We start from the raw sequence: 57671 nt of genomic DNA, 5'->3' as shown, positions 1-57671 counted from the left end.
TTTCATTGGTATTGGTACTGCTGTTTATACGTGTTTTTCGCAAAAGCTATTAAGCCGTGAGTCATCGATTAAGTTTTTGTGCCTAAGTTTATTACTCTTCACTTTGCTCTTTTATCGCAACGCTTTCCCATACTATTACGCTTTTATGCTTGCTCCAGTGAGTGCTTTGTTTGCTGTGGCTTGGGGTGGTATCCAGAATTTCACTAACGCAAGAGTTGCACAATTTTTTAATTTTATTGTTCCCTGCTTGTTTGCGGTATCCATTGTGGTGAATGGTTTTGTTTTACCGATAAAAAGCAACTTGGCCTACCAGCGTCAGTTTCTTGATGAAGTACATAAAATCTTTCCTCAGCCTGTTGCTTATATTGATCGATGCTCCATGGTTCCGACTTTTTCAAAACAAGGTTTTTTCATGAGTACGTGGGGCTACGAAGATTATATTGCGAGAAACATCCCCGTTATTCGCAATGCTATAGAGCAAGACAATCCGGCTTTTGTACTGGTTAATTCGCACTATTTAGATGTGTTTGGCCCTGACAAAACCGATAAAGGGCTATTAAGGCAAGATATTCAAGCGTTAAGGCAGAACTACATTCATCATTGGTCGCATCTGTATGTTGCAGGAAAGACGTTTGAACTGACGCCCAACTCTCTTAGTCGGGAAGTTAAGGTCAACATCGAGGGCGTATATACGCTTGAAGCTAGCAATAGTCTTCTGATTAATGGCAAGGTTTGGTTGGCAGGTCAAGCACGGTACTTGGCGCGGGGGGTCTATGAATTAGTGTCGAAAGAGCCAGGTAAAGTCGTTCTGCGTTGGGGAGATAACCTGTACCGACCTCGCAATCTTGAAGAGAAGCAGAGGTTATTTACCGGCTTCTAATACGCACAGTAATGTTGATTCAGAACATGAGGAGCAAGCATGAAGTTAATTGTTCAAATTCCGTGCTTTAACGAAGCGGACAATATTGCTGATGTTATTCGCTCAATACCAAAGCGCGTTGATGGTATCGCTAAGATAGAGATTCTAATCATCGATGATGGTTCTACGGATGGTACTTCAGAAGTCGCACGCAAGTGTGGTGTTGAGCACATTATTACTAACCAGGGCAATAAGGGGCTTGCTTACTCATTTCGAAGAGGGATTGAGGAGTGCCTTCGTCTTCATGCTGATATCATTGTGAACACCGATGGCGATAATCAATATAATGGGGCCGATATTCCGCACTTGGTTAAGCCTATTATCGAGCACAAAGCAGAAATTGTTGTTGGTGACCGAGGAGGGTATAGCAATACACATTTCTCTGTATTTAAACGATGTTTACAAGTGTCGGGGAGCTTTATTATTGCCAAAGCGACGGGATTGGATGTTAAAGATGCTGTGAGTGGTTTTCGCGCAATATCGAGAAGTGCGGCACAACAACTTAATATCGTATCGGATTTTAGCTACACAATAGAAGTGTTGATTCAAGCAAGTGCAAAAAGGATTGGTGTGGTTTCGGTGCCAATCCGAACTAATGAAAAAACGCGAGAGTCCCGTCTGTTTAAGAGCATTCCGCAGTTTCTAAAAATGTCGCTCTCTACCTTGGTCAGGGTTTATACCATGTATCGACCTCTGCAAGTGTTTTTGTTTATTGGCTCGGTGGCGATGATTTGTGGTGTGATTCCCATTATGCGATTCCTGTATTTCTTTTTAAATGGAGCGGGAGATGGCCATATTCAGTCATTGGTCTTGGGGTCAACGCTACTTATCTTGGGTTTCATCACTTTATTGATGGGGTTGGTGGCCGATCTAATAGGGTTCAATCGAAAGCTGACCGAAAAAGTATTGCACCGAATTGAGGTACTGGAAGAAAAGCTGGAGCATCAGGAAAAGTTGCCCACTTATCAGCTTGAAACCAAGCGAAAACGATCTGGAGAGTAATAGCGAGTTACCTCGATACTTTAAAGAAGTGAGTTATTTGATACGGCTTGCTTAGGCCTAAATACACTCGAGATAGCGAAGAACAACATATCTCCTAGAACAGTGACGATTCTGGAAACAAGGACGGCAACTAAGAGTGTATCTTCAATACTCGGAGAATCTAGGAGTGTGATTAAAACAGCCTCTCGGACACCCAACCCTGCAGGAGAACCTGGGGTGGCAAACCCTATTAACCATGAGATGATGAAGTAACAAGATGTTTGTAAAAATGTCTCTAAAGTTGGAGTTAGATTGTCGTTTAGCGTAAAAAATATGAGTGAGAAAATGCCGCCCGATACCAAAAAAAAGCAGAGATAAAGCCCACAAGCTTTTAGGTAATTGCGACTGGCTATCAAGCTTAATATTGATCCGGTGATCACGATAAGTCCAGCGAATAAAGTCATCTCGTACCCCATTAAATTAGGGAAGTACTCATTCAGCAGAAAGACGCCAAACGAACCAGCCGCAATACCCATCAACCCTATTTCCCATAAGGTCGATTTCAGTAATACATTATTTTTAATTCCGTGTTGTACGCCAATTACTTGTCGGCTAGCGAATTGGAAAATGTTTCCAGGTAGATACTTAGCAATTTGAGATCTGCCAAACATCCAAATAGCAGTTGATGCAGACAAAGTATATTCACTGTTCGCGACTAAAAGTCGCCACGCCATAGAAAGAATATAATTGCCAAAGGCGTAGAGGCCGATGCAAAAAATAAATACCAGATAGGAGTAAGAGGGAATATCCTGAATATTCAGTTGCTGCGAGTATGTAGAGAGCTTGATTAATACAAAGGCAATGGAAAAAATAGTAATGATTCGCCCAACCCAGCGTAATATGAATTTACTCTTATTATGTTTCATGATTCACACGCTGGCATAAAACCATGGTCCAAGGAATGGGAGAGCGTACTTCGAGAATCTCAAAGTGTTGATTGAGCAAAGTCAGAAAGGCATTCTTGGACCAGTGTTGGATATGTCCGGGAGTATTGCCCCAACTGTTTAAATATTTACCTCTTGCCATGTTTAACGCACACCACAACGGCTCTCTTGGCACACTAAAAATGTAATAGTCAGTATCGAGCTCTTGCAATGTTGCTAGTGCTTGCTCGGGATGCTCTAGGTGTTCCAAGACCTCACAACAAACAACAAGGTCAGCAGAATCAGTCTCTCTAGCAACGTCATACACACTTTTTTGTTCAAACAAAATGTCTTCCAAGTTGTGTGCTTGGGCATTGTCTCTTGCTAGTTGAATCACTTGTTGGGAGAAGTCACTCCCTTTCACACGGATCCCTTGTTGATGCCATTTAAGTGCCCAGACTCCTTCTCCGCAGCCGATTTCGTGTATCGACTTTGGTGTGACCATATCAACCAGTTGCGATAAATGATGATCGAAATTGCTCATCATTTTTCTGGCGATGGGGTTCTGAGTATTGTATTTGTCGTAATAGTTTCCGACAGGGATCCCCTGCTCTTCGATACCTTTAGATATTTTCATAGCGTACTCAAATAAATTATCTCAAATGGCCAGGAAGTTCTTCTATTGATGAACTATGTTCTTCAGCCAACCATCTGACTTACAAAGCGTTACGCTTCCCTCTAGTAGAGTGTAGGATAATTTATTGTTTTGTTTGCCTCGTTAGAAAAATTCTACAACCCCTTTAAATACTGCGCGTTGGCTGTTGGTTGAATCATGGCATTCAGCGTTTGGACGGTTTGTTCGCTGTATTCTTCAAGTAGAGCTAAGAACGCGTCAATCAACTCAGGTTTGCTTGCTGAGACTTTCGTTTCGGTCTGGATATCACGCAGATCGATCAACACATCGGTAAATAATTGAGGCAGATCGTGCAGCACTTGCAGGTTTAAGACGTTGTGTTCGCTGTAGATCGAATTGTGGCTGCCTTTCTGTTTTTGCACCACGTAAGGATTGTCTTTTAAGTTGATGATAGACGTGCGTTTATCACAGCGTTTCAAACAACCTTTGTTGACCTTCACTTTACGGCATCCTTCGGTTTGTTGGAACAAACATTGGCGGCTCGTAAGTAGGGCATTTGGATGATAAATGCTGTAGAAGCTGCGCATGTTTTTCGGACGCTTAATGTGGCGCATCTGCTTCATATTCAGCTCGTTAGAAACAAACGCGCCACTTGCCGCGAACTCGTCTTGAAGGCATTTAAACGCGTATGAGTTCACCGTGTTCATTTGTGGGCCTGCTACCCAGCCTAAGCCGAGCTCTTTTGCGATCATGCCGACGCCTGAGTTGTTGGTGATCGACAATTTAGGTTGGATGGTTTCCAAAAATACGCGTGCGGCTTGGTAGTCTTCGCCAATCAAAATGGCAGGGAACCAAGGTTTGAGCATTGGGTTGGCTTGGAACAATTCAATCATCGCGCTCAGTTCGCCAGACAATCCCATTGGCAATTGATAGTAAACATCAATGTCGTGGTATTCGCACAGCATGGCTTCTTGTGCTGACGAGAGCAGAACCGATAATTTTGGCGCACCTTGGCGAGGTTCTGGTTGAGGTAACGCTGGCAGAGTTGGCACATCAATCGACCCTTTCAAGCTGCTGCCGGATACTTGTGTCGAAGTGACATCGAACGACTTGGTTTGCTCTGCCACTTTCTCAATGATCGCGGTTTTGTCGTCGTAGAGTTTCTTTTTCACCGCTTGCACATCATCAGCAGACTGGCATTGATAAACCTTCGAAAAATGCTTTACAGCGTGGTCGCGCGGGTTGTCGATGTACATCGCCTTGCCGAAATCACCTTGCAAAAATGCGTTGGAGAAATCACGGTTGAACACCGTGTATAACTCGGTGGTGTCTTCAGAGAGTTCCAAACCTTCGCACAAGCGATCGATTTGCTGACGCCAATTGTCGACCACGGTATAGACGTAGTGCGATTTCTTGATTCGTCCTTCCACTTTTAATGAATACACGCCAGCATCGGCAAGCGCTTTCAAGTCCCCAAAGGCGGAGTTGTCTTTCATATTGAGTGGGTAGCTGTTGCCCGTTTTGGTCGTTTCGTACTGTTCGCGACAAGGTTGACTGCAGCGTCCACGGTTTCCTGATGCGCCATTGCGAGCGGAACTGATGTAGCAAATTCCGGAGAATCCGATGCAGTATGAGCCGTGGACAAACACTTCCATCATTACGTTGTGCTCGCGACCAAATTGCGCCAGATGTTTTATTTCATCGATGTTAAGTTCGCGAGATAAGTTTACTCGGCTTGCGGTGAGCTGGTTGAGAAAGAGGATCTGGCCTTCGTTATGCGTGTTCAGTTGCGTTGAAGCGTGCACATCCAAATCGGGGAAGTGATGTTTGAGAATGTAGGCCAGACCGAGATCTTGCACGATCACGCCATCGATTTTGGTGGTGTTCAGTTGGCTGAGTAAGCGAACAATCGCTGGAATTTCACTTTCTAAAATCAGCACATTCAACGTTAGGAAAATCTTACAGCTGTGCTGATGGGCCAACGTTAATACGCCATTTAAGTTATCTAAGGTGAGGTTGGTCGCTCGGTTACGAGCATTGAAGCGGTCGAGCCCACAGTAAATTGCATCGGCGCCAGCGGCAATGGCGGCTTTGATGGAATCTAAATCACCACCGGGTGCTAATAACTCAAATTGATCGCGTGTCACTACTTTTCTCTTTCTTACTAAAATAGGCGGCAAATGTTACGTATTTCACGCTTTTGATGCTCAGCTAGTTAACGCTTTATTAATCTGAATCAATTAATCCGTGTTACACGGTCGACTCTTGAGTAGGTAGAGTGCAATTCGCGATAGCGGAATCTGACTTCTATAGTTTTCCTACACTTGGTTTTTCTATATTTACAGTTTTCGACTCAGAGAGAGGAAGGGACGACAAATGAAAAAAGTAATCATCGGGTTGGTCGTGGCGTTGACGTCATTGAGTGCGTTGGCTGGGGAGGGTGTGGTAACCGTTGCGAGCACGCATTCAGCAAAAGATACGGCGGATAAATTTGTCGCTATCGCGCAAGAAAAAGGGTTGAACGTCTTTGCGCGCATTAACCATCAAGAGAACGCCACGAAATTCGATATGACGTTGCGACCAACCGAAGTTATCGTGTTTGGGAACCCTAAAGTGGGCACGCCACTGATGATCTGTGCGCAGGAAGTGGCGCTCGATTTACCCCAAAAAGTGTTGGTGTATGAAGATGCTGAAGGCAAAACGTGGTTAGCTTACAACGATCCGATGTATTTAAAACAGCGCCATCATATTGAAGGCTGCGACGAGGTATTGAACAAAATCAGCGGCGTGCTGGGCAATTTAACCAACGCGGCGGCGAAGTAGGGTTGGTTATTGGCTTCGCTTTTTTAACTCCGAAAACGAAAAAGCCAACCTCACAAGGAGGTTGGCAAATCTTACCTATATTGGGGGAGGTAAGATCAGGAGGTGGCGAGTACGCTGTGCACTTCTGACTTAATTGAGTCAGACTGCGTGCCGAAAATCGCTTGTAAACTGTCGCCAATCACTAACACATCTCGCGCGCCGAGCGCTTTTAGCTTAGCAACATCAACGTTGGCAATGTCTTTCACCGAGACACGCAGACGAGTAATACACGCATCGACTGACTTAATATTGGCTTTGCCGCCCAATGCAGCCACTACATCTACCGCGATTTCATCAGGTTGTCCGGCAATCTTCACTTCTGCAATGTCGGTTTCGCGACCCGGCGTTTTTAGATCCAACTTCACAATTAGGAATCGGAACAAGCCGTAGTACAGCGTCGCCCAGATTGGACCGATGATGATGAACATCCACGCGTTGGTCGACATTGGGTAGTAAAGGAAGAACTGGATCGCGCCGTGCGCAAAGTCAGTACTGTGTTTGATTTCCAAAAATGCGGTGATCGCAAACGCAATACCAGTTAGGAAAATATGGATCACGTACAGCACTGGCGCGACGAATAGGAAGGTAAATTCGATTGGCTCTGTGATACCAGTTAACCAAGAGGTCAACGCCGCAGACATCATCAAACCGCCGACGATTTTCTTACGCTCTGGAGACGCGCAGTGGTAAATCGCCAATGCCGCTGCTGGTAGCGCCCACATGGAGTACATAAAGCCACCAGACAGATAACCTGCGGTTTTATCGCCCGCGAAGAAGCGAGTGAGCTCACCGGTAAACTCTTTGCCGGTTTCTGGGTCTACATAGCTGCCGACTTCAAAGAAGAACGGCGCATTCCAGATGTGGTGCAAACCAACCGGGAGTAGTGAACGTTCGCCCGCGCCGTAAACCGCCCACGCGAGTACAGGGTTTTGGTACGCTGCCCAATGAGAGAATGCATCAAGAAGTTGTCCGACAGGTGGCCATGCAAACGCGAGAATCGCACCAACGACGATCGCCGATAGACCGGTGACAATGGGCACAAATCGCTTACCCGCAAAGAAGCCCAAATATTCCGGCAGTTTGATGTTGTAGAAGCGGTTGTACATGATTGCCGCCACCGCACCGATAAAGATGCCGCCAAACACCCCGGTTTGCAGCGTCTCAACGCCCATGATCGTGGCGTCAGTTTCTAGGCCGCGCAGGCCAGTCACGATACCGAGCGATGCGTTCATAATAACTAGGCCAACTAAGCCTGCGAGCGCAGCCGCACCGTCATTGCCTTTTGATAACCCGAGCGCCACACCGACCGCAAACATCAACTGCATGTTGCCGAACACGCCTTCACCGGCGGCGAGCATCACTTTGTTGACCGCGTCTGGAATAAACGCAAAACCCGCGTTACCAATACCCAGCATCAAGCCAGCCACTGGTAACACCGCCACAGGCAGCATCAACGACCGCCCTATTTTTTGTAGTTGTCCAAATATACTTGCAAACATGGTTTCCTCCTGACGAATGCCAGTGTTGTAGGACCTGATTCCTTCAGGTCATGTTGTTTCACGTAAGGTCAGGATGATCATAGCGAGCAAGGCGGCGCCTAAGGTTACAAAAGGCAATCAGTTTGTAAGTGGCCGCTTACAAATCTCTTACACCGAGAAGTGAAAATTGCAATCGGCTCGATTGTGCATGGGCGTTTAAGAGTGCATCATATTGGCCAGCGCCAAACTCAGGGGCAGGCACAGGGACGGACACAGGGAAAGTAGGATGGAAAACAAGCAGATACTGGTCGTCGATGACAACCTCGACCTTCGCGAAGCGTTGTCAGATTACCTTGGCCGCGCAGGGTTTGAAGTGCTTTGCGCGGAAAACGGCGGCGTGATGTGGCAACTGCTCAACGATCACCATCCTGATTTGATCATCCTCGATATTATGATGCCCGGTGAAGACGGCTTTACCCTGTGCCAGAAACTGCGCAAAAACTCCGATATCCCGATCATCATGCTGACCGCCGTCACCGAAGAAGCCGACCGAGTCGCAGGGCTAGAAATGGGCGCTGACGACTACATCACCAAATCGTTCAGCCCGCGTGAACTGCTCGCACGAATCAAAACCATTCTGAGACGCAGCCAATCGACCGCCAATAGCAAACTGACGCGTAAAGTGCGTTTTGACGATTGGTTGTTAGATACCGTAACCCGGCAACTGACCCACGTTGCTAGCCGCGAGGTCAAGCAACTTAGTGGCGCGGATTTGTCGCTGCTCGGTTTGTTCGTCAACCACGCGCAATCGATATTGTCGCGCGATGACATTGCGCGAGAGATCTGGGGACGCGATGCCGACCCGTTTGAACGCGGCATTGACGTGCAGATCAGCCGCTTGCGTCATCACCTTGAAGATAAAGACCGTTCGCTGATCCTAACAGTGCGCAATAAAGGCTACATGCTGACCACGGACGTGCATTATGAGAATTAAACGCTGGACGGGATCACTGGTCGTTCGTACCAGTGTGTTTTTGTTGCTGGTGATCATTCTGGCGCAGGTATTATCCGGGATTATCTGGTATCAACACGCCAGCGAACGCGATAAAGAGGGCCTGACCACCACAGTCAAGAGCTTAGCACTGAGCGCTTCTTCCACCATCGCCTTCTTTCAAACCCTCCCTTCGGAATATCGCCACTTGGTGCTCAATCAACTGCGCAACATGGGCGGCACGCGCTTTTTCGTCTCACTCAACAATCACCAGATTGACGTAGACCCACTGCCAGAGAGCGAGCGCAAAACGTTGGTCATCAACCAAGTTCGCGAGGTATTAGAAAGCGAGCTGAGCGGCATTCCTAATATCGAGGTGGAATTCACCCAGCGCGACAAACTCAAAGTGTTCAACAACGAGCTACCTATCGATGAACTGCCACTATTGTGGGCGCATTATTCGCTTTCGTTTGGTGACCTCAATCCGCCTATTCTGGTGATGCAGGTCGAAGTCGCACAGAACGAATGGTTTTATCTCGCGGCGGTGCTACCCGCGCCTTACATCAACCTAGAGACTAACTATTTTGAGCTGCGCCAATGGCTGACGCTATTGCTGTCCGCGCTAATGTTGTTGCTGTGTACCTGGTTTATCGTTCGCAAAGAAATTCAACCCATTCGAGAGCTGGCAAAAGCCGCAACCCTGATGTCGAGCCGATTAGACGTGCCCGAAGTCTCTGAGCGAGGCAGTAACGAACTGAAAGCGGCAGTACGTGCGTTTAACAAAATGAACCGACGCATCGACAGCCACATTAAAGACCGCGAAATGCTGTTCAGCGCCATCTCCCACGATCTGAAAACACCAATTGCCTGCCTAAAACTGCGAGCGGAAATGCTGGATGATGACGCCGACCGAGAACGCTTTATCCGCCTGAGTAACGACCTAGACTTGATGGTCAAAGGCGCATTGCAATGCATTAAAGAGACCGATATCCACGAGGAAATCGAGCCGATCAATTTCACCCAACTGATTCAGCACATTTCCGCCAATATCGCCGATGCGCCGGACGCGATTCGCATCCACGGTGAAATCCGCACCCACTTTGCTGGTAAACCGTTAGCGATTAAGCGCTGCATTCAGAATCTGGTCGACAACGCGCTCAAATACGGCCATCAAGCGGATATTACGCTGAGTGAAAGCCCAGAGTCGATCCAGATTGAAATTGAAGATCACGGTGACGGTGTTGACGATTTATTACTTGAAAAGCTCTGCCAGCCATACTTCCGCGCTAGCAACGATAAAGAAGGCAGTGGGCTGGGGTTAACCATTTCACAGAGTATTGCAAAGGCTCATGGCGGCAACTTGTTGCTGAGCCATTCTCAGTTTGGCGGCCTCTGCGCCACGCTGACTTTCCCGAGAGACTGACTATGAACAAACTGGCATTCTTGTTCCCACTGTTGCTCGCCCCTTGCGTCGCTCACGCTGAGTCGCCACAAGGGGTAGAGTTTTTACATCGGTGGACTTCTGACGGCGAGCAGCAAGCGCTGCAAACACTTAAAGCTCAGCTAAAACGGCACGATATTGAGCTGCTGCAAAGCCCGGTGTTAGGCGGTGGTGGTGACAGCGCGATGACGGTACTGCAAGCTCGCGCGCTGGCGGGCAATCCACCGAGCTTCGCGCAAATCGAAGGGCCAAGTATTAAAGCGTGGGATGCCATCGGTATTTTGCACAACGTCAACGCGGTAGCGGATGAGCAGCGCTGGGACGAGGTGCTCTACCCGCTGTCTATCGAAATCAATAAAACACAAAACGGCTATATCGCCCTGCCACTTACGCTGCACCGTTTGAACTGGTTGTGGGTCAACCACAAGCTGCTTAAACAACTGAATCTGTCCGCGCCGAAAAATTGGCAAGAGATGTTCACCGCCATGGAGCTTGCTAAGCAAAATGGCATTGTACCGATCGCGGTCGGTGAGCAGCCGTGGCAAGTCGCCCAACTTTTCGAGAACTTAGTGATCTCCACTGGCGGCGTTGAGTTCTACACCAATGCGATGGTTAAACTAGAACGCGACAGCATCGACAGCGATACACTGCGTCAAGCGCTGACGCAATTTCGCCGCCTGAGTTTGTTGATCGACAACCAATTACCTGACAGTAAGTGGGATACGGCGACCCAAGCGTTAGCCGACGGTCAAGCGCTGTTTCAAATCGGCGGAGATTGGATTTTAGGTGAGCTGCTCGCCAATCAAGTCTCGGTTCCGCAAGAGATCGGCTGTTACCCAACGCCTGACAGCGATGGTGTATTCCTCTACAACATGGACAGTTTGGTGTTTATGTCGAGCAAGTCGTTTTCTGCCGAGGCGGCTCAGCAAACCGCAAGCGCGCTGGCAGACGTCGAGTTTCAAGCCAAGTTCAATAAGGTAAAAGGCTCGATTCCGGTACGCACCGATATCGACATCAGCGATTTTAATCCGTGTCAGGTCCAGTCATATCAAGACTTTCACTACGGCGTTAAACACAACCTCGCTGTGCCGAGTATGATTGATTCGATGGCGGTCAATCCGGTTGCTCAGCAAGCGATAAACTCGGAAATCTTCCGTTTTTACCGCAATCCCAAGATGGAACCCGACGAGCTGATAAAACGCATTATTGCTATTTCGCAAAGCAGTTGATGGCAATGAATTTGTGCCGAGTGGAATAAAAAAGCCCCAATGATTGGGGCTTGAGTGAAGCGAAGTATGCCGTTTAGAAATAGTGGAAGATCGGCGGTTCATGCATCAAGAAGTTTTGATGGGAGATGTTCCACGCATAGGCGCCTGCTAAGGTAAACACAACATAATCACCAATATCGGCGTGGGCGACGTGTTGATTGCGTGCCAGCACATCTTTGGGCGTACAAAGTTGGCCGACAAAGGTCGCTTGTGCATGCTGAATTGGATGAGAAATCTCATGGTGTTGCTCGCTTTTCAGGATGACAAATGGATGATCATGGCTCTGTGCTGCTGGCGTGCGGAAATGGTGGGTTCCTCCTCGCGCGATGACAAAGTTTTCGCCAAGATTTTGCTTAATATCCAGCACTTCCATCACGTAATAACCACATGCCGCCGTGATGAACCGTCCGCATTCAAAACGCAGTGTCCAATCTTGCACTTGCTCTTTGGCGATCAGGAATTCCAACTTGTCGCAAAACTCCATCCACGGAAAGTGTTGCTCAGGCTTTTGGTAGTTAATACCCATGCCGCCGCCCAAGTTGATCATCAGCTCACCGAGTTCAAACTCTTGTTGCCACGCTTTCACGACTTGGAAATAGCGCTGCATCAACGCTAAGTGACGTTCAACATCGAGCTGATGCGACATCAAGTGAAAATGGAAGCCTTTGAGTGACACTTGCGGGAAATCGCGCAGCAACATCAAAGCATTACTCAGTTCGGACTCGTCCAAACCAAAAGGAGTCGGCTTGCCGCCCATCGCCAACTTGCTGAGCGTGATGTCGCCGATATCAATGTTCATACGCAAAAAGATCGAAGTCGGGCGGTTGAGGCGCTCGGTTAGTGCTCCAATGCGTTGTAGCTCAGTGAGGCTTTCGACGTGAATCGCATCGACATCAAGTTCAATCGCTTGTTGCAATTCATTTGGCATTTTTCCTGGGCCGCCGAAGATCAATGGCTTATCGAGTTGTTGCTGGTGGAGGTGTGCCAACTCCCCGCCAGATGCCGCTTCAAAACCATCGACATACGGCGCGATCGTTTTGAGAATTGGGCCAGATGGATTGGCTTTGGCTGCGTAAAATAGCTCGACATTTTTCGGCAAAACGTGACGCAGTTGTTTGATGTGTTCTTCTAAGGCTTTTAGGTCATACAAGTACGCGCACAAGGGTTGATTTTGCTGCTGTGCGAGCGTGTGAACTTGTTGGCTAACGCGTGTCGGTAGGGAGAGTGAATTAGACATGTTGCGCTCCTTTTTCGTGTTGCTGCCAAGGCGCAGCGACTTGGGTATAGCCCGACTCCTTATCGGCTTTTTGCATCAAACGCGTGGTGAAATTATTTTTGCTTGGGAAGTGACCGCCATTCTGCAACGCTTCTAGTTCCGGCTGTTTTCCATTCACTGACTGCCAACGCACAATGGCACTTTGCACCGCATTCCACAGCGTTTGCTCTAGTGGCTCATCACCTTCTGCGATGAAGAAAATCGCTTCGCTGATGTTGTTGATAAAGGTGCAGTATCCGATGCGATTCCAGCCTTGTTCGCGACTGTAGTAAACCGATTGTCGCGCGCGTTCAGACAAATCAGTTAATGTTTCTGCTGGCCAGAACTCTGGCAGTAATTTAGTGCCTTCCAAATCACGAATCCAAACACAACACGGCATCTCTTGCTCAAAGCCAATCAAGGTGTTTTGCAAATGCGGCTCAAACGCCACCCCGTGTTTGAAGTAGTAATTAAACACGCCCGGAATTAGGCCATGCAAATAGCGTTCAAACCACAGTGTCGCGATGTCGGAATAGCGATTTTGCGTAGTACGCGCTTTGTTTTTAAGGCGTTGAGCAATGCAACTGTTGCCGTTTTTGTCGTAAGCAAACAGAGCGCCAGCGAGGGTTGGTTTTAAGATGTCGACTTCGCTCAGTGAGAAATTTTCGCGATACAAAATCCCAAACGATTCGCGCGCTTTGGTGTTGTTGTCCCAGTTGTGCTCAGCGACACTTTCTAGATTCAACGTGGTGGCGTAAGGCTCTGTCATCACTTTAAATACAGGGTTGTGCAGCTGTTCGTTTTCTCGAATCGGTTTGAGAATCGACGTGAGCTGCACGGCGCTGTCGAGTTCGTACCACGCGTTTTTGCGCACGCAATTGGTTAATCGTACGTTGATGGAGAATTTCGCAAACCAGTCCATGTCTGGGTGGTAGAGGGTACGAACTGAAGAGGTCGGCTGCATCTTTTCACCACCTAAACCCAGTGGCGTGATCTTGCCTTGCTCAATGGCACGCTTCACGCTTGGGTTGCTCAAAATGGTGTAGCTTTCCCAAGGATGGCAAGGGTAGAGGGTCTTCCCATTGCTGGTGGTGTGTTGTGGCGCGAGCTGTTGTAGCATGCGCTGCGCAGGGTTAGCTTCTCCGTCGGAACTCAGCACATCAAGTAACGATGTATCCACTTCAAACCAGTACAGCGGGACTTGCGTGCCGACTTCTGGAGAAAACGCCAAGAGATCATCCATGGTGACGCCCGAACGACTTTTCGGGGTCGGATGGAAAGTGTGCCCCCAAATCAGAGATTGTTCCGAAGCGATAAATTCGTTGTGATGCGATTTGGGCGCGACGTTGAGAAACAGCTCGGTAACCAGCACGCTATTTTCCAGTTGTTCGATCAGATCATGGTTAAATGGGATCGCCAACACCTGCTTTAGATAGTTAAGCAAAAGCGTAAGAGTTTGCGTGGCATCCAATTTCGCCCAACCAGAGCCCGGCATTTTCGCCCAAGGCAGTTCTGCCAATTTGATTTTGCCCAGTTTGCTCGCGTAGTGAATCGGCAAAACCAGCACGCCATTTTGTTGAGAAAGATGAACGGCTACCCGCTGCTTGGCGGAATAGTTGCGTTTTAACGTTTGGGGTAGCGATGTCGATTGGTAGTGCCATTCCACTTGTTGATTCGGTAACGCAAATTCCCGTAAGTAACAATTAAGAACACCCATTATCGTGTTGAGTTGGGCTTTCTCACGATTGAGCTGCACATCATGCGCGCGCAACTCGCTAGTCTGAGAGGATTGAGTTTGTAACATGTTGATTTCCAAATTTTGAGTGGAGAACCAGCGCGATCAAGGTGATTACGCTGACTATCGCAGAAAGTAGGAAAGGAACCTCAAGTAGCCCCAAGCTAGAAATGAAAGAAGCGCAAAATCCCGCCGCCACGCCACCCCATTTGGACATGGCATCAAAGCGAGAAAATACTTTGCCACTGAGTTTGCGATCCAGATTGCTCGCAAGATGCTGATGCAATCCGTGATAGCAACACACCATCGCGATGCCGAAGATAATTCTCGCAGCAATGAGTGCGGTTTCGGACGCAATCAAATGCAAAGCAGAGCTCACGGCAAGCAATGCAAACCCGAGCCACAACGTGCGCAGCGGTTGATGGCGATTCAGCCCATCTGACAACACGTGGATTTTGCCTGCCAGCAACAGATAGACGCCATGCGGCAGTGCGTACAAAAAACCGATCCATGCGTGGTTAGTGATGCCATATTGCTGCACAAACGGCGAGAAATAAGGAAAGGTCACCACCATAGAAAACGCAAACCCGAACTGAGCAAAGAAGATCCAACGAATGGCATGCATTGCGTTTTTCTTTGCAACAGGTTGTTCTTGCTGAGATTCTGAGTTTGGCTTTTCGAGGTTTTGTTCGGCGGGTTTATCCGCTGGCAGTGTTAGCGTGATGCCCATCGCAATTAAAGGCAAAACGCATAACCACAGGTACGCGTTGAGCGGGTTGGTTTCGGACAAGCTCCAGCCGAGCCCAATGGGCGCAACGATCAGCGCCAAGCGAGCAGATAGTTGGGTTTTATTGAGTGACTTGCCGAGTGTTTTGGCTTCTTTAATTTGACTAGATAAGTAGCTGTTTGAGGCGGCCATGGTGCCGCCAAAGGTTCCTTGAACAATAAGACCAAACACAAACATGGCGAGGTTGTCTGCCAAGCCGCACAGTGCAAACCCTGCTGCAAGGCCAAGTTGTGCACGCAAGAGTGAGCGGCGGCGACCGTAGCGATCAGCAAAGTTGCCCCAAAATCGTGCCGCCAACGCAGTACAAAACGTGGGTAGGATAAACAATACCCCTGCCCAGTCCGCATCAATGCTTGCACCTAACGTTGGCAACACGACGGGTAGAAATAGCGGCATACCTAACGCGGCAAACGCAGCGATAAAGTGGCACAACAACACACTGTAGATGAGTTTGGTCATAATCGTTTAACGTACGCTTTTTTGATGGCTTCTAAGTAGGCGCGTTGCGCTTCTTCGCTAGAAAGCAGCAAGAAGTTCGGGGCCGACAAACCATAGAACTTATTGATGTCACTCGCGCCGGAGGCTTCTTTCGAGAGCAAACTGCCAGAGCTCAACAAGTACTTGGCGTACAAATCAGGCGCCTCTTGCAGTAACTCGCGTGCCAGTTTTGTTTCTAACCCTTCGCCTTCCAATCGGTTGAGTTGCTCAGCAATGCTTTTGGCCACGATGGCGTAAAGCGATGCTGAAGAGGCAATGCCCTTTGTAGCCATGGCTTCTACAATCGCTGCGATATCCAGTTGTAATGTGATGGTGGTAAACATCTGACCGAGCGCCAATTCATTGTCGACTTTGATGCGTTGGTCGAGCAGTTCATCGCAATCCACTGGAATTGTTCCTGCGCCCTGTTTTTGGGCGGCATGCTCTGTTGCAAAGTGGAAGCGCTCTGGCCAAATTCGCGCTGCGTCGTTGTCTTTCATCGCGAGCGTCATTTTGCCCTGTTGATCAAATGCAACGATGGCGTTTTGCTGGTTGGACTCCAATGCGATGCCATAACGCAGCCACAAGGTAAGGTGTACTTGGCATAATAGGTCGACGTAATCTTGGAACCACGCCAGCGTATCCTGTTGATAGTACTGCTCCGCCAAGTGTTCTAAGAACAAGCGGTCGTCAGGCATTGTGCTTGCCAGTGCGGCAACCGGAACTAGCGCTTTGTCTTCGCAATGAATAAGTGGGTACTCACGTACGATGTACGCGAAGGTTTTATCCTCGCCGACGTGTCCACCGTGTTTTTCGTTGCAATGGAACAAGCGACTGTTTAAGTCGGCGTCCGTTTGTTCAAGGTGGCTGAGTAGGCGTTCAAACCAGTGGCCGTCATACAGTGTTGAAGGCTTGATTAAGCGAATGTTTTTCGTGCCTAGCGATCGCATGATCAGCGGAACTTTGATGTGAATATGCGGCGCGTCGTTGACGACCACAGTACGAACGGAAAGCGTCGGCGTCACGTTTAGGTACGTAAACGGCGCTTCTATCATGCCTTCGGGTAAGGCTTCTAAAGAGCGAAGGGTGAGCGGATGCGCAGGGAACAGTACGTGGCTCAGTGCAAAATCAGCAGGAAGCCCAACTTGCTCCATTGTTGGCCAGCAATCAGGTTGTCCGCTGGTTAATGTCACCAGTGATTTTTCAATCGCAATCCAATGCAGAGCAAAGCTTTGTGCGAACTCGGGCGCGTACTTAGCAAGGTCTTCATCGCTCAGACCAAACTTCGCCCGCGCAGTTGGGTAGTACGGGTGGTCAAGGTAAGAAGCGATCTGGTCGGCAAGCAGCAGTTTTTGATGCCAAGAACCAAGCTCGGATATTGGTTGAGAAATGTGGTCGGCGTGGTGACGAAACGCTTGGTCACACAGTGCTTTGTGTTTCTCTGCGCATTCCAGTTCTTGAAGGTACCCCGCCAACAATTCGTGAGAGCTCTCATGTGCCAGTGTCGTTAGTAGCGCAATCCACTCTTGATAATGCTGCTGATGCTCGACTTGGCCATTTTTCTCCACCCACCAACCTAGCGGCGCTTCGCCATTGGTTTGGCAGTAACACCAATGCTGCATGTAATACGTTGGCACAACAGGTAAATAGAGCGTGAAATCCGGATTATCAAAGGTTAGCCAGACTTGCTCGCCTTGAGGAACAATTACCCCTTTTGGTGTGGCGTTACTGAACTTGGCGTTCGATAAGATGCCAAACATGTCTTCGCGCAAGCAAGTATCGATCAATCGTTTCGTTAGATACAAAGCGTTGTCATTCATGCTGCCACCTCACGAGTCGGAGCTAGATCGAAATTGCTAAGCGCGTTCTGCAGCGCTTGGTCGAGGTTTCGCCCTGATGGTGAGACAATCGAAATTCGGGCGAGATAATCCTTATTGGAATAACTCTGTTGGAAGTGTTCTCCAGCGGTTTTTAGTACCTGTTGCTGGGTGATGATATCGTCATCGTGTTGGATGAATGACGTCGAATCTCCATCAATCACACCACTGTGCTCCGCAACTACGTAGTGCACGTGCGCTGACCCATGAATTTGGTAATCGTCGTCCAATCTTCGGCCTAAATGCAGACCCAAAATCGTGCTAAACCAGCCGAAGTGAGCGAGATTGTTGAGCAAGAATTCGCGGCCATCTCCAATACTGCGGTAGTTAATTTCCACCAGAACCGGGCCATTTTCCGTAATGATAAATTCGCTGTGGCAAACTCCAAAACCAACGCCGAACGCTTTCAGTTGAGCCAAGCAAGCTTCTCGGTGAGCAATGCCGTTTGGTCCGTTCCAGTCTGCGGCGGTTTCGATAAAGTAAGGCGGCTCTGAGAGCGACACATCAAAACCGCCCACGGCGATAAGGCGCTCACCATCTCCTAAAGTTTCTAGCGTAACCAAGGGCCCTTGAAGGAATTGCTCCACCAGAATGGCGGCGTTTGGGTGTTTTTGCCAAAACGCATCGCAGTAAGCATCGAGCTCGCTTTGGGAGTCACAGCGCTGCACATCTAAACTTGCCACGCCTTCTTTGGGTTTTGCTACGACAGGGAAGGTCATGCCTAATGCCACATTCGCATGGCGGTGCAACAAACAGCTTTGTGTGTTGGGTAGGGCTTTTTCACTCAAAACTTGTCGAGTTAAGTGTTTGTTTTTGGCCTTTAACGTGACAGACCAATCTTTGGCCGGTAGACCAAAAAATTGTGCGCAGATGGCGGTGGAAGTTTGTAAATGATCACTATTGCTGAAAATAGCGTCTGGCTTTAATTCATGCTCCGTGATGGTTTCGATGAGTTCTAATGGATTGAAGACATCACATTCTAGAATGGTATCCGGATTAAAGTGACTATCATGACTCGCCAGCTCTAAATGGCTGAGCTTATGGTCGGTGATAAGAACGACGTGAAGGTCCATCGCTTTAGCTGCAGGCACAAAGCCGTGAGTGACTGCATCGTTAACGACATGACTTACGATAATCATCGTAGATTTCATGAGCTTTCCTAATTTTCTAACATTTTCTTCTAACGTTGATAAAGTCGCTCACGGTCGTCTTCCAATGTGCCTCTCGCGAGACGGAGGGCAGAAGTTTTAGTATTTATTGTTATTATGTTTGGTTTTTTTTGTTGTTAGTTGTGTTTTTAGGGTAAATAAATATAGAGCATAAAATTAATATTGCAAATAGAAATAATATTTGTTCTTATTTCCATCCGTTGGCTTTATAACAACTAAACGGAATTATGGAATGAATACATTATTGACCCTGACCCCCTTGGCGGTCGCGATTGGTTCTTCACTAGTAGCACCAAGCGCAGTGGCTTCAGAAGAGACGAACTCAACCTCATCAGCAACTGAAACGATTCAAGTCTTCGGGCATCAGTACGAAGGTTATGCTGAACACATGCCTCAATCAGGCACCAAAACCGATGTGGAATGGCTTGATGTGCCACAAGCGGTATCCGTAGTAACGAAAACAGAAATGCAAGACCGAGGCGCGGTGCGTTTAGTGGATGCGCTAGATGGGGTAGCCGGGGTCAATAACACCTTGGGCGAAGGCAGCCGCGATCAGTTCATGATCCGTGGTTTTGATTCACTCAACGATATGTACCGTGATGGCTTGCGAGATGACGGTACGTTGCAGTCTTACCGCAGCTTAGCGAACGTTGAACGCGTTGAAATTGTGAAAGGCCCTGCGGGTGCTTTGTATGGCCGTGGTTCGGCTGGGGGCATCATCAACTTGGTGACGAAACGCGCTAACGGTGAGAATTTTACTCACGTAAACGGCAGTGTAGGTAGCAACAACCAGTATGTCGGTCAGGTCGACAGCTCAATGGCGTTCACAGATAAGGTCAACGGGCGTATTAACTTGGAATACCGTCAAGCCGACTCGTACGTTGATCATGTTGATTCAAACGATTTCTTCATTGCACCGACCATTCGTGTGTTACCAGCGGATGGTCACACCATTGATATTGACGTGGAATACGCCCATCAAGAACTAGTGCCATATCGTGGTGTGCCATCAAAAAATGGCAAGCCAGTTGATTTGCCAGTAAGCACTTACTTTGGCGGCACAAACGACTATCAGGAGTCAGACAGTCTCCGTATTGCGGTGGATTACGAATGGCGTCTGAATGATCAATGGGTATGGAACAACCGAGCGGCGTTCAACCATATCGAACTTGAGCAAAAAGGCACGCGTCAGGGCAAAGTGACGGGTAATGAAGTGTCTCAAACCGTTTACAACTTTGGTTACGATCCACGTACTACGACCACTTTGCAATCTGAGTTGGTTTGGGAAACCAGGGACAATCAATTGATGGTGGGTGCAGATTTCAACCAGATCGATATCGACCTAACGTTGGCAAGTGATAAAACGCTTCCTCCGCAAAATATCTACGACCCAGTCGTTGGTCCAACGACTGATCCGGGCTTTAAGCCATTTCGTGACAATACCACCACCACGACAGGTTTGTATGTGCAAGACGTCTATACGTGGGGCGACCTTTCTTTGATCGGTAACGTGCGTTACGACTCGATGGAGCTCGAACAACAAAAAGCGGGCTCAGATAAGGAAAAGTTGGATGATGACAAAGTCAGCTACCGTGCTGGTTTGGTATACCGTATCAATTCCGACACATCTGTATACGCCAGTTTAGCGCGCTCTTGGCAGTTGCCGTACGCAGGCATCTACATCAATCCAAAATTGGCGGAATTCTTCCACACCGACTTAAAAGAGGTGGGTGCAAAAGCGTACCTTTTGGATAACGCATTAATGTTGAATGCGGCACTGTTCCAGATTGATCAAGAGCAACCACAAACCAACGTGGACGGCGATGTGATCGATAAAATTGAAGTGCGTCACCAAGGCATTGAATTAGAGGCTCGCGGCCAAATCACCAAACAGTGGGATATCTCTGTTGGTTACAGCTACTTAGATGCGGAAGACAAAGCCACAGGCAAAAAGCCTAACGATGTATCAGACCACTTGTTCTCTCTTTGGAGCACTTACCAATTGGATGACAACTGGCGTTTAGGAGGTGGTGTGAAGTACGTGGGCGACCGTTACGCAGGTAACGACGAAGCCGTCGCACTCGGCGATTACACCACGGTGGATTTGATGGCGGCGTACACCACTGGTCGTCACAAGATCCAAGCGAACGCTTACAACATTTTGGATGAGAAATACATTCTTGGCGCAACAAACGGCACGTCTGGCCTAAACCAGATTGGCTACGGCGCACCAGCCGAGTTCATGCTCAGCTACGGATACCAGTTCTAGGCTTGTTGTGCGTAGTTGGCGCACGTTAGCCGATTTTTACCTCTTATTGAGGATGTTTTAGCCCCGAGAGCCTACGGGAAATGTTCTGCCCGAGGCTCAATTTCTCGCAAAGGAGACCTTAATGTCTTACCAGAATTTGGATGGTAAAGTGCGTGTACGTGCTGGTTTGTCTACCACTTACAGTGTGCTCGCGATTGCTATCGCTTCTGCCACCTCCATGAGCGCAGTTGCCGCTCCTGCCGCAAAAAACGAAACCACCGTGATGGAAACCGTCGTTGTCACTGGCAGCGTGATTGGCAACTCTGACATTGAAGACGTCAAAGAGTACCCTGGTGCTCGTACCGTCATTACCCGTGATCAAATTGAGAAAACCGCAGCGGGTTCGATCGATAATGCGCTACAGCGTGTTCCGGGTATTAAAGTTCAGGATGAAAGCGGAACGGGCGTATTGCCTAACATTTCCGTACGTGGTTTGAAAGCAAGCCGCAGTGGTCATGCGCAGTTCTTGATGGATGGTGTGCCGCTAACGCTCGCGCCATACGGCCATACTGGTCAGTCTATCTTCCCAGCAACGCTGTCGATGCTTGATCGTATTGACATTGTACGCGGCGGTGCCGCAGTGCAGTACGGTCCAAACAACGTCGGTGGTGTGATCAACCTAGTGACCAAACCGATTCCACACACTTGGCAAACTGAAATCAGTAACCGCCTTACCGTGTTTGATGGCGGTGATGCGCCGCTGAATGATTTTTACCTACGCACGGGCGGTTGGTTAAGCGACACATTCGCGCTGCAGTTGGAGGGTAACTTCCTAAAAGGCGAAAGCTTCCGTGAACATTCCGATACGGACGTGAAGAACTTTCAAGCTAAAGCACAGTGGCTATTGAGTGATACTCAAGAGATTCAAGCATTCCTGCAACGTTACGATGCTGAAACGCAAATGCCGGGCGCACTTTCGCCACAAGATTACGAGCAAGATCGTCACCAATCGAAACGTCCTTACGATGATTATGAAGGTAAGTCGACGCGCTGGAGTGTTAAGTACATTCACGATTTGCCATTTGCCGACAGTGCCGAGCTAGAAGTGCTAACGTTTGGTCATAAGTCAGAGCGTCTTTTCAAGTGGGGCTTTAACAGCGCGGGTGGCCATTGGGCAGATCCGGCTTTGCCAGCGACGGACGTTCGTACCTCTCCACGTGAATTTACCGTGTACGGCATAGAGCCAAAAATGGCGATGTACTTTGGCGAAGGTAAATCCGTTACTCAAAACTGGATCGTGGGTACCCGTTATGTTAACGAAGACATTGACTACAAACTCACTCAGACTCCAATCGCCGGTGGTGCAACCAGCGTTCCGCGTGATTGGCATTTAGATACGGACGCGTTTGCTGGATACGTTAGCAACGAAATTGGTTTGTTCAATGATACATTGAAGGTAACGCCTGGGTTGCGTGTTGAGTCGGTTCGAATGACGTTTACCGATCGTGGTAAAAAGCAAACGGCAGACAACACGGTGACCGAATGGTTGCCGGGTTTGACGGTGGCATATAACGTGACTGATCAATGGATAACGTATGCGAACGCGCAAAAATCACTTCGTGCGCCACAAATTGCCTATATCCGAGGCTTGGGTGAAGAAGGTAGCGAACTGGCTTGGAACTACGAAGTCGGCGCGCGTTACACCCAAGATGCGACCAGCTTTAACGCTGCACTTTATCGCATCGACTTTGAAGATCAATTGCAATGGCAAAGCTCAACGCAGACCTTCGATAACATCGGAAAAACACTTCACCAAGGCATAGAGCTTTCTGCTCGTTACGTGCCTGAAGCACTACCTGCACTGAGTTTAGGCGCAAGCTACAACTATCTAGACGCTACGCTTGAAGAAGAAGGCGCGAATAAAGGTAATCAACTGCCTTACACCTCTAAGCATCAGCTTGGTTGGGATGCGACCTACGCGTTTTACGGCATGGACACCACGCTATCGGGCTTCTACTTCAGTGATTCGTATACCGATAACGCCAACACCAGTGCCGAAGACGCAACAGGTGCAACGGGCAAAGTGCCGTCTTACATGGTGTGGAACTTCAACTTAGGTACGGATTTATACAAAGACGACAAAGGCAAGTTACGCATGAATGTTGCAGTAAACAACTTGTTTGACGAGGAGTATTACTTCCGTGGGATTGATACCAGCCCAGTTGGTCGATACCCAGCTCCGGGACGCTCTTACACACTGGATCTGAACTATCAGTTTTAAGCGTTTCGTTCACCGAGTTTGAAAAGAAAAGTCGCCAATTTACCTTGGCGACTTTGCCGATCTTAGGTACTGGAAAACTCTTAGCACTGGAAAAAAGCAAGATGAAAAATAAAAAACAATTTACGATCAAACACTTTTCAACCGTTTTGCTGATGCTACTGAGCTCAGCTTTGATGTCATTTAGCGCATTTTCTCAGGTGCGTAGCGTGCAAGATGAGCAAGGCACTTTTGAGCTAGAAGCGATACCTCAACGTATTGTGGTTTTGGAGTTTTCGTTTGTGGACGCTCTGGCGGCCGTCGATGTCTCACCGGTAGGCGTTGCCGATGACAACGATGCCACACGAGTCATCCCTGCTGTTCGTGACAAGATCGAACCTTGGCAATCGGTCGGCATGCGCTCACAACCGAGTTTAGAGGCGATTGCGGTGCTCAAGCCTGATTTGATCATTGCCGATGCCGAACGCCATCGTGCTATTTATCAGGATTTGCAGCGAATTGCGCCAACCTTGCTGTTAAAAAGCCGTGGAGAGACATATCAAGAAAACCTCGAATCTGCACAGAAAATCGGGGTTGCGATTGGCAAGCAAGAGCAAATGACGCAACGCATTGAGCAGCACAAACAGACCATGGCAGAGTTCAAACAGCATTTTTCGACACAAGAAACCATTCAGTTTGGTGTGGTTTCCGACAAAGGGATGTGGCTGCATAGCCGGGTTTCTTACGCTGGCGGCGTTTTGAGCACTCTAGGCATCCAAAGCCCGCTGGCTCCATCTGAGCGCAATGCGTATATCCCAACCAGCTTCGAACTTTTACTAAAAACCAACCCTGATTGGTTACTAGTTGGACTTTACTATCAACCAAATATCGTGGATGAATGGCGCAAAAATCCATTATTTAAGCTGTTAACTGCGGCGAAAAAGCAGCAACTGGTAGAAGTCTCTCCGGAACTGTGGTCATTAAATCGCGGCATGTTGGCTGCGGAAGAAATTGCCCGCAATCTTGAAGCGTTATTGGAGCGCTCATGAGTGCGGCGATAAGCTCGGAAAGCGCGTCTTCGGTTAGCAAATCGCATTGGAAAGCGAGCTTGTTTGTCTGTGCTATGGCCTTGTGTACGCTCTCAGGCTATGCAGCCTCAATGATTGGCTGGTCCAACTTTTCTTTGAGCGTTAATGATCTGACAAGCTATTGGTTTGCGTTTGATGAGGGCAATATGCTGCATCAAATCCTCGCGACGCTGCGTGCGCCTCGTGCCTATGCTGGGTTATTAATTGGCGCTTCGCTTGCGGTATCCGGAGTGCTGATGCAAGGGTTAACTCGTAACCCTTTGGCGTCGCCATCCATTCTCGGCATTAATGCCGGTGCGGCGTGTTTTATGGCCTTGGCGTCCATCGGCGTACCATTCTTTAGTCAATTGAACCCAATCATCAACGCAGTACTCGGCGCGCTACTAAGTGGTGGTGCGGTCATGTTGTTGGGCGGTTTTTTCTCCGCGCGTTCTCACCCATTGCGTTTAGTGCTAGCGGGCATTGCCATCAGTGCACTGCTGATAGGGTTAACTCGTGCGTCGGTAATTTTGGCGGATGACATGGCTTACAGCGTGTTGCATTGGTTAACGGGTTCACTCTCTGCGGTAGATTCTCAGCAGTGGCAGCAACTGTGGCCTTTTGCGACTTTAGGTTTGGTGCTCGCCATGGGCTTAGCGCGAAACTTAAATTTACTCGCGTTGGGGGACGAAGTTGCTGTTGGGCTAGGTGGTAACATTCGTCTTACGCGATTTATCAGTGGTTTAGCGGTTGTGCTGTTGGCAGGAACTAGCGTAGCGATTGCTGGGCCAATTGGCTTTGTCGGGTTGTTAGTGCCGCACTTGGTACGCCCGATTGTTGGTCACAACTATCACATTCTCATTCCGGTTTCCGCCTTGTGTGGCGCGGCATTGGTGACGTGGTCAGATGCTTTATCACGCGCGATTGCCTTTCCGGCTGAAACGCCAGTGGGCGTGATTACCGCGCTGTTGGGCACACCTTGCTTTATCGCGATTGCAATGAGGAAATCATCATGATGAATCAAACCAAACTGTTTGCATTAGTTGGATTGTTGCTGATTGCGTCTTCTCTCACGCTGTTTGTTGGCGCGGCGAACATGTCGGCTCAACAGGTTTTTGCATTACTGTTTTCTTTCTCTGATTCGGACTTTGTGATTCACCAATATCGATTGCCGAGAATGTTGCTCGCTATTGGCGTGGGCGCTGGATTAGGGCTATCAGGCGTTTTAGTGCAAGGCGTCATCCGTAATCCCCTTGCCTCCCCAGATTTAATGGGGATAAGCGCAGGGGCAGGGCTGGCGGCTACCGCTTGCTTGGTGTTGTATCCAAATGCGTCAGTGGCAATGTTGCCGATGGTCGCCATGGCGGGAGGCTTGCTTGCTGCTGGCTTTATTGCTGTGCTGGCTTATTGGTCGAAGCCAACACCTGCGCGCTTGGCGCTGATTGGTGTTGCTGTCAGCGCATTTTTAGCCAGCGGTATCGATTTTCTTCTGATTGTGCACCCTATCGAAATCAACACGGCGATGGTATGGCTAACCGGCAGTTTGTGGGGACGAAACTGGCAACAAGTGCCGTTTATTTGGAGTGCTTTATTGCTGCTACTACCATTGGCGTTTTGGCTGGCTTGGCGGCTAGATGTGATGGGACTGGGAGAAGAAAGCGCTACTACACTTGGCACGAAACCAAGACAGATCCAAATTCTTGCGTTGATTGCTGCCGTGCTATTGGCGAGCATCAGCGTGTCTGTGGCAGGCACGATCAGCTTTGTTGGCCTGCTTGCGCCGCATCTTGCGCGTTTGCTGTTTGGCCACAACCACAAGTTGTTGATTCCAGCCGCTGCAACCCTTGGCGCTTTGTTGGTGATTTGCGCCGATGGTTTAGCGAGAGGTTTACAGCCACCAATTGAGCTACCAGCGGGAGTGCTGACATCTGTTATTGGCGCACCATATTTCATTTTTCTTTTGTATCGTTATAGAGGTTGGTAAGCATGTTACGAACGCAGAACTTATCCGTCGCGTACGGCAAACAGACCATCATTCCAGATCTCTCTTTGTCGATTCCTCAAGGTAAAATTACCGCACTAGTTGGCCCAAATGGTTGCGGTAAATCGACATTATTAAAAACCTTGGTACGCATTAACAAGCCAGCTTCCGGCCAAGTGTTGTATGACGAAAAACCACTAAGCAACTACGGCGATAAACGCTTGGCGCGTTCGTTGTCTTTGCTGCCGCAAATTCTTGTCAGCCCTGAAGGTATTACCGTCAGAAAACTGGTCGAATATGGCCGCTCGCCTTACCTCTCTCATTGGGGCAGGTTAAGTCAACAAGACAAAGCCTTAGTCGAGCAAGCAATGCAAGATACTGGCGTGATAGAGTTTGCTGACAAGCCAGTTGAATCGTTGTCTGGTGGTCAAAGACAAAGGGCGTGGATTGCGATGGTAATGGCGCAAGATACTGACGTAGTGATGCTTGATGAACCAACCACTTACTTGGATCTCTCTCACCAAGTTGAGCTGATGAAACTTATGAGGCAGATGAACGACAAAGGCAAAACTGTAGTGGTAGTGCTGCACGATCTAAACCAAGCTTGCCGTTACTGTGATCATTTGGTGGTGTTGGAAAAAGGTCAGTTAGTCACGCAGGGTACGCCGCAAGAGGTACTGACAGAAGGCATGTTGGCATCGGTGTTTGATTTACAAGCGAGAGTATTTAACGACCCAATCTCAGGCACGCCGATGTGTGTGGCGGTGTAGGTCTTACGTCTTTCGAAAGCTATCTGCAATAAAAGCGTCGAGCCATAAAAATAAACCCCGCTAGTTATACATTTGCTAGCGGGGTTTGTTGTTTTTAAGTGCGTTCCTAGCGTGGCGTTTAAGCCAGTTTAAACGTCGCTACTTTCGAGTTGAGATCCTCGGCTTGTGATTTCAGCTCAGCAGATTGATTCATCGATTCTTCTGCACCAACCACCAAGTGATCGGTCACATCTTTAATTGACGTGACGTTTTGCGTGATTTCATTGGTTACGTGCGTTTGCTCTTCGGCTGCGGTTGCAATTTGCGTTGCCATATCGCTGATCAGCGCAACGGCCGCGTTGATTTCATCCAGAGCCAGTGCTGCGCGATCGGCATCTTCCACTGATCCTTGGGCAAGTTGAGAGCTTGTATCCATGATGGTCACAGCGCGTTGTGTGGTCTGTTGCAAAGTCTCGATCGTCGAGCGAATTTCTTCGGTTGAGGTGTGTGTGCGTTGTGATAGCACGCGAACCTCGTCTGCAACAACGGCAAAACCGCGACCTTGTTCACCTGCACGCGCCGCTTCAATCGCCGCATTCAGGGCCAGTAAGTTGGTTTGCTCTGCGATGTCTCGAATCGTTGATAGCACGGTTGAGATGTCTTGCGCGTGCTGGTTGAGCTCACCGATGACAACGCTCGCTTGGTTGACTTCAGAAGACAAGTTATTGATGGACGATTTGGAGTTGATCACCAACTCATGACCGTTTTGTGTGCTTGCTGAAGAGTCTTGAGCGGCTTTAGCCGTCTGCTCTGCATGTGCTGCAATCTCTTGCGTTGCCGATGCCATTTCAGTCACAGCGGTCGCCACCATAGTGATTTCTTGTTGCTGATGGTTCAGATCAGAAACCGACTGATTCGCGCGAGTCGTGCTCAGCTCCGATTGTTGGCTCAGTTCTTCCGCTTGGTGACGAATGTGACCAATAAGTTGCTGCAAACTTTCAACGAACTGGTTGAAATTTTCAGCCAGTTCACCAACTTCGTCACGGTTTTCTACTTTGATGCGTTGAGTCAGATCGCCGCTACCGTTGGCGATTTGCGCAAGCGCATTCGAAACGTTGTAGAGTGGACGGAACAAGATGTTACATAGCAGGTTAAACAAAGCCACACAGATGACGACGACGATAGTGGTTGCGATGATTTGATCCCAAACGGCTTCGTAGAGAGGGGCAACTAACGAGTTTTGATCTAACACTGTAACCGTTGTTAGTTTGGTGCCCTCAATATGGCGCGCGTAAACCACATACTCGGTGTTGTTAATCGAGACGCGACGCTCTGTGCCGGAACGTGCGGCAGAGGTAATATCGCTGTTGTTTAGGCCTAGCTTGCTAACAGGTTGGTTCAACAGCTTACCGTCGTTATGGGTGAAAATATTGCCCTGTTCATTGGCAATAAACATATAGCCTTCACCCGGCAGGATCACTTGGTTGAGGCTGTTCAGAATATCACCGATCTCGACATCTGCACCCAGAACGACGGTTTGACCATGTAGTTGCAGGGCTTTACCGAGCGACACGACGTTGGCCCCCGTGGCCGCTGCGACGGTTGGGTTATCCATAAAGACTTTCGATGGATTGGCAATGGCGTTGGTGTACCAACCCCATTTGCGTGGGTCGTTATTACCTGGTGGCAAAACCACCCCATTGGCGTTGTCTTGTGAGCCGTCTGGGTAAGCGAGAAAGACGTTATCAAACGCGCCAGAGTCTCGGACTTGTTTCAAGTGCGTAACCAGAGAACGCTTCTCTGAATCGGAAGAGAGTGACGTCAGTGCTCGCTCTTTTGAGAGTAACCAGTCCTTTACGTATTGATTGTAAGATGCGCTGGTGCTCTCTAGTCGTTGCGCGACTTCGACATCCAGTCTGTTTAATGAATCTCGAAAAGACAGCCCTTCTACCAGCACTCCCCCGAGAATGATGGCAGCACTGGCAGAGATTGCCAGTTTGTTTTTTAATGATAGATTTTTGAACATAAAGCGAATAATAGATCTTTGAATAATAGTTGTTGTGTTTTTATTCTCATCAGGACTCACCGAGCCGTTGAATATGCAGCAGAAAGTCAGATTCGAATCTGTTCAATAATTATATTTTATTGCTCAAAATAAATACTGACTCCATGTCGCGATTTTGAGTTTTACATCAAATAAGAAAAAGGCTTTTAAGTTGTGTTATTTATCTATTTGTAAAGTAAGGATATGTCTATTTTTGTAAATGATAATTGATTTCATTAAAAGGTGATTTGCATCACGTTTGAGTAGTAAATAATCCATTAAAAATGTGAAGGTCATCGAACGAGGATTATATTAATCGGCTTAATCATTGTTATGGGCAATAGTTATGCGCAGTATATTGTTAGTCCCCGCGTTATTACTGTCAGGGTGTGCTCTGACACAACAATCGACGCCGATTCAGCCTGACGCCAACTGGCACGTGGACCAGTTATCGAACGGTATGAAATACCATCTTTACCCAACAAAAGACCAAGAAGTATCGGTCCGTTTGGTTCTGAATGTCGGCTCATTCCAAGAAGAAACCAATCAAAAAGGTTACGCTCACTTTGTTGAGCACATGGCGTTTAATGGCAGCACGCATTTTACCGGCAACGACGTTGTTAAACTTTTCGAGCAATCTGGTGGTAGCTTTGGTGCCGATATCAACGCCTTTACCACTTATCAGCAAACTTCTTACCAACTTGATCTTGCCAATAATACAAAGCTGGAAGATGCCCTGAAGTGGATGAGAGATATCGGAAACGGACTTCAGTTTGCTCCTGAACAAGTAGAGAAAGAAAAAGGGGTGATCCTTGGTGAATGGCGACGTGCTAACCCGGATGATAAGTCCTTTTCTATGCATGCTTATCAAGCGTCGATTGAAGGCACTATGTATGGTGAACACGACCCAATTGGTACTCGCGAAGCGATTCAAAATGCCTCATCAAGCAAGCTAAAAGCGTTTTACGACAAGTGGTACCAACCACAAAATGCCGAGTTGGTTGTGACCGGTAATATCGACGTGGATTCACTGTCCAATATTATCAAAAACAAGTTCTCTAACTGGGAAGGCACCTCGGATACCGTAATAGAGAAGCGCCGCGATATTCGAGTGAACAACGAAAACAGAATCTTGCCAAGTAGCACGATGGAATCACCAAGCCTTCATTTAGTGATTGAGCGTGGTCTAAGTGGCAGCACTACGATTGAACAACAGCATCAAGTGTGGCGTGATGAAGTCGCAACACAGCTAATTCAACAACGTCTGATCCGTGTACTTAATGATGCCGCTGAACCTTTTCAGTATGCTTATGCCCAGCCTTACTACTCCAACTACCAGCGCATGATGTCGGCAGGTATTTCGTTTGCGCCTGAGCGTCGTGAACAAATGCATCAAACTTTCATCAGCACGTTGGCGTCACTGAGAGATTATGGTGCGACCCAATCTGAGTTAGAGAGCATCATGTCAAATTGGCAAGGTGAGCTCGCAAATATTGATTCAGACTGGGACCAACGTAAGCCAAACAGTTATGCAGAAGCGCGCGTTTTTCAAATTGACCAAGGCAGTGTGAGTCAATCAAAAGAGAGTTACGCCCAGAGTTTGTCTGAATTCATCAACAACGAGAATCTAGAGAGCATTAACACGCAATTGAATGCCTTGTTGTCTGAGCAACCAATCTTTGTGATTGGGTTAGGGAAAAGTGAAACGTCAGCTCAGTTCAATGATGTATTTACCGATCTATACAGTGCCTACCTCCAAACGGGCGAAAAACCGTTAGAGATGTATGACAAAGTGGATGGATTCTTACAGCCTACTCAAGAAGGTACCATCACCAGCATGCGTCAGGAAGCGGGTGGCTTTCAAGTTTATACGCTATCAAACGGTGTCGAAGTGTGGTTCCAAAAAGATGCCAAAGCGGGTGGTCGAGCTTATATTTACTATGCGAGCCAAGGCGGTAAAGCCGCCGTTGATCCAGCGTTATATGCTGCGTATGAAATCGCCGCAACGACGGCGATACGCAGTGGGTTAGGGGCATTTTCTGGTTCAGAGTTAGACAGTTACTTACGCAAAAATAACATTGCGCTTAGCGCGATTCTCGATGCGACCAGTCACGGTTCACAAATTACCGCGCCAACAACGCATTTAACTTACGCGTTGAATGGGTTGTACAACCTAGCGACGGAGATCAAAGTTGACGAGCGCCAGATGGCGGCAGCAAAGCAAGAGTTTAAACAGCAGAGTGGCGCTTTTTTTGAATCGCCGATGGGAAAACTGATTCAGAAAGCAAACGGTAATTCTTATTTGCCGGGTAGTCGTCATCGTATAGTGTCCAGTGACGATGTGGAGCAAGTGACTTCTGAGCAAATATTGGCGGTGCATGAGCAACTTTTCAAAACCAATGATGGTTTTAAGATGGTCATTGTGGCAAATGTCGAGCCGGAAGAAATTACGCCACTCTTGCGTAAGTATGTGGCCTCTATCGAGATGAAACCGGGTCGTTCGATTGATTACCATGTTGCGTTCAACACCGACGTGCCGGCGCGAACAGTCGTTGCGGATGGTCATGAACCTTCATCGTTGTATGTAATGCGTTTGACTAACACGAACGATTACCAACGTACGGCAAGGGATACGGTTATCGAAGATATTTTGCAACGTATCAGTAATGCGCGTGTCTTGGATATTGTGCGAGAAGAGTCTAGTCTCGATTACAGCCCAAATATTTACACCGTGACGCAAGATCGCGAACCAATCTCTGATTGGCTCTTGGAATCTCAAGTTGAGCCCGAAGACGTGGCAGCTTTAGATAGCAAGTTAGGCAAAATGTTTGATGACTTGGCTTCGAACATCACGCAAAAAGAGGTGGATACGGCAGCGAAGCAATTGGCGGTAGCGATGCAAGGATTAGATGATAACCCTGCTCAGCGCGCATGGTCGTATACTCGCTACTTAGTGCATGATTACGGCGTCGATGTGTTACTTGACGTTGAGAAAGCGGCTAAGAGTGTGACATTAGAAGAAGTGAAAGCGCATGCGAGAGCAGCTTTTGGTCCACAAGCAAAGCGCTCGGTGATGATTTTAAACCCGGCCGAATAATCACTGTAGTTTCTGACGAAGCTTGTGTCTCTAGTAATAAAAAAGACGGCGTGAAAGCCGTCTTTTTTATGCACTTTAACCAAAGAGTTTATGCTGATTTACGCGCAGGTCGCTTTTCATTGTTGGTATTGTTTTCTTTCGTGCTGGCGTTTTCTTGAGCCTTTCCTTTCAGTGTCACCACTTCTTTTTCAGGTAATTCGGCCGCCTCACCAAAGAATTTACCACCAGGTTCGATGCTGAGGTTATTACTCCAGATCCTCCCACTTACACGTCCCTTGGCAAGTACTTGAATGTGTTCTGCGTGACAGTTACCATCCATCATACCATTGATGATCAGTTGCTTAGCGTAGATCTCACCGTTTACTCGGCCGCTTTCTGCAACGACGAGAGTGCCTTCTACATTAATTTGACCATCGACGATGCCATCAATCTGGACATCGTTTTCTACTTTGAGTTCTCCGCTAACAGCACAGCCTTTGGCGATGAGAGTTGAAGCTGCTGAGCTACTCGTTGTTCCACGGTTTTGATTAAAGATTCCCATCGTATTCTTCGCTCCTTAGTAAAAATGTCTTCGAAATCATTGAGGCTCCAATCGACAAATGGCTTCGGATTCAGTGCTCGCCCAACAAAACGCACCTCGTAGTGAAGGTGAGGGCCAGAAGAGAGCCCACTGTTGCCGGAAATTGCAATCAGTTGTCCTTTTTTGACGAACTGACCACTTTTTACTTTGAACTTTTTCAAGTGCGAATAAGAACTCGAAAAACCGAAAGAATGTTGCAGCCTGAGGAAGTTACCAGAGCCTTTATTGCTGCGGCGGGTGACTTCCACAACCCCATCTGCTGGGGCATAAACCTTAGTACCGGTATTCACGGCAAAATCGAGCCCGCGATGCATCTTAGCGACTTTTGTCACCGGATGAATGCGCTTACCGAAGCGAGAAGAGAGCCGCGCTTTACCGACCGGAGACCCGCTTGGTATTTGGTTTAACAACACCATGCGAACGTTCGACGTAATTGCCGCCGCATCAAGTCGGGCATCCAAATTATCCGTGGTAGTATGTTCTCCAACTCCAAGGACTTTCTCTAACTCTCCCAAACGCTCCGAAACAAGTTGTACTCGCTCTTCTCGCTCTGAGAGATCACTTTCCAGCTCGGATTTTAATGCTTTCAGTGTGCTGAGCTCTTCACCCATAGTGCGCGAATGTTCTGTCAATTCAGCTTGTTTTAACGCGGCATTATCGACGCGAGTGTACAAGTGATGAATTAAGATCGCGGTTGCGGCCAGAGCAATGACAAAAAAGCATAAAAACGTTTTTAGATTGCGTTGCATCCTTTTACTGAAGTACCAATGTCTGGAGCCATTGATGGTTGATATAGAGATCGTCAACTGGTCTTTCATCGTCTTCTACTGCTCGTATCTGGTATACGTCTCGTCACTGAGTTAATGGGAATGTAAGGAAAACGAACGGGGACCGCTAGAGGCAAATTGGAAAGAAGTGTCAGGCCGTGAGGCGTTTTCAGATATTAGATAAAAGACTCAATAAAGATTTAATATCCTAGCGCTTTTGGTCGTAGTTACTCCAAATCGCTTTATTGAACTGAAGATTTTGATTTGTAAGGTGGTTATCCGAGAAATTAGATTGTGAATATTGCCAATAGCATCCTCACGCAATTCAACTTACTTCACGGTTTACCTTATAAATGTTGGATAATTTATCAAACCGACATTCATTATATCGATAACTTGTTTATGATAGCGGTCGATATAAAAGTGCTATTCAAAGGCTTTAAACCTAAGCGTGATCTTTCGCTTAGGAACACATAACTATGACAACGGAGTTGGTCGTGAAAAAACTACTATTGGCTACAGCAGTGGTCGCAGCTGCAGGGGGCGCTGGCTACCTGTACCAAAACAATACTACGCCGAGTGATTCAGTATCACTACTTTCTCAAGTTCCTGCGGATTCGCTCATGGTGACGTATCAGACGGAACCTTTTAATCATTATAAATACATGAATGCATTTGGCACGGCTAACCAAGGCTCGATTGCTGAACTTTTTGCCGATGAATCACTTTCTCCACAACAACAGTTTGCCGTTAACTTGTTTGATGGATATCTGGAGAGCGCTGCATCGCCAGAAACGTTAAAAGCCTATTTAGGTACCGGAGAAAACATTAATCCTGTGTTGTACACAATCGGTATGGTACCGGTGTACAAATTGAAGATTGAAGACCCTGCCGCGTTATGGAAAACATTGGAGCACGAAGAGCAGATGAGCGGTGCTAAGCACGAGCTGGTTAAACTCGGTGAAGTTGAGTTTCGTCGTTACGAGATGACAGATTCGGTTGACCCGCAAGATGGCATTGGCTTGGTTGTTGCCGTGGTTGACAACGTACTTACGTTAACGGTTGATATTCCGCAACTAGGTGTTCAAAACCCGCTTAAAATGGCATTGGGACTTGAGTCACCAAGTCAAAACATTGCGGAGAGTGGACGCCTAGCGGCGTTGCAGGCTAAATACGGCGAAAACAATAACTCTTTCGGTTACTTTGATCACCGTGAATTGGTTAAAGGTTTGACGACGAAAGATGGTAATATCTTTGCGCGTCAAGTCAGCAAGCTGGATGCCATTGACCCTGAGCCGACTATTCAGGAGATGCGCTCACCAGCTTGTCATACTGAACTTACTCAAGTTGCAGAAAACTGGCCTCAATCCGTCGCATTTGCGGAATACAAGTTGAAAGGCGAGCAGGCATTCATTAAAGGTGCTTTTGTTGTTGAATCGAAAAATAAAGTGATTCTAGATGCGCTTAAGTCGATTCGTGGCGTTTTGGCGGAATCGAACAATGATAAGAGCTTCTTTAGCATGGCGCTTGGTTTAGACATTAATACGCTAGCGCCATCGATTGGTCAGATTTGGAGCGACTTGACTCAGCCTCAGTACCAATGTTCTGTATTGACTCAAATGCAGCAAGAGATGGGTGGCCAAAACCCAGCCGCAGCTGTGAGCATGGGCTCCGGCATGGTTAACGGCCTGAAAGGATTAAGCCTGCAAATGTTTGATATCCACGTTGACACTAATGCTCAGCACGGTGAAGTATTTAGCCAGCTAGATGGTATGTTGTCTCTATCTGCCAATGATCCAATGATGCTGATTCAAACCGCGCAAATGTTTGTCCCTGAACTTGCTCAATTACAAATTCAGCCGGATAACCAGCCAGTTAATGTCAGTGATCTGCTAGAAATGCACACAGGCTTGAAGATGGATGTGTTTGCTCGCTTAAACGAAAACCATTTTACGCTCTACAGTGGTGAGAATGCCGAAGACGCGAGCAAAGAAGTGATGGCACAACCACTTTCTCCAAATGGCTTGTTCAGTTTTGACTTCGATTCAGAACGCATTTTGGAAGTGTTGGAAAGTGCGTCAGCCGTGACTGGTGAGCCGTTACCTGATGATGTTATGAAAAGCTTACAAGGTGAGCTTGTTGGTGGTATGACGATGGATGTAACAGATCAAGGTATTGGTTTTGAGTTTGATTACCGTGGTGCGACCAAACCCGTGACGGTTGCACAGCAGTAAAACATCGAGTAGAAAAAGGCGGCCAGTGCCGCCTTTATTTCATCGTCGAACTCAGATTTGTTTACCATCGAGTCGGACATTCATCAAGATTATGACTGCAACCAAACAGGGTTACTCCAGGCTGTGCTGCCGTCTTTATCTTCGACTTCTAAACTTATCCATCCCTCTGCGTCGCTAGGTATAGGTAGCGACAACTCTATGCGTTGAGTATCAACTTTCGGGTTAATCGTCAGGGTATTCAGCACGTTGCCGCCTTTACCGATCAATCGAATTTCTTTTAGACCATCGGCTGCAACGACGTGGATATCCCACGTATCGCCAGCTGTTGCTGTTTCACCAAACATAATGTTTTGCGGATAAAGAATAGGGCCTTGTGTTGCGTAGCCATGGCCGGCTTTAAGTGCTTGCGCAAACTTCGACGGCGTTAGCTCTCCATCGACTCTTGCCATCATTCGAATCTGCCCCGTGAGTTGGTTCCACGCATCGTGGGTGTCGGTTCCCGCCGTAAAGTACATTGCTTCACCCAGGTCCCAGAGTTTATGCGCTTTCTTCAACGTTGGTTCATTGTCTACGCGCGCATTAAGCTCCATAAGGTCGAAGCGATCCGTTTTACCACCAGGGACTGCATTTTTAGCGATATTCGTAAAGTAGCCATAATCGTTGTATGGATGGTTCATCGGTACGACTTCAGCCCCCATCTCATGTACGGCGTTAAGTAACGTGTGAACGTCAGCAGTGCCAGGATCGACCTTTAGCTCGGCGCCATTATCGATAGGAAATGGGTTCATATGTCCCCATGATGGCGAAACTTCGATCGACGGGATGAAAGGCACGCCACGTTTCGCAGATAGTTCTGCAAACTTCTGGTGGTTAATGGTTGAGTCATGATCGCTAATGAAAGTCAGGTCAAGATCCGTTGCCAACTGAGCGCGCACAACAATTTCTGGCGGAGTAACGCCTTCCAACACGTTGCCATGATGGTGTAAATCTGCGCCATACCAATGCTGACGGTTAGGAAACGTCACTTGAGGCACTTCTACTCGTTGCTTCGTCGTTTTACCGGATGTTAGGGTTACGTCTAATGTTTGGGTTTTAGCTGTAAAGCCTCCACCAGAGTTGATACCTAATTTGTATTGACCGGGTGCCAGTTTTAGCTCCGCATGACCTGCAGGCAGCAGATCGGTAAAGAAGGTGCGTTTACCCAAAAATTCAACCGGTGGCGCTTGACCTTCAAGGATGGTGATTCTCGCATCTTTGGCCAGACCTGATGTTGCCTCTTCAACTTGAAGTGAGAGAGTTGCTGGGCGTTTTAGAGACGTAAAATCGAGTGTTTGCTCGCTATTTCTCGCCACTTTAATCGATTGCAGCTCGCTGTTTGCGTGACCAGTCGCTGTGCCGTAGATTTGGTACTCACCCTCAGGCAGCGCCATGCTGTACTGACCATCTTTGGCCAATGTCCAGGCATAGGGTTGTCCTTCTTTTTCGATCATCACGATAGCATCTTCAGGAACACGACCATTATCTGCGCGTAATTGGCCGTTGATGGTGCCTGTCGCTTGTCCTAGTCGGTCAGCTTCTGCCTTGACAATGGGGGCCATGTCTCCATTTGGAACCACTTGTAATCGGGACTGGAAAGTTCGGCTTTCACCTGCTTTCAAGGTATGCCCTAGGTACATGTCACGACCATTGTATTTGACGCGATCAAAATAAGGAGCATGAAGTGCAAAGGCCCAGTCTCGATCATAAGCGACCATGCGATCGGCGAGGGCATGGTCGGCCATGGATTCTTCTTTCCCTTCCAACCCCGGCACGGCAAATTGGTAGCCAGTGTCTGGCCAAATGGTGTGCCCTGATTCTAACGCGAGATCTTTTTTACCTTGGTTGGTCATGACCGTTTTAAGCGCAATTGAGTCAGATCCAGAAGCGAGTGTATACCATGTTGTGATATCAACGTTATCGAAGTTGCGGCTCACTTTAATGACCGCTTTATTGTCGCTGTCTTCGATAATTTCAATGGACTTGCGATCATTCGGCCATGCGGACCAGCTGTTAGGAATGAAGTCAGCAAAGGCAACACGGTCAAGATCTACTTTACCATCCTTTACTGCTGCCAAATCGACCAATGTTCCTCGCGGTACGCCCCATGGTGGTGCGGATTCAACAGCGAGAGCGAAGGCGACATGTTCGTTTTGAACGGTAATGTCTTGAGCGTGTGTAGCTTCGCCATCGGGGATCGTGGTCTTTCCCTGTGTGATACTCACTCCCGCATTCGCTGAAGTTCCAAGCAAAAGGCCAGAGATTAAAGTTGCCACTGCACTTTTTGAAAAATTATGCATGAAGACACTTCCTTTTTTTCATGATTTATTATGTGAGTTGTCGATGGCATTGTGCGTTAACTTGATTAGACGTTCAATTAAAAAAGCGAAAGAGATGAAGAGGTTAACTCGTTGCCATTATTGTTTTACAATTGACTTTTAAACCTTATGTTTTGATTTTAAAAGTTTTTTGTTGTTTGGTTTGTTTTTGCGTAGAGTAATAAAAATATTTAGAACACTAATTATTTTGGGAGGGATGTGAACGATTTTTGGCAGCATTGAGCAAACAAAATAATAACAATTACACTGTATATGTGAGAAAAAAGGTCAAGATAGTTCTGAGAACGCATATAATATTTTGAGTTAAATTTGACTTTTTATTCTTTATGTTTGGATTTTTATCTTGTCTCTGACTAAAAGACCTCTAATAAAGATTGGAGCAAACATAGAGCACTATTTTTTTTGAGTGAACTATATACGGTGGCAATATGTCGAAGACATATCAATTGATTGCTTGAGGTTTAGATGGGGTTTATTCGTAAATATAAACTGAGCATAGTTTTGTTTTTGAGTGGTGTGGCATGTTTAATTGCGTACCACGCTCAGGGCTCTTACGTAGATGAAAATGGCTTATTAGTAGAGTCATTTGGGTTTATCCCTTTGTTTTGGCTCTTTTTGGGGTTAGCCTTCGCCTCTTTTGTGGGCACTTTTTTCAAACACCGTAATCGTAATTAAAGAGCAAACGTGAAGTTTACTCCTTTATCTGAGGATGGGAGTATTGCTGATATTTTGGTAACTCTTTTCTTAGATTACTAAATGTTGCTCGTGCACTTTGTTTTGATAGTTTGTTGATTAGCCAGATTGGCAAAAGGCCTCCGGGGTTAGCAAACGCTTTGTAGTCAATGAGTGTCGTGCCATTAGTGAGCTTTTGTAATTCCCAAGTTGCAGCAACCGAACGAATGCGAACATAGCCCTTTTGTTCAGCAAGATATGAGTCTGGTGCGCTTTTGATTTTTATCGTGAACCCAAGCTCATCGACCCAATATTCAGAGTAGGTGAGCATATCACGATTTTTTGCAGGCCATGGCGCCGTAAATTGGGTATAAACGATGTTTTCGGTGGCTGATATTTGATTTAAAACCCGGCTATGACTGGCATTGTCAATCCAGTTCGGGATATTGTCACTATCTTCCAATAGCGTTAAAAATGCGCCATAGCTGGTGGGTGTGAACATCCGAGCACGAATCTCAACTAAACCGTCGGTATGCTCTCGAGAGTAGATAGTGATTCCGTTATCGTCACTATCAAATTGCCAGTACTCGTTGGCTTTCGCGGTGGTGCCAGCGGATATAAAAGTGGCGACTAGTAGTGCGCCAATTCGTAAATGCAACATCATGTTAGTACCCGCCAACTTATCCATAGTTAAAGCTTATACGATGTGTTCTTAATTGTAAGAACAATAGTAAGTCTTTTCGTTACTGTTCTGAAGGTTGCTCTGCTCCAAAACCTCGTAGAATGTTGGTGAGCGTTATTGCTGCAAACACCACAATAACGATTGATAGATGCCAGGCTTGGCTTAAACCAAGCTGTACCAATGTTAAGCTGACCAATGAGGATACGATCATTTGTCCACCTCCAGACATGGCTGCTGCAGCACCAGCCTGCTTTTTGTAGGGTTGCATTACCATGGCTTGCGCGCAGGGTAGGGCAATGCCGTTACCTAAGATCATTAATAGTTGCCCCAACATTAAATACAGCGGTTCTACCGGGCAGAAGAACAACCATATTGCAGCACTGAGATGCAGGAATGGACTACAAAGTAGCATTCTTTTGTTGCCGATAATTGGCCTTACTCGGTTACAAATCGTGGTGCCGCCTAACATACCTAAAGCGGGAATGAGTGCCCACATTGCGTATTGATCGGATGTCATGCCAATTTGGTCTTGCATGATAAATGGCATCACGGACACGGTCGTTATCATCAGGCTGAAGTTTAACCAACTGATGCTGGCAAAACTCATAAAGTAACGTGACGTCACCAAGTCTCGATACTGGAAAAGCATGTTGCGTGGTGACGGAATAACAGATCGTTTCGCTATGGTTTCTGTAAACTTAAAGGCGATGATTACCCAAGCGAGTGAGACATAACCTAGCAGTGAAATGAACACCATACTCCAACCAAAGTGGAAGTTGATAAAACCGCCAATCACAGGCGCAATGAGTGGCGTGATCGAAGCTGCCATAGCGATATAAGACATGGCGACAGGGAGCTCATCACCGCTAAATCTATCTCGAGTCGATGCTCTCGCGAGTACCGCGCAGCACCCAGTTCCTAAGCCTTGTAGAAAACGCCCCATCACCATGCCTGTGAAGGTGTCACTGAGGTAAATGATCATTAATAGACCAGACATCGCGATGAGCAAACCCGTCAATAGTACTTTTTTTCGACCCAAAGCATCCGATACCGGACCGTAAATGAACTGAGAGGGACCAAAACCGAGTAAGTAAATACTCACGAGCAGTTGGGCTTGATCAAGGGAGATAGAAAAGTCTTTTGCGATCCATGGCAAAGAGGGCATAACAAGCCCCATGCTCAATTGACCAACACTGATAATAAGACAGGCGAGTAAGATAGTGCGAAAGTTGATTGGGCGACTCATGATGGATCACCATCAGAATAACCTCTTTGCTTTCGTGTTCTGAGGCAGCCTTCATCATCAACTTCATTTAACTTAGATTTGACGCGTTTTACGGTAGATAGGCTGACATCACACTGCTCCGAAACACTCTTCAACGTATAGCCTTCTAACAGCAACGTTGCGATCTGTTGGTGTTTAGTTTTGTCTGCTGGGCGTCCGCGAAATTTCTGTTTCCACAAACCTGGTTGATCTTTAATGGCTTGCCGTCCTTGCTCTGCTGCATACAGGCGATGTTCAGTCTGCACTTTTCCATATCCAGATAGCACGGTGAGTAGCGTTTGAGTTTGAACAGAATCCGGTTCAAATGTGAGTGGTTCACAAACGGTTTTCAGTGTGACCCCTTTTGCTAGTAATACTTTTATTGTATTTAACGCCTGACTAAAATCTCGACCAAATGCCGTTAGCCACCAGAGCACAATCGTATCACCTGCTTTGACGATATTGAGTAGCTGTTGGAAAGCTTCTCGTTCTGCTGGAGGCATGCAACCGCGAACCTTATCCTCAAAATGTTGGGCATCAGGCACGAACGCTTTTAGGACACCGAGGTGCTCTTGATAAGCTCGATTCTTTGGCGAGTAACGTGTGTAAAGATAAGTAGCCATATGGACTATACGCCTTTTTAATTTGGTTCATATACTGTAATGGCTCATAAATATACAGAGGTTCATTAATGCTTACAACACTAAATGGACCCGAAGTCGTTAACGGACTTCGGGTCTTTTACTATTAAAGTCGTGTATATAAGCTTTCAGGGCTATTGCTCTATGATTGCTCCAATTTCGGCTGGTAATGCAAAATCACCATCGAAGTAGGTGATAGCAAAACCTCGCCTTCAGCATGCCCTGGGTTGAGGTTACGTACGTTTGTGTCGCAGATCGTTACCCATTCTTGCTTTCGCTCATTAGGGAGCTTAAAGCGCGCTGTAGCGTTAGTTTGGTTGATGAGATAGACCAGCTCTTGTCCTTCTTTACCGATGCCAAGGTGAAGTGCGACAGAGCTTAAACGGTTCCAATCATCATGCTCCATTAAGCGACCGTCTGTTCGGCGCCAGAAAATGCGGTTGTTATTGCGGTTTTCGCCACTGAAAGCTCGGATAAATGGCACCATGTATTGATTTCGGTTGGCGACCATTTGTGACATCCACGTTTTGAAATGTTGCTTACGCTCTGTTTCTCCCCAGTTAAGCCAACTGGTTTCGTTATCTTGGCAATAGGCATTATTGTTACCGCCTTGGGTGTGAGACAGCACGTCAGCAGTGAGGATGTGTGGGATTCCAAAAGCAAACAGCAAGCTGGCAATAAGGTTGCGTTTTTGCTTCTCACGCGTGGCGATGATCATCAGGTTTTCCGTCTCGCCTTCGACACCGTAGTTTTCTGAGCGATTGTCACCGTGGCCGTCGCGATTTTCTTCGCCATTAGCTTCATTATGTTTGTGCTTGTAAGACACTAAATCTTGCAGTGTGAAGCCATCGTGATACGTGATGTAATTTACGGTGAGTTTGTATGGCCAGTTCGCTGCACTATAAATGTCACGAGAGCCCATTAATCGAGTGGCAAACTCTTTTAAATAGCCTTGATCACCGCGCCAAAAACTGCGGGAAATATCACGCAGTTTGTCATTACATTCGTTCCAACCAAATGGAAAGTTACCCACTTGGTAGCCATTTGGACCAATATCCCAAGGTTCGGCAATCAATTTAGTTTCACGCAAAATTGGGTCTTGCGCGACGGCTTTAAAGAAAGCTGCTTCAGGGTTGTAATCATCGCCTTGACGCCCTAACGTTGCGGCTAAGTCGAAACGAAAACCATCGACTTTAAATTCGCTAACCCAGTAGCGCAATGTATCCATTACAAGATTTAAAGCGGGTTGATAGGTGAGATCGACCGTGTTTCCGCAGCCAGTGTAATTTGCGAAGTGGTTGCCATGTTTGATGTAAAAACGGGAATCGAGCGCTTTCAGGTTGAAAATTGTAGGTCCTTCTCCCCCCTCTGCGGTGTGGTTGTAAACTACGTCGAGAATCACTTCGATGCCGTTTTTGTGCAGTTCTCGAATCGTTGTTTTGAGCTCTGTGACGGCGTCTTTTTCTGCGTAGCGCGGATCGGGCACCATAAAGAGATAAGGGTTGTATCCCCAATAATTGACCTTTTCCATCTCTAGTAGGTGAGGCTCATGCATACACGCTGCGACAGGTAGCAATTGCAGCGTGTTGATGTTTTGCTGTTCATAAAAGGCCAGCATTTTAGGTGATGCAAGACCTAAATAGCGCCCCTTCAGCTTGTCCTCAACTTCTGGGTGAAGTTGGGTAAGCCCTTTGACGTGTGTCTCAAACAACACCATCTCTTCTCTTGGTATACGCGGATGATCCGTATCTTGCCAGTCAAAATTATCTTCGATAACGATGCACTTCGGCATATCGAAACTTTTGGCTGGAGAGTAGGGAGGGTGGTAGTGGAGGGCTTTATCAATTGACTTTGCGTAAGGGTCAGAAATTAATAGTGGCTCTTCCTTGTGGGAGACAAGGTAACCGTATTTTTGCCCCGGCTTAATATCAGGAATAAAAGTATGACGTATGCCAGCGTATTCATTCGGTAAATCATGAAGCACGTAACTGCCATCGTCTGCAAACAGGGCGAGTTTTATGTCTTTATTCCCCGGAGCGTGAATAGAGAAGTTACAACCTTCTTTATTTAAAGTTGCACCCAAGGGGTAAGGGCGAGAGAGAAGTCGTGTCATCGGAGATACTTTATTTAATATTTATTGCTACCTTTAGGAAACTATAAGTTAAAAACTTTGTCTTACTAAGGTCAACCACCCTAAATATAAAAATATTCATGTAATTTAATTACTTTATGTGACGGCTTAGAGTCAAAAATATGAAATGGCTATCACTTTGTAGCGGCTCAAAACCGAATAAACTTACTAATTCCTCCCTAGATTGGTGATCTGACTCGAAAAAACACCATTCGGTAAATTTTCTACTCCCTTCTCATCCCCCCTAAATTAGTTTGGGGCGGAGGAAGTCATCCTTGTACGCCTCGGGTAATCTCATAACTGTTGAAACAAACGGGGATTCGTTCCCATCTTACCTCTCTTTCTTTAGGTGTGTTTTTACTGCCTATATTCACCTAAAAGAGTGAGCAGGGAAGACAGAATTATAAATACCCTTAATGGAGTTAAGAATGAAAAAAGTAAGTGTAATTGCTGCTGCTGTGGCTGCAACTTTAGCTGCTGGTTCTGCGTTCGCAGTGGACTTTAATGGTTACATGCGTGCTGGTACTGGTATCAGCGGTAATGGTAATGGTGACCTTGCTGTAAACAAATTTGGTATTGGTCGTCTGGGTAACGAAGACGATAACTACTCTGAGTTTGGTTTGGCGGAAGAGTTGAAAATGGGTGACCAGACTTGGCGTATCGAATCTATGATTGCTTCTGGTGCTCCTGGTGCGAATGGCTGGGAAGATGCTGATTTTAACGTTGCTCAGTTTGCTGTAAAAGCTAAAGGTCTGATTGCTTCTGATAAAGACGCAACTATGTGGGCTGGTAAAACTTACTACCAACGTAAAGATATCCACATCACTGATTTCTATTTCCTAAACACTTCTGGTACTGGTGGTGGTATCGAAAACCTCTCAGTAGGCAACCAAAAGCTATCTCTAGCATTGATTCAAGATGGTGAAACTTCAGATTCAACGGGTTACATCTTTGATGCTCGTTTAGCGAACATCGGCCTTTGGGATGATGCTGCTCTTGAGTTGGCTGTTGCTTACAACTTTGCGACAGATTCTAATGATGCAAGTGAAGAAGCGGATGACGGCGTATTGGCGTCTGCGATTATCCATCAAGGTATGAGTAACGGTTTTAACCAAACAGTATTTCAATACGGTACAAATGGTTACGGTGTTCAAGCAGCTAACTTCTGGGGATCAGGTGCTTACTACGCGCGAGGTACAGAGGCATTTAATGATGCATCAGGCTTCCGTTTGATCAACTGGGGTGTAATGAACCTAGCTGAGGACTGGGAAATGGGTCACCAACTTGCTTACCTATCAGGTAGCGACATTGGTGGTCAAGCTGCTGGCGCTTACACAGGTAAAAACTTCGATATTGATCAATATTCTGTAGTTGTTCGTCCTATGTACAAGTGGAACGATACAATGCGTACAGTATTTGAAGCGGGTTACAATGCAGGTGAGCGCATTGCTGAGGGTGGCTTAGCAAAAGAAGATTTCGGTAATGCTAAATTCACAGTTGCTCAAGCTTGGGCAATGGGTGACAGCTTCTGGGCTCGTCCTGAACTACGCGTATATGGCACTTACTTGCTCGATACTGAAAATGATGATGCATTCAATGGTGACGACACAGAATTCGTATTTGGTGTTCAAGCTGAAGCTTGGTGGTAATCGAGTAATCTCTTAGTTATCTAGCTGTCCTAGTCAAATAGCCGACATCTGTCGGCTATTTTTCTAAGGGTTTTCGAAAAGTTAGACGTTTCATTAAAGTCACTCTAAGATGCTTTTGTGCCAAAACCTTTAGAAAAATAACTAGAAGGAAAAAGTATGTACTTCCGTGCCCTCATGTTAAGTGGATGTGTAGCGCTTGCTGGCTGCCAATCCACTGAAGTTATCGAACAAGTTCAAGTTGCTCAAATGCAACAAGTTGACACACTCTCTGAACTTCAATCGGTAAAAATGAAGCTTCCTAGCTCTGCCATTATTGATATCACTGCTCAAAGCCAAGTTCTGAAGTATCAGAATATCGATAGCCGTGTCGCTGTGTTTGAGCTTCCTGCTGATCGTGGTGAGTTTGCTATTAAAATCACAAGTCTAATCGAAGAGACGGCTTTTGTACCAAGAGCAGTTATTGTCGATAAAAATGGTAGAGAGCTCGAAAATTACGATAAAACTGAATTTGAGTACAAAAAACCTCGCCTGCATCTTGGTAATCGCTTGGTTGCCGAAAAAGACTTTTTCCCCCCAACGGGATTAGATTCTGTTTATCTTATTATTTATACAGATAAAGCCGACCTTGGCGGGTTTACCGAAGTGATTCACCCCGCGCGTTTGGACGCTGAGGGGAGAGGTAACTACTTACCAGAAGTAAAAGATATTCCAATTCCTAACAGTGATACAGGTAAGATTGAAGTCTCGATTGACCGTGTGAGTTTCTTCTCAATCGGAACATCAAGTAATGAACCAGCGGCGGCTCCAATTGCGGCTAAGGCGGTTGAATCAGTACAGCCTGAAACACAAACTTACTACCACAACGCAATTAAAGCGGCTGTAAAAGCAGATGATATCCCTAAAGCTCTGAGCTTACTTGATGAAGCAAAAGCGTTAGGAATTGAAGGTGCGCAAGAAGTATTTGTAAAAGCAGTTAATAGTAAATAGATAATTTTAAAAAGTCGGCTAAGATAGTCGGCTTTTTATTACGCATTTAGTTATCTTTTTCACATATTACATTATTCATATTTAAAGTTTATTTTATTTCGAGTCATAATATATGTTCTAATTTAATTAGTGCTTGGTCTAATAAAAATAAGGATATAACGTGAAAGAATTAATTATAAATACAGCATGTACTTTAGCTGCTGTATCTATCTTGTCTGCTTGCTCGTCCACATCATCAGAAAAATACAACCCAAGATGAAGTAAATAATGCGGTTGAATTTACGAGCACGCAGATTGATATTATGACAAATTGTAGTTTGCCGGATTCAGCAGAATCAGGTCCATTGTCTAAAGACATTTTTGTTGTAGGTAGTTTCCCAAATGTAGATTGGAAGCACACTGCCGAGCGCAAGCTTACCTATAAGGGGAACAATGTCTATCAAGTGATTACCGTTGAAGTTTCAGGTAATTATAAAATGCAGTATGCCGCTGAACAATGGAAACCTCAGTTTACTGCCACAGGTAAAAAATTATCGGTAGGAAAATTAAATGAACTGACTTACGGTGGCTACGGTACAGATACAAAACTAGAAATTAAAGAGCCTGGTCAATATCTTTGGAGTTTAGAATTTAAAGATGATGGTTCACCTTATTTAATAATGGTAAATAAGTGCCAATAATATTCCATTCAGTTATTTAAAATCTGTTTTTATTTATTAACCCCTACATTGGAAGTATGTTGGGGTTAATTTTATTACTCAAATGTTTGTAGGTTATTTGAGTAAGTTAGGGAGAATAAAATGCGTAACGTCCGACGTAACCATCGCCTGTATCGATCTCTGCTTGCGTTAAGTGTGATTGGTGCTTTATCTGCGTGTAATTCTTCTGGTGGTGGCGATACTAATAGCAGCACTCCGCTACCAGATACCAGTTATGCTTGCCAAGCCAATGTCATGGCGCAAAGTAACCAACTTCGTACTTATCAAATCATGGTCGAGAGTTTTGTGGATGGCGATGCGAGTATTGGTCACGGTACGGGCTATGGCACCAGTCATCATAATGGCGATTTGCAAGGGGTGATTGATTCACTTGATTACATCCAAGATTTAGGGATGAACGCGATTTGGTTGACGCCGATTTTTGAGTCTGAAGCGATAGCAGGACAAGATCACTGGGCCGATCGTTTGGATGCCACGGGCTATTTTGCGACAGATTACTTTAAGATCGACCCAAAATTTGGTGATTTAGCGACCGCGAAAACCCTAGTTGAAGAAGCACACAAACGTGGTTTGTACGTATTTTTTGATGGCGTATTTGGTCATCACAAAGATGGCTTGATCAAACCCTCACCTTCCGGTTTGCTGCCATCTGGATCAAGCAACCCGGTTGATTATCCGGCCAGTCTTGATTTCTACAAAGAAGTGGCGACGTATTGGATCAAAGAACTCAAAATTGACGGTTGGCGTTTAGATCAAGCCTATCAAGTTCCGACAGACGCTTGGACACAACTTCGTAAAGCTGTCGATGAAGCCTCACAAAGTGTGACGTACACCAATAGCAAAGGTGAACAAGTGAATCCGTTGGGTTACATGGTGGCAGAGATTTGGAAAGGGGAGTCTGAGATCGCGAATGAGGCGTATGGATCGAACAGCGATCCAGCATTGTGCTCTGCATTTGACTTCCCGATGCGCTATCGCATCGTAGAAACACTGGCCGTGAACGAGAGCGGCGTGGGTGGTCGCGGTGCGGATTGGTTAGACAACGGCTACAGCACACACAACCAATATCCAACACATGCGCAGCCGAATTTGATGATCGGCAACCATGATTTAGTGCGCTTTGGTGACTTGTTACAGCGCGGAAACTTGGCGGATGTGAATGATGCAGAATATTGGTTACGCCATAAAGCCGCGTTTGCTTTCCAAGCGGCGTACACCGGGCCAATCACGTTGTACTACGGTGATGAAATCGGGGATCAAGTGGATGGTTTTGCCGCAAAAGAAGACAACAGCACCTGTGCCATTCAAGGTTTGTGCGATGATCATGTTGCGCGCAGCAGTGCGAAAATTGAAGGCGTGACGGCGACGCTTGATGCAAACCAAGCCGATCTCAAAGCTTATGTGACATCGCTGATGACAATGCGCGATGCGCACCCAGCATTGTATCAGGGGTCACGCATGAATTTAGTTGCGAGTAACGGCAGTTATGTGGACTTGAAACAATCTGGTACAGACAAAGTCTTGTTTGCGCTAAATACCTTAGAGAGCGCGAGAACCGTCACTCTTACTCAGGAGAGTGTTGGTACTGGTGAGTTGGTGGATTTGCTCACGAATGAAAAAATTACTCCGAGCAATGGTCAATATCAGATTCTGATGTCGCCACTACAAGGACGATTCTTTGCGGTAAAACCTTAAGGAATTATCCAGAATTGATGCTCACCAGTTGAGCTGACCACAAGCTTTCTTATACACAAGCCAAGTGTTGTTGCTGACCCCCATAGGCGCACACTTGGCTTTTTTCCGTCCGTTTTACTTTTCCCTTAATGGTTTTCCAACGATGTAGCCAACAGGTTGCTTCGCTTTTTGCATTGGTGTTTGTTTTCGGCTGGTAGATATTTGTGAGATAAGCTGCACATTAAAAAGTAAATTAACACTTGTGCACGTAAAAATGTGACTGAAGGATTACTTATGCCCCACTAATATGTTTATCGTGTTTGGGATTTACATAACTAATGGAAAAGTATAATGAAATCCATAACGAAACCCCTCTGTCTTCTTGCTGTTATTAGCTCTCCGCTTGCATATAGCCAAATTCTCAATGGTGACTTTGAACAGTGGAATGGCAGTGCGCCTACGCAGTGGTCAGTGATTGACGCTGGCATCGCGGTGTCGCCAAGCAGCGAACAAATCAAATCGGGCGGCCTAGCTGCTCAAGTCGTCGTGAATACAGGTACCCAAAGCAACACTGACCTTTTGCAAACCATTAATGTGGAGCAAGGGAAAACCTATCCGTTTTCTGTCTCGGTTTATCATACCGAAGGAAATGTAAAAGCACGTCTGGTGGTTGATGGTTATCACAATTACTCGAACCCACAACAGATAAACCAGTGGCAAGAGCTGGCGCATAACTATACTGCGAGTTCGAACAAGACCATCAATGTCGGGTTGCGTTTTTATGATGAGGCCGGTTTTGACGGCTCAGAAGTTGTCTACGTCGATAATTTTCAACCGACCGAGACAAGTACACAACCTCCTGTAGAAAGTTGTAGTGATCATGAAGTGCTTCTTACACTCACGACGGACAACTATGGCTCAGAAACTAGCTGGGAGTTGAAAAATAGCCAAGCGCAAGTGCTTTTCTCTGGTCAGGGGTATGAGTCGTCAACCACTGTTGAAAAGACCATGTGTTTAGCCGATGGTAACTACCAATTTACGATTCAAGACAGCTATGGCGACGGCATTTGCTGTGGCAATGGTTCGGGGTCTTACGCGTTGAAGGTGGGGGATAATACGCTTGCCTCTGGCGATGAATTTGCGAAAAGCGAAACCACCGACTTTACGTTAGGTGACTCAACCACGAGCCCACCAGTGGTTGATGGCTACTACCAAGCGGCGTCTGGCAAGACGGGCTACGCTCTAAAAACGGCGCTGTTTAACATCATCAACAACCACACTAGCCGAGGTTATTCTGCGGTGTGGACCTTGGTAAAAGATGCTGATATTGATCGCTATTACGAAAATGATGGCTCTATTCTCGATATGTATTCAGAGAAACCTGCGGGCAGTGATGCTATCAGCTTCACGAAAGTGACAGACCAATGTGGTCAATATAGCCAAGAAGGGGATTGCTACAACCGTGAACACTCGTTCCCGAAAAGCTGGTTTGGCGGCAAAGTTGAACCGATGAACTCCGATGGTCATCATTTGTTTGCGACCGATGGCTATGTGAACGCGAAGCGCAGTAACTGGCCATTTGGTGAAGTTGCCACCGCGACGTACGTGTCTAGTAATGGTTCTAAACTTGGTCAAGCAAGTACTAGCCTAGGTTATTCCGGTACGGTGTTTGAGCCAATCGATGAGTTCAAAGGCGATTTTGCTCGTGCCTATTTCTACATGGCAACCCGCTATGAAAATGTTGTAGGTAACTGGGAAGGTAACTCAAGTAATGCGGATGCTGTCCTTGATGGTTCAAGTTCAACGGTTTTTGAACCTTGGATGTTAAACATGCTGAAACGTTGGCACAAAAATGATCCCGTTAGTGAAAAAGAACAAAACCGCAATCAACAAGTGTTTGAGTTTCAGGGCAATCGTAATCCATTCATTGATCATCCTGAGTTTGTTGAACAGATTTGGGGAAACTAATACCTTCTTGATTTTGGTATCCACCATTTAGTGACGCCAACAAAACAAAGGGGAAGCGTGATGCTTCCCCTTTTTCATTACGGATGTTTTTAAATGAAACTAGTTTTTCGTTACCGTCACGATTGGCGCCGACTTGTCAGCCGCGTTGAAGTGGAAGTTGTAATTTCCCGCTTCTGCAATCGCAATTTTGAGGTTTGCACTACCGCCACCGACTTCCATCGTTAGCGCTTTACCAAGCTCAACACTGCCTTCGCCACCGAAGTTGGTGTCTGCTGCCCAGTCTGCGCTCGCAACTTTCATCTCGTAGTTGCCCGCCGCTAGGTCAATGTCTAGCGAGTAAACGTCATTTGCTACATAGCTGAACTTCGCAGTGGAGTCTTGCGCTGGAGTATCCCATGTGGTGATAGTGCCACGTAGGTAAAGTGCTGTTTCACCGAACGTTGGTGCATCTGCTGACTTCGTCACTGAAACGACAGGTTTTTCTACGCTTTCATCTTGAACATGTAACGCGTTCAGAGTGAAGTTGTACTTACCAGTTTCAGCGACAGACAACGTACAATTTCCCGCAGAGCCTAAGTCTAGTGAGCCAGAAGCCAAATCCGCAGCATCACAACCGATGTTTGGATTTGCCCATCCTGAATCCGCAAATTTGAACTCGTGTTCACCAGCTTCAAGAACGCCAGTTACAGAGTACATGCCATTGCCAATAAAGGTCATCGCCCAGTCACTGCTATCTGACCACTCGTTCATGGTGCCTTTGACGTAAACCACAGTTTCGCCGTAAGGAGGAATGCTCGATACGTCTTTATTGTCCGTGTTTACTGGTAGGCCTGCACCTTGCGCGCCGTCTTGTGGCTGTACGAATACCGCTGTTGTCAGTGCTGGTACTGTGAACGTTTCATTGGCGAAGCTTGCACCTTTCACGATGTCATCCGCAGAGTTTTGTTGAACTTCATGCAGCTCGAAACCAGTTGCGCCAGCAACTTTGAAAGATTTCTCAGTTGATGTTGAGTTCACAACGGCCACGACAGCATCGTAGTTCGAATCTAAATCGGCACCTGCTGATGTGCCATCGTCGATAGACATCACAATCAAGCCTTCCACTTGGTCTTGGCCCACGTTGCGGAAATCAACACGATTCATCACTTCTTGCGCGGTGTCTAAGCGGAACAGTTCGCTTGTACTGCGGATTTTTAGTAGCTCTAGGAATTGTTGCTTCGTCAGCTCGATGTCCGTTGAGTCTGGTTTCGCCGTGCTGTCACCGACGATGGTTTTGATCAACTCCCAGTTTGCACCGTCTTTGTCTTCACGTGGTAGACCAACGTTCCAGTTATTGTCGCTTCCATCGAAGAATACACGGTTGAACCAGTCACCAGAATCGTACGAGTCACGCTGCATTGACTTAGATCGCAATAGCTCAGAACCCATGTGAATGAACGGAATACCTTGACCTAGCATCACCGTTGATAGTGATACAGACTGCATTCGTGCTCGCTCAGCAGATGAAGTGCCTGTCGCAATCTTGTAAGCGTTGTTGTCCCACAGCGTTTGGTTATCGTGCTTAGACACGTAGGAAATGTTCTCTGATGGCACTTTTGTGTAGCCTGCTGGAACACCATTGTAATCAACATTCTTACCAAGTTTGGTTTCGCCTTTGTAATCCAGAAGGACGTAGTCAGCTAAGTTACCAGCCATACCTAGACGAACTAGATCTTGGTTGTGTAGGCGGCCATTCACAGATTCTGCATCAGTTTTAGTTTCTTCGTTCGGGTAAGCGGCGTTACCAAAGCCTTGGTTGAAGCGAAGTGGGTGCTTACCTTCAGAATCTACACCGCCATCAAACGGGCTTCCGCCACGAACTGCGTCACGCAGACGATCAGAGAAAGTACCGATTTCTGTCCCCGCCATGTTGACTTGTGTCGCTTGATCGAAGCGAGCGTTTTGCGCAACTTCACCGAAGTCCCAGCCTTCGCCGTAGAACAAAGTATTCGGATCAATTTCACGGACTTTTTCAAGTGCGTAGACCATGACATCTTTCGGCTGGTGGCCCATAAGGTCAAAACGGAAACCATCGACTTTATAGTCATCCGCCCACACCATCAATGAGTCAACCATCAGTTTACCCATCATTAGGTTCTCGGTTGCGGTGTTATCACAACAGGTTGAGTTTTCTACGCCGCCAGTGTTGACGTTTAGGCGGTGGTAGTACCCAGGGACAATTTTATCCAGTACTGATTTTTCGTTCACACCAGATGCATTTGTGTGGTTGTACACGACGTCCATGACCAGTTTCAGATCCATTTTATGCGTCGCTTGAACCATTTCGCGGAACTCAAGAATACGTTTAGAACCGTTAGGATCGGTCGCATAACTGCCTTCTGGCACGGTGTAGTGGTATGGGTCGTAACCCCAGTTGAAGCTGTCTAGCATGCGAAGGTCGTTCATCAACGCTTGTGCTTTGCCCGTTGTTGGGTCGTAGCTGTTTAATACCTCTTCAATCACTTTGCCGTCATCTTCGGTCTCACAAATGGAGGCTTCTGGCTTGATGCCACAAAGTTTACCCACGGTGTCGGTGATATCGACTCGTTTGTCAGCGTCTTCATCCACGGTTGCAATATCAAATGCTGGCAGGATATGCAGCGTTGTTAGGCCTGCATCTTTTAAGGCTTGTAAGTGAGAAACAGACTCACGCTCAGGTTCTGTAAGGGCAAGATATTTGCCATCAAGACTTGGCGTGCCTTTGCTGTCATTAAAGCTGAAATCACGAATGTGTGACTCGTAAAGGACATGGTCTTCGTCTTTTTTAACCGTTGGGCGCGCGTAGTTTTTCCAATCTTGAGGCATTAAGCTTGGATCATCTAAATCAACCACTTGCGAGTATCGTGAATTCTTAGACAAGCTCATTGAATATGGGTCTGTTACCAAACGCGTTTCAACGACCCCAGTTGTAGGGTGGTACACCTTAACTTGGTAGCGATAGTATTTGTTAACAACATTACTTTGTGCCTCAGAAGCCCAGATACCTGTTGCTGGATCTTCTGTCATTGCAACGGTAGCTTCTTCCGCTAAGTTTTCATCGTAGATTATCAGATCAACATCTTGAGCAGTTGGCGCCCATAGCTTGAAGGTTGCAGCACCGCCTTCCACAATCGCGCCGAGTTCTTGACCAATCGCGTTACCTGCCTTGGAATCGGCAAACACCGCATCCAAAACGCCTGGCTTTTGCACTTCAGTTGCAGAAATGACGTCACCATTTGCGTTGTAAGCTACCATAACGATTTGTGACTTCAGGATCGTACGTAGGGTCGCGTCATCGACATCAATGCCTGCAGCTTGGAGGCTAGAAAGGTGACGGAAGCGTGATTTCAGACCATCAGATAAATCACCTGCTTTCGTCAACTCAACCGCCGTGCCACCGGAGATTTGCTTGTCTTCATCCATTTTAATGTCGTTGCTGAGGCTGTAGAACAGCTTCATGGAATCCGCATTGGCCGCCGCTTCCCACGCGATGGTGTTGGCATCTAGCCAATGCGCTTTTTGACCATCAATATCAACAGGGCGTTCTTCGATTGGCTCGTAGTAAAGCTCACTGCTGCCGTGGAAGCCAAACAACCCTTTAGATTCGCCGATTTTCGTCAGCTCCACTTTTGAGTTTGCACTGCCGAATGCTTTCTCATCACCTTTGTGCAGAATGAAGTTCATGCATTCGTGTGGGTCAGAGGCATCTGGGTTCACTTTCAGTACGTAGTAAGCACCGTAGGTGTCGTTGATGCCATCGAATGGATGCGGTGCCGACCAATCCGTTCCTGTGCCAGGAATGCCCATTGCGTCTAAATCTGTGCTGGTACAGCCCTCACCGTTCCACAGGTGCAAGCCCCAACCTTCGTAGTCGCTGGCCGTTGAAGCGGACGCCACATCGCGTTTGTAATAAATGACGACCTCGTTCTCTCCCGCAGGGTACAAGCCTGAGTCTGGGTTCGTCGTATCTTCGTTCGTGCTATCACTACCACAACCGCTGATGACTGCGACGGAAATCAAAGGCAGTACGGTTTTGGCAATTGTTGATAATTTAAATGTCTTATTGTCCACGTTTACAAATCCATTGTTATTGAATTGATATTGAGCTGCGCGCTGCCTTCGCTGACTCAGTCATCAAGAAGGTTTCGCACACGCTAGAAAGGCAGATGCCGAAAAAGGAAATGTTCAACTAGATGCTAATACACTGAATCATCAGCAAAATGTGAGAGCAGGCAGTTAAGTTTTTTACAAGTGAAAATTTTCTGTCACAGTCGATTTTGTTCACAAATTAAATAATAAAACAGACGCATAGTGAGAGCTTCTGCACATCATTAAAATGTAAATTTTTATAGGAGGAGCAAGGGGGGATGATAGGGGAGGAGAATATCTCAGCCCCAAAACCGTGATTAAGTTCTATAAAAATCACAGTGATATTTTTCAATTAAAAATAAGTTGCAGTGATATTGCATAAAATACCGCCATTAAGTCTTGGCAAGCTTCAGATTTTCGCTAAGTGGTCGTTATATAATGAAGGTAGTCGGCGTTATGTCGGCGCGTAATCTTAAGATTTCCCTGAGAGGGAGATGAATTGGGCCCTGAAACCAAAAGAGGCTATTTATGAGTAGTATGGGCATTGCCATTGCGGCAACTGGCCTTTCACTCGTCCTGATATTTGTGTGGATGATCTCGTTGTCGATGCGGAAACAGAGACTCGAGGCAGAGAGGAAAGCTCGCGAAGCCGCTTATCGAAAGGCGATGCAAAAAGCGCGAGAGCAAGAGCGTAAAGAGCGTGAGTTCAAAGCAGAAACCGGGCATATCCCCACCATTTTATTTCTAGCGAAAGAAGCTGAGAAGGACAACATTCGTCAAGCGCTGTATTGGTATGATAAAGCCGCTAAGTTGGACAACGTGACGGGAATGTACGGTATTGTTCGTTTGAGTGAGCGCATGCGTGAAGATGTGATTTTAAAAGAGCAGGCAAACTTTTGGCGTACCGCCATTGCCGGAATGGAAGGGGATACCGAAGCGAAATTTGCGACAGGCAAAGCGTTGGTTTTTGGTCGCGGAACGGAAAAAAATATTCCCAAAGGTAACCAACTGATTGAAACCGCAGCCGAGGAAGGCTGCATTGATGCCATGCTATATATGGGTGAGTGGCAACTTTCACCAGACAATAGTGCAGGACGCAGTGCAGATGCGCTTTATTGGTTTATGAAAGCGGCTGAAAAAGACAGTGCGGACGGAAAGATCCAAGTTGGCTTATGTTACCTAAATGGTGTTGGTACAGAAAAAAGCATGGTCAAAGGCTGCTATTGGCTTGAAAGAGCCGCAGAAGGTGGTAGCGCCGAGGCGATGTATCATGCTGGCGAAGCGTGGAAGGACAAAGGTAAAATAGGCAATGCGATTGCTTATGTTTGGTTGTTTCTTGCTGCCAATATGGGGTATCAGCCAGCGCGTACGTTGCGTGACGAAGTGGCGACCAATATTGGTGTTGACGTCGTCGTTGGATTGCAATCTATAGCGAAACCGTTGCAAAGAAAGCTGGCGTCAGGGATGGTAAGAAAGCATTCCATTATTCGGGCGCTGAACAAGGTGTACAAACGCGAAGTGTACTTTCCTGCAGAGGAGGAGCTTAACGCGGTGCTGAGTGACGAAAATAAAGACGATGCTAACGCATGGGATGAAGCATCGGCGCCGAACTTCCAGCCTGACATGACGACCGCAACGACGGAAGGGCAGACAACCACATCGTCTACCGAAAAAAAGCTCTCTAAAGAGGCGCTCGATTTCACGCAGAATTTCCTTCAACCATAATTTATCTTATCCATAAGCCTCATAATTGAGGCTTTTCTTTTGCCTTTCTGTCTCAGTATCTCTGTCGATCACAATTACAGAGTGTAAACTTATCTAAGCGATTTATTTACTGGATTGCATACTATTTATTCGATTTTTCAACACATTTTTAGTACTTCGCTAAGGTGGGATATGTTTATCTTCAAATAGAGGGATTTCCCTCTTTATCTACTTCTCCTGTTGGGCTCAAATCAAGTCTCTTCAATTGATAGTAATAATGATTGAAGAGCAATACTTGATGCCCAGAGTAATAGGTGAATAGTATTCATTACTTTATCTAATAATGTAAATTAAAAATTGTATTATAAATCTTAAATTGTGTTTTTATATTTAGGCATGGATTATTGATTTTATAATTAATTAGGCGCAAGATGACGTACAAAATAAAATAGCATAGATAATATGCAGAATTACACTAGGAAGTAACTTTTTCATTACATGTTTCAGCAGAAATGGAGCGAATTAGTTTGCTCTGTTTTTATTTCTATTAGAGATTTGTGTATGTTGAGAATCATTAGTGCAGATAAATTCATCTCTTCAAGATTTATCTTAGAGTACAGTAAGGCTGAGTTCGCTTCTTTATTAGGCGTTTCCGTTGCTAAGATAAGTAATATTGAAAGTGGAAAATCTTCAATCCCCCCGGTGTACGATTACGCCATTAATTATTTACTTAGTGAGCATCCTTTTAAAGATAGTGCTGTTGACGCTTTATGCTCTCACGAAACGTTAAACTTTGCTCGGCGTATTGACGTCAACACCAAAGTAAAGCGCCTGTCCTGCAAGCGCTGCGATAGCCGAAGGCTGCACGTTATGGCAGGAATGAGTGGGTTGTATTTTGTTGAGTGTATGGATTGTAAACATACCATGTACTCGTCAGGCATGTCTGTAAAGCGTTATCAGCAATGGTCGAATGGTGGAGTCAAGCTAGATAGTCATTTATTCAATTAAGTTGTTTTTTCTTTATATCCAAAGTAAAGAGCCATCAATACATGTGTTGATGGCTCTTTTATTATGCGTTTAAATTTGGTTAAAAGTGGAGTGTTTTAAACTGCAATAATATAATTTAACTTATTATATAGTGATGGAAATCTCAAAACTTTATTTTCTTATAATAACCTTCTTTTTAATAATGGTCGTTGTCACATAATTATTGAAGGTTCTTTCCTTTTAGGTGCGTTTCAATATCATTGAGATAGAAACTGGAAAGTGATGAAAGT

The 57671-nt window shown here is 46.6% G+C and carries 40 protein-coding genes (1 of these 40 running past the window's edge); 22 read left to right on the top strand and 18 right to left on the bottom strand.

What is annotated here, in order from left to right:
- Both D8S93_RS13190 and D8S93_RS13185 read left to right on the top strand, forming a co-directional pair.
- A protein-coding gene (locus D8S93_RS13190; protein WP_152813630.1) for an ArnT family glycosyltransferase crosses the window boundary here: on the top strand, positions 1-880 show its 3' portion. Its footprint begins 842 nt before the window's first position; only the last 880 of its 1722 coding nucleotides appear in the window; its start codon lies beyond the left edge, outside the window; its stop codon occupies positions 878-880.
- A gap of 39 nt (positions 881-919) precedes the next feature.
- A complete protein-coding gene (locus tag D8S93_RS13185; RefSeq protein ID WP_152813628.1) occupies positions 920-1921 on the top strand; it encodes a glycosyltransferase family 2 protein in 1002 nt (333 codons plus the stop codon).
- 20 nt (positions 1922-1941) lie between these two features.
- Here the strand turns inward: D8S93_RS13185 and D8S93_RS13180 are convergent, their stop codons facing one another.
- The 3 genes from D8S93_RS13180 to D8S93_RS13170 form a co-directional block, all read right to left on the bottom strand.
- Positions 1942-2826, bottom strand: a complete 885-nt coding sequence (locus tag D8S93_RS13180; RefSeq protein ID WP_152813626.1) for a hypothetical protein — start codon at positions 2824-2826, stop codon at positions 1942-1944.
- Positions 2816-3460: a class I SAM-dependent methyltransferase gene (locus D8S93_RS13175; RefSeq protein WP_152813623.1), complete on the bottom strand. Its 645-nt coding sequence runs from the start codon at positions 3458-3460 to the stop codon at positions 2816-2818. The genes D8S93_RS13180 and D8S93_RS13175 overlap by 11 nt, the downstream gene beginning before the upstream one ends.
- A 152-nt stretch (positions 3461-3612) precedes the next feature.
- Positions 3613-5604: a U32 family peptidase gene (locus D8S93_RS13170; RefSeq protein ID WP_319802997.1), complete on the bottom strand. Its 1992-nt coding sequence runs from the start codon at positions 5602-5604 to the stop codon at positions 3613-3615.
- A 229-nt stretch (positions 5605-5833) separates the two neighbouring features.
- On the opposite strand from D8S93_RS13170, the gene D8S93_RS13165 reads away from it, so the two are divergent.
- Entirely contained in the window at positions 5834-6280 is a 447-nt protein-coding gene (locus D8S93_RS13165; RefSeq protein ID WP_005395563.1) for a DUF302 domain-containing protein, read from the top strand.
- Positions 6281-6375: 95 nt separating this feature from the next.
- On the opposite strand, the gene ptsG is transcribed toward D8S93_RS13165, so the two are convergent.
- Positions 6376-7818, bottom strand: a complete 1443-nt coding sequence (ptsG, locus tag D8S93_RS13160) for a glucose-specific PTS transporter subunit IIBC (RefSeq protein WP_152813619.1) — start codon at positions 7816-7818, stop codon at positions 6376-6378.
- 265 nt (positions 7819-8083) lie between these two features.
- On the opposite strand from ptsG, the gene D8S93_RS13150 reads away from it, so the two are divergent.
- Genes D8S93_RS13150 through D8S93_RS13140 form a run of 3 tightly spaced genes read left to right on the top strand, consistent with a single transcriptional unit; the run spans position 8084 to position 11458 of the window.
- The gene (locus tag D8S93_RS13150) at positions 8084-8791 is read left to right on the top strand and encodes a response regulator (protein WP_005383484.1); all 708 of its coding nucleotides are present in this window, start codon (positions 8084-8086) and stop codon (positions 8789-8791) included.
- The gene (locus D8S93_RS13145; RefSeq protein WP_152813609.1) at positions 8781-10211 is read left to right on the top strand and encodes an ATP-binding protein; all 1431 of its coding nucleotides are present in this window, start codon (positions 8781-8783) and stop codon (positions 10209-10211) included. The genes D8S93_RS13150 and D8S93_RS13145 overlap by 11 nt, the downstream gene beginning before the upstream one ends.
- Before the next feature lie 2 nt (positions 10212-10213).
- Positions 10214-11458, top strand: coding sequence for an ABC transporter substrate-binding protein (locus D8S93_RS13140; protein ID WP_152813607.1), 1245 nt, complete (start codon positions 10214-10216; stop codon positions 11456-11458).
- 73 nt (positions 11459-11531) lie between these two features.
- Here D8S93_RS13140 and D8S93_RS13135 read toward each other — a convergent pair whose 3' ends face one another.
- From D8S93_RS13135 to D8S93_RS13115, 5 genes are read right to left on the bottom strand one after another with little or no spacing between them, the layout of a single operon-like run.
- Complete coding sequence (locus tag D8S93_RS13135; protein WP_152813605.1) at positions 11532-12734, bottom strand: type III PLP-dependent enzyme; 1203 nt, start codon at positions 12732-12734, stop codon at positions 11532-11534.
- A complete protein-coding gene (locus D8S93_RS13130) occupies positions 12727-14556 on the bottom strand; it encodes an IucA/IucC family protein (RefSeq protein WP_152813603.1) in 1830 nt (609 codons plus the stop codon). The genes D8S93_RS13135 and D8S93_RS13130 overlap by 8 nt, the downstream gene beginning before the upstream one ends.
- Positions 14528-15733 (bottom strand): MFS transporter, encoded by a 1206-nt coding sequence (locus D8S93_RS13125; protein ID WP_023584465.1) that lies wholly within the window; start codon positions 15731-15733, stop codon positions 14528-14530. Before D8S93_RS13125 ends, D8S93_RS13130 begins: the two co-directional genes overlap by 29 nt.
- Positions 15730-17571, bottom strand: a complete 1842-nt coding sequence (locus D8S93_RS13120) for an IucA/IucC family protein (protein ID WP_152813601.1) — start codon at positions 17569-17571, stop codon at positions 15730-15732. The genes D8S93_RS13125 and D8S93_RS13120 overlap by 4 nt, the downstream gene beginning before the upstream one ends.
- The gene (locus D8S93_RS13115) at positions 17568-18779 is read right to left on the bottom strand and encodes an ATP-grasp domain-containing protein (protein ID WP_152813599.1); all 1212 of its coding nucleotides are present in this window, start codon (positions 18777-18779) and stop codon (positions 17568-17570) included. Before D8S93_RS13115 ends, D8S93_RS13120 begins: the two co-directional genes overlap by 4 nt.
- Before the next feature lie 250 nt (positions 18780-19029).
- On the opposite strand from D8S93_RS13115, the gene D8S93_RS13110 reads away from it, so the two are divergent.
- The 6 genes from D8S93_RS13110 (at position 19030) to fecE (ending at position 27120) form a co-directional block, all read left to right on the top strand.
- A complete protein-coding gene (locus D8S93_RS13110) occupies positions 19030-21066 on the top strand; it encodes a TonB-dependent receptor (RefSeq protein WP_152813597.1) in 2037 nt (678 codons plus the stop codon).
- Between the two features lie 121 nt (positions 21067-21187).
- Complete coding sequence (pvuA, locus tag D8S93_RS13105; protein ID WP_152813595.1) at positions 21188-23326, top strand: TonB-dependent siderophore vibrioferrin receptor PvuA; 2139 nt, start codon at positions 21188-21190, stop codon at positions 23324-23326.
- Positions 23327-23427: 101 nt separating this feature from the next.
- Positions 23428-24351 carry a Fe(3+) dicitrate ABC transporter substrate-binding protein FecB gene (locus D8S93_RS13100; RefSeq protein ID WP_152813593.1) on the top strand — a complete coding sequence of 308 codons (924 nt, stop codon included), beginning with the start codon at positions 23428-23430 and terminating at the stop codon, positions 24349-24351.
- 74 nt (positions 24352-24425) lie between these two features.
- Entirely contained in the window at positions 24426-25385 is a 960-nt protein-coding gene (locus D8S93_RS13095) for a FecCD family ABC transporter permease (protein ID WP_413743276.1), read from the top strand.
- The gene (locus tag D8S93_RS13090; RefSeq protein WP_152813589.1) at positions 25382-26353 is read left to right on the top strand and encodes a FecCD family ABC transporter permease; all 972 of its coding nucleotides are present in this window, start codon (positions 25382-25384) and stop codon (positions 26351-26353) included. The genes D8S93_RS13095 and D8S93_RS13090 overlap by 4 nt, the downstream gene beginning before the upstream one ends.
- Positions 26354-26355: 2 nt before the next feature.
- Positions 26356-27120: a Fe(3+) dicitrate ABC transporter ATP-binding protein FecE gene (fecE, locus tag D8S93_RS13085; RefSeq protein WP_020841541.1), complete on the top strand. Its 765-nt coding sequence runs from the start codon at positions 26356-26358 to the stop codon at positions 27118-27120.
- Positions 27121-27238: 118 nt separating this feature from the next.
- Here fecE and D8S93_RS13080 read toward each other — a convergent pair whose 3' ends face one another.
- Positions 27239-29125, bottom strand: a complete 1887-nt coding sequence (locus D8S93_RS13080; protein WP_065646140.1) for a methyl-accepting chemotaxis protein — start codon at positions 29123-29125, stop codon at positions 27239-27241.
- A gap of 364 nt (positions 29126-29489) precedes the next feature.
- Here D8S93_RS13080 and D8S93_RS13075 point away from each other — a divergent pair, with 364 nt between their 5' ends.
- On the top strand, positions 29490-32240 hold the full coding sequence (locus D8S93_RS13075) for a M16 family metallopeptidase (protein ID WP_152813587.1): 2751 nt from the start codon (positions 29490-29492) through the stop codon (positions 32238-32240).
- 88 nt (positions 32241-32328) lie between these two features.
- Here D8S93_RS13075 and D8S93_RS13070 read toward each other — a convergent pair whose 3' ends face one another.
- Both D8S93_RS13070 and D8S93_RS13065 read right to left on the bottom strand, forming a co-directional pair.
- Positions 32329-32781, bottom strand: a complete 453-nt coding sequence (locus D8S93_RS13070) for a bactofilin family protein (RefSeq protein ID WP_080619267.1) — start codon at positions 32779-32781, stop codon at positions 32329-32331.
- Positions 32685-33638, bottom strand: a complete 954-nt coding sequence (locus D8S93_RS13065) for a M23 family metallopeptidase (protein ID WP_005395595.1) — start codon at positions 33636-33638, stop codon at positions 32685-32687. The genes D8S93_RS13070 and D8S93_RS13065 overlap by 97 nt, the downstream gene beginning before the upstream one ends.
- A 428-nt stretch (positions 33639-34066) precedes the next feature.
- Here D8S93_RS13065 and D8S93_RS13060 point away from each other — a divergent pair, with 428 nt between their 5' ends.
- Complete coding sequence (locus D8S93_RS13060) at positions 34067-35821, top strand: hypothetical protein (protein WP_152813585.1); 1755 nt, start codon at positions 34067-34069, stop codon at positions 35819-35821.
- An 89-nt stretch (positions 35822-35910) separates the two neighbouring features.
- On the opposite strand, the gene D8S93_RS13055 is transcribed toward D8S93_RS13060, so the two are convergent.
- A complete protein-coding gene (locus D8S93_RS13055; protein WP_152813583.1) occupies positions 35911-38157 on the bottom strand; it encodes a CehA/McbA family metallohydrolase in 2247 nt (748 codons plus the stop codon).
- A 504-nt stretch (positions 38158-38661) separates the two neighbouring features.
- On the opposite strand from D8S93_RS13055, the gene D8S93_RS13050 reads away from it, so the two are divergent.
- Positions 38662-38871 (top strand): DUF3955 domain-containing protein, encoded by a 210-nt coding sequence (locus D8S93_RS13050; protein ID WP_006740828.1) that lies wholly within the window; start codon positions 38662-38664, stop codon positions 38869-38871.
- A 16-nt stretch (positions 38872-38887) separates the two neighbouring features.
- Here the strand turns inward: D8S93_RS13050 and D8S93_RS13045 are convergent, their stop codons facing one another.
- The 4 genes from D8S93_RS13045 to glgX form a co-directional block, all read right to left on the bottom strand.
- A complete protein-coding gene (locus D8S93_RS13045) occupies positions 38888-39532 on the bottom strand; it encodes an START domain-containing protein (protein WP_193621611.1) in 645 nt (214 codons plus the stop codon).
- A 79-nt stretch (positions 39533-39611) separates the two neighbouring features.
- Positions 39612-40796 carry a multidrug effflux MFS transporter gene (locus D8S93_RS13040; RefSeq protein ID WP_152813581.1) on the bottom strand — a complete coding sequence of 395 codons (1185 nt, stop codon included), beginning with the start codon at positions 40794-40796 and terminating at the stop codon, positions 39612-39614.
- A complete protein-coding gene (locus D8S93_RS13035) occupies positions 40793-41437 on the bottom strand; it encodes a recombinase family protein (RefSeq protein WP_152813579.1) in 645 nt (214 codons plus the stop codon). Before D8S93_RS13035 ends, D8S93_RS13040 begins: the two co-directional genes overlap by 4 nt.
- 160 nt (positions 41438-41597) lie before the next feature.
- Positions 41598-43568: a glycogen debranching protein GlgX gene (glgX, locus tag D8S93_RS13030; protein ID WP_152813577.1), complete on the bottom strand. Its 1971-nt coding sequence runs from the start codon at positions 43566-43568 to the stop codon at positions 41598-41600.
- A 446-nt stretch (positions 43569-44014) separates the two neighbouring features.
- Here glgX and lamB point away from each other — a divergent pair, with 446 nt between their 5' ends.
- The 5 genes from lamB (at position 44015) to D8S93_RS13005 (ending at position 50583) form a co-directional block, all read left to right on the top strand.
- Positions 44015-45235 (top strand): maltoporin LamB, encoded by a 1221-nt coding sequence (lamB, locus tag D8S93_RS13025; RefSeq protein WP_193621610.1) that lies wholly within the window; start codon positions 44015-44017, stop codon positions 45233-45235.
- 156 nt (positions 45236-45391) lie between these two features.
- On the top strand, positions 45392-46222 hold the full coding sequence (locus D8S93_RS13020) for a MalM family protein (RefSeq protein ID WP_124008128.1): 831 nt from the start codon (positions 45392-45394) through the stop codon (positions 46220-46222).
- 302 nt (positions 46223-46524) lie between these two features.
- The gene (locus tag D8S93_RS13015; protein WP_152813573.1) at positions 46525-46902 is read left to right on the top strand and encodes a glycosidase; all 378 of its coding nucleotides are present in this window, start codon (positions 46525-46527) and stop codon (positions 46900-46902) included.
- Between the two features lie 120 nt (positions 46903-47022).
- Positions 47023-48636, top strand: coding sequence for an alpha-amylase family glycosyl hydrolase (locus D8S93_RS13010; RefSeq protein WP_152813571.1), 1614 nt, complete (start codon positions 47023-47025; stop codon positions 48634-48636).
- 330 nt (positions 48637-48966) lie between these two features.
- A complete protein-coding gene (locus D8S93_RS13005) occupies positions 48967-50583 on the top strand; it encodes an endonuclease (protein WP_152813569.1) in 1617 nt (538 codons plus the stop codon).
- Positions 50584-50682: 99 nt separating this feature from the next.
- Here the strand turns inward: D8S93_RS13005 and pulA are convergent, their stop codons facing one another.
- Positions 50683-54672, bottom strand: coding sequence for a pullulanase-type alpha-1,6-glucosidase (gene pulA, locus D8S93_RS13000; protein ID WP_319802995.1), 3990 nt, complete (start codon positions 54670-54672; stop codon positions 50683-50685).
- Between the two features lie 546 nt (positions 54673-55218).
- On the opposite strand from pulA, the gene D8S93_RS12995 reads away from it, so the two are divergent.
- Positions 55219-56415: a tetratricopeptide repeat protein gene (locus D8S93_RS12995; RefSeq protein WP_152813566.1), complete on the top strand. Its 1197-nt coding sequence runs from the start codon at positions 55219-55221 to the stop codon at positions 56413-56415.
- Between the two features lie 540 nt (positions 56416-56955).
- Positions 56956-57402: a helix-turn-helix transcriptional regulator gene (locus tag D8S93_RS12990; RefSeq protein ID WP_031780583.1), complete on the top strand. Its 447-nt coding sequence runs from the start codon at positions 56956-56958 to the stop codon at positions 57400-57402.
- The last annotated feature ends 269 nt before the right edge of the window (positions 57403-57671 follow it).

It is taken from the genome of Vibrio sp. VGrn 2 (genome assembly GCF_009361695.1).
Classification (GTDB): Bacteria; Pseudomonadota; Gammaproteobacteria; order Enterobacterales; family Vibrionaceae; genus Vibrio; species Vibrio diabolicus.
Note: the sequence above shows the minus strand (reverse complement) of the source record. Positions and strands in the feature narration are given on the sequence as shown.

Excerpts from the sequence above, each read along its gene's own strand:
- ptsG (WP_152813619.1), bottom strand. The coding sequence starts at position 7,818 with ATGTTTGCAAGTATATTTGGACAACTACAAAAAATAGGGCGGTCGTTG.
- D8S93_RS13110 (WP_152813597.1), top strand. The coding sequence starts at position 19,030 with ATGAATACATTATTGACCCTGACCCCCTTGGCGGTCGCGATTGGTTCT.
- D8S93_RS13135 (WP_152813605.1), bottom strand. The coding sequence starts at position 12,734 with ATGTCTAATTCACTCTCCCTACCGACACGCGTTAGCCAACAAGTTCAC.
- D8S93_RS13175 (WP_152813623.1), bottom strand. The coding sequence starts at position 3,460 with ATGAAAATATCTAAAGGTATCGAAGAGCAGGGGATCCCTGTCGGAAAC.
- D8S93_RS13060 (WP_152813585.1), top strand. The coding sequence starts at position 34,067 with ATGACAACGGAGTTGGTCGTGAAAAAACTACTATTGGCTACAGCAGTG.
- D8S93_RS13070 (WP_080619267.1), bottom strand. The coding sequence starts at position 32,781 with ATGGGAATCTTTAATCAAAACCGTGGAACAACGAGTAGCTCAGCAGCT.
- D8S93_RS13180 (WP_152813626.1), bottom strand. The coding sequence starts at position 2,826 with ATGAAACATAATAAGAGTAAATTCATATTACGCTGGGTTGGGCGAATC.
- D8S93_RS13045 (WP_193621611.1), bottom strand. The coding sequence starts at position 39,532 with ATGATGTTGCATTTACGAATTGGCGCACTACTAGTCGCCACTTTTATA.
- D8S93_RS13005 (WP_152813569.1), top strand. The coding sequence starts at position 48,967 with ATGAAATCCATAACGAAACCCCTCTGTCTTCTTGCTGTTATTAGCTCT.
- D8S93_RS13130 (WP_152813603.1), bottom strand. The coding sequence starts at position 14,556 with ATGTTACAAACTCAATCCTCTCAGACTAGCGAGTTGCGCGCGCATGAT.
- D8S93_RS13140 (WP_152813607.1), top strand. The coding sequence starts at position 10,214 with ATGAACAAACTGGCATTCTTGTTCCCACTGTTGCTCGCCCCTTGCGTC.
- pvuA (WP_152813595.1), top strand. The coding sequence starts at position 21,188 with ATGTCTTACCAGAATTTGGATGGTAAAGTGCGTGTACGTGCTGGTTTG.
- D8S93_RS13100 (WP_152813593.1), top strand. The coding sequence starts at position 23,428 with ATGAAAAATAAAAAACAATTTACGATCAAACACTTTTCAACCGTTTTG.
- fecE (WP_020841541.1), top strand. The coding sequence starts at position 26,356 with ATGTTACGAACGCAGAACTTATCCGTCGCGTACGGCAAACAGACCATC.
- D8S93_RS13125 (WP_023584465.1), bottom strand. The coding sequence starts at position 15,733 with ATGACCAAACTCATCTACAGTGTGTTGTTGTGCCACTTTATCGCTGCG.
- D8S93_RS13120 (WP_152813601.1), bottom strand. The coding sequence starts at position 17,571 with ATGAATGACAACGCTTTGTATCTAACGAAACGATTGATCGATACTTGC.
- D8S93_RS13075 (WP_152813587.1), top strand. The coding sequence starts at position 29,490 with ATGCGCAGTATATTGTTAGTCCCCGCGTTATTACTGTCAGGGTGTGCT.
- D8S93_RS13090 (WP_152813589.1), top strand. The coding sequence starts at position 25,382 with ATGATGAATCAAACCAAACTGTTTGCATTAGTTGGATTGTTGCTGATT.
- D8S93_RS12995 (WP_152813566.1), top strand. The coding sequence starts at position 55,219 with ATGAGTAGTATGGGCATTGCCATTGCGGCAACTGGCCTTTCACTCGTC.
- D8S93_RS13165 (WP_005395563.1), top strand. The coding sequence starts at position 5,834 with ATGAAAAAAGTAATCATCGGGTTGGTCGTGGCGTTGACGTCATTGAGT.
- D8S93_RS13055 (WP_152813583.1), bottom strand. The coding sequence starts at position 38,157 with ATGCATAATTTTTCAAAAAGTGCAGTGGCAACTTTAATCTCTGGCCTT.
- D8S93_RS12990 (WP_031780583.1), top strand. The coding sequence starts at position 56,956 with ATGTTGAGAATCATTAGTGCAGATAAATTCATCTCTTCAAGATTTATC.
- D8S93_RS13185 (WP_152813628.1), top strand. The coding sequence starts at position 920 with ATGAAGTTAATTGTTCAAATTCCGTGCTTTAACGAAGCGGACAATATT.
- glgX (WP_152813577.1), bottom strand. The coding sequence starts at position 43,568 with ATGACACGACTTCTCTCTCGCCCTTACCCCTTGGGTGCAACTTTAAAT.
- D8S93_RS13035 (WP_152813579.1), bottom strand. The coding sequence starts at position 41,437 with ATGGCTACTTATCTTTACACACGTTACTCGCCAAAGAATCGAGCTTAT.
- D8S93_RS13020 (WP_124008128.1), top strand. The coding sequence starts at position 45,392 with ATGTACTTCCGTGCCCTCATGTTAAGTGGATGTGTAGCGCTTGCTGGC.
- D8S93_RS13050 (WP_006740828.1), top strand. The coding sequence starts at position 38,662 with ATGGGGTTTATTCGTAAATATAAACTGAGCATAGTTTTGTTTTTGAGT.
- D8S93_RS13080 (WP_065646140.1), bottom strand. The coding sequence starts at position 29,125 with ATGTTCAAAAATCTATCATTAAAAAACAAACTGGCAATCTCTGCCAGT.
- D8S93_RS13040 (WP_152813581.1), bottom strand. The coding sequence starts at position 40,796 with ATGAGTCGCCCAATCAACTTTCGCACTATCTTACTCGCCTGTCTTATT.
- D8S93_RS13145 (WP_152813609.1), top strand. The coding sequence starts at position 8,781 with ATGAGAATTAAACGCTGGACGGGATCACTGGTCGTTCGTACCAGTGTG.
- D8S93_RS13065 (WP_005395595.1), bottom strand. The coding sequence starts at position 33,638 with ATGAAAGACCAGTTGACGATCTCTATATCAACCATCAATGGCTCCAGA.
- D8S93_RS13115 (WP_152813599.1), bottom strand. The coding sequence starts at position 18,779 with ATGAAATCTACGATGATTATCGTAAGTCATGTCGTTAACGATGCAGTC.
- D8S93_RS13095 (WP_413743276.1), top strand. The coding sequence starts at position 24,426 with ATGGCCTTGTGTACGCTCTCAGGCTATGCAGCCTCAATGATTGGCTGG.
- lamB (WP_193621610.1), top strand. The coding sequence starts at position 44,015 with ATGAAAAAAGTAAGTGTAATTGCTGCTGCTGTGGCTGCAACTTTAGCT.
- D8S93_RS13015 (WP_152813573.1), top strand. The coding sequence starts at position 46,525 with ATGACAAATTGTAGTTTGCCGGATTCAGCAGAATCAGGTCCATTGTCT.
- D8S93_RS13010 (WP_152813571.1), top strand. The coding sequence starts at position 47,023 with ATGCGTAACGTCCGACGTAACCATCGCCTGTATCGATCTCTGCTTGCG.
- D8S93_RS13150 (WP_005383484.1), top strand. The coding sequence starts at position 8,084 with ATGGAAAACAAGCAGATACTGGTCGTCGATGACAACCTCGACCTTCGC.